This window comes from Brevibacillus nigriterrae, assembly GCF_049846925.1.
Classification (GTDB): Bacteria; Bacillota; Bacilli; order Brevibacillales; family Brevibacillaceae; genus Brevibacillus_H.
The window spans coordinates 1-57,671 of the sequence record NZ_JBNCMT010000012.1 but is presented as its reverse complement, the minus strand read 5'-3'; the positions used below and the strand labels follow the sequence as shown (position 1 = coordinate 57,671).

The 57,671-nt window shown below is 44.9% G+C and carries 56 protein-coding genes, 1 rRNA gene, 1 pseudogene and 2 riboswitches (1 of these 60 running past the window's edge); of the genes and pseudogenes, 46 read left to right on the top strand and 12 right to left on the bottom strand.

The window, feature by feature from the left end:
• Positions 1–1,115: the 5' portion of a benzoate/H(+) symporter BenE family transporter gene (locus tag ACPW7N_RS11020; RefSeq protein WP_425651133.1), read on the bottom strand. The gene continues 112 nt to the left of window position 1, outside the view; 1,115 of the gene's 1,227 nt are visible here — the first part of the coding sequence; it begins with the start codon at positions 1,113–1,115; its stop codon lies beyond the left edge, outside the window.
• 94 nt (positions 1,116–1,209) lie between these two features.
• Positions 1,210–2,085 (bottom strand): SDR family oxidoreductase, encoded by an 876-nt coding sequence (locus tag ACPW7N_RS11015; RefSeq protein WP_425651132.1) that lies wholly within the window; start codon positions 2,083–2,085, stop codon positions 1,210–1,212.
• Positions 2,086–2,356: 271 nt separating this feature from the next.
• Between ACPW7N_RS11015 and ACPW7N_RS11010 the strand changes: the two genes are divergently transcribed.
• From ACPW7N_RS11010 to ACPW7N_RS10990, 5 genes are all read left to right on the top strand, one after another.
• Entirely contained in the window at positions 2,357–3,316 is a 960-nt protein-coding gene (locus ACPW7N_RS11010) for a helix-turn-helix transcriptional regulator (protein WP_425651131.1), read from the top strand.
• A 49-nt stretch (positions 3,317–3,365) separates the two neighbouring features.
• Positions 3,366–3,629, top strand: coding sequence for a hypothetical protein (locus ACPW7N_RS11005; protein ID WP_425651130.1), 264 nt, complete (start codon positions 3,366–3,368; stop codon positions 3,627–3,629).
• Positions 3,630–3,723: 94 nt separating this feature from the next.
• On the top strand, positions 3,724–5,775 hold the full coding sequence (locus ACPW7N_RS11000; RefSeq protein WP_425651129.1) for a molybdopterin-containing oxidoreductase family protein: 2,052 nt from the start codon (positions 3,724–3,726) through the stop codon (positions 5,773–5,775).
• A complete protein-coding gene (locus tag ACPW7N_RS10995; protein ID WP_425651128.1) occupies positions 5,772–6,626 on the top strand; it encodes an arginase family protein in 855 nt (284 codons plus the stop codon). Before ACPW7N_RS11000 ends, ACPW7N_RS10995 begins: the two co-directional genes overlap by 4 nt.
• A 184-nt stretch (positions 6,627–6,810) precedes the next feature.
• Positions 6,811–8,505, top strand: a complete 1,695-nt coding sequence (locus ACPW7N_RS10990) for a methyl-accepting chemotaxis protein (protein ID WP_425651127.1) — start codon at positions 6,811–6,813, stop codon at positions 8,503–8,505.
• A gap of 64 nt (positions 8,506–8,569) precedes the next feature.
• Here the strand turns inward: ACPW7N_RS10990 and ACPW7N_RS10985 are convergent, their stop codons facing one another.
• On the bottom strand, positions 8,570–8,884 hold the full coding sequence (locus tag ACPW7N_RS10985; protein WP_425651126.1) for a DUF2085 domain-containing protein: 315 nt from the start codon (positions 8,882–8,884) through the stop codon (positions 8,570–8,572).
• Between the two features lie 427 nt (positions 8,885–9,311).
• Between ACPW7N_RS10985 and ACPW7N_RS10980 the strand changes: the two genes are divergently transcribed.
• The 3 genes from ACPW7N_RS10980 to ACPW7N_RS10970 are packed head-to-tail and all read left to right on the top strand — an operon-like array spanning position 9,312 to position 12,996.
• Complete coding sequence (locus tag ACPW7N_RS10980) at positions 9,312–11,186, top strand: WG repeat-containing protein (RefSeq protein ID WP_425651125.1); 1,875 nt, start codon at positions 9,312–9,314, stop codon at positions 11,184–11,186.
• 31 nt (positions 11,187–11,217) lie between these two features.
• Positions 11,218–12,195, top strand: coding sequence for a S66 family peptidase (locus tag ACPW7N_RS10975; protein WP_425651124.1), 978 nt, complete (start codon positions 11,218–11,220; stop codon positions 12,193–12,195).
• 42 nt (positions 12,196–12,237) lie between these two features.
• A complete protein-coding gene (locus ACPW7N_RS10970) occupies positions 12,238–12,996 on the top strand; it encodes an alpha/beta fold hydrolase (protein ID WP_425651123.1) in 759 nt (252 codons plus the stop codon).
• A 90-nt stretch (positions 12,997–13,086) separates the two neighbouring features.
• On the opposite strand, the gene ACPW7N_RS10965 is transcribed toward ACPW7N_RS10970, so the two are convergent.
• A complete protein-coding gene (locus ACPW7N_RS10965) occupies positions 13,087–13,785 on the bottom strand; it encodes a Crp/Fnr family transcriptional regulator (protein WP_425651122.1) in 699 nt (232 codons plus the stop codon).
• A 195-nt stretch (positions 13,786–13,980) separates the two neighbouring features.
• Between ACPW7N_RS10965 and ACPW7N_RS10960 the strand changes: the two genes are divergently transcribed.
• The 3 genes from ACPW7N_RS10960 to ACPW7N_RS10950 are packed head-to-tail and all read left to right on the top strand — an operon-like array spanning position 13,981 to position 15,048.
• Complete coding sequence (locus ACPW7N_RS10960) at positions 13,981–14,436, top strand: V4R domain-containing protein (protein WP_425651121.1); 456 nt, start codon at positions 13,981–13,983, stop codon at positions 14,434–14,436.
• Between the two features lie 24 nt (positions 14,437–14,460).
• On the top strand, positions 14,461–14,709 hold the full coding sequence (locus ACPW7N_RS10955) for an amino acid decarboxylase (protein ID WP_425651120.1): 249 nt from the start codon (positions 14,461–14,463) through the stop codon (positions 14,707–14,709).
• Positions 14,710–14,727: 18 nt separating this feature from the next.
• Positions 14,728–15,048, top strand: a complete 321-nt coding sequence (locus ACPW7N_RS10950) for a cupin domain-containing protein (protein ID WP_425651119.1) — start codon at positions 14,728–14,730, stop codon at positions 15,046–15,048.
• Between the two features lie 455 nt (positions 15,049–15,503).
• Here ACPW7N_RS10950 and ACPW7N_RS10945 read toward each other — a convergent pair whose 3' ends face one another.
• Entirely contained in the window at positions 15,504–16,892 is a 1,389-nt protein-coding gene (locus ACPW7N_RS10945) for a metallophosphoesterase family protein (RefSeq protein ID WP_425651118.1), read from the bottom strand.
• A gap of 216 nt (positions 16,893–17,108) precedes the next feature.
• Here ACPW7N_RS10945 and ACPW7N_RS10940 point away from each other — a divergent pair, with 216 nt between their 5' ends.
• From ACPW7N_RS10940 to ACPW7N_RS10920, 5 genes are all read left to right on the top strand, one after another.
• Positions 17,109–17,729, top strand: a complete 621-nt coding sequence (locus ACPW7N_RS10940) for a DUF3298 and DUF4163 domain-containing protein (protein ID WP_425651117.1) — start codon at positions 17,109–17,111, stop codon at positions 17,727–17,729.
• A gap of 204 nt (positions 17,730–17,933) precedes the next feature.
• On the top strand, positions 17,934–18,920 hold the full coding sequence (locus tag ACPW7N_RS10935) for an aromatic acid exporter family protein (RefSeq protein ID WP_425651199.1): 987 nt from the start codon (positions 17,934–17,936) through the stop codon (positions 18,918–18,920).
• 236 nt (positions 18,921–19,156) lie between these two features.
• The gene (gene cshA, locus ACPW7N_RS10930) at positions 19,157–20,659 is read left to right on the top strand and encodes a degradosome RNA helicase CshA (RefSeq protein ID WP_425651116.1); all 1,503 of its coding nucleotides are present in this window, start codon (positions 19,157–19,159) and stop codon (positions 20,657–20,659) included.
• A gap of 159 nt (positions 20,660–20,818) precedes the next feature.
• On the top strand, positions 20,819–21,448 hold the full coding sequence (locus ACPW7N_RS10925; protein ID WP_425651115.1) for a response regulator transcription factor: 630 nt from the start codon (positions 20,819–20,821) through the stop codon (positions 21,446–21,448).
• Positions 21,449–21,520: 72 nt separating this feature from the next.
• Entirely contained in the window at positions 21,521–21,895 is a 375-nt protein-coding gene (locus ACPW7N_RS10920) for a VOC family protein (protein WP_425651114.1), read from the top strand.
• A 49-nt stretch (positions 21,896–21,944) separates the two neighbouring features.
• Here the strand turns inward: ACPW7N_RS10920 and ACPW7N_RS10915 are convergent, their stop codons facing one another.
• The 3 genes from ACPW7N_RS10915 to ACPW7N_RS10905 all read right to left on the bottom strand — a co-directional run bounded on the left by ACPW7N_RS10915 (position 21,945) and on the right by ACPW7N_RS10905 (position 24,663).
• Positions 21,945–22,964 (bottom strand): vWA domain-containing protein, encoded by a 1,020-nt coding sequence (locus tag ACPW7N_RS10915; protein ID WP_425651113.1) that lies wholly within the window; start codon positions 22,962–22,964, stop codon positions 21,945–21,947.
• Between the two features lie 74 nt (positions 22,965–23,038).
• Positions 23,039–24,157 (bottom strand): AAA family ATPase, encoded by a 1,119-nt coding sequence (locus ACPW7N_RS10910; protein ID WP_425651112.1) that lies wholly within the window; start codon positions 24,155–24,157, stop codon positions 23,039–23,041.
• A gap of 26 nt (positions 24,158–24,183) precedes the next feature.
• Positions 24,184–24,663, bottom strand: a complete 480-nt coding sequence (locus ACPW7N_RS10905; RefSeq protein WP_425651111.1) for a DUF6530 family protein — start codon at positions 24,661–24,663, stop codon at positions 24,184–24,186.
• Between the two features lie 151 nt (positions 24,664–24,814).
• Between ACPW7N_RS10905 and ACPW7N_RS10900 the strand changes: the two genes are divergently transcribed.
• From ACPW7N_RS10900 to ACPW7N_RS10885, 4 genes are all read left to right on the top strand, one after another.
• On the top strand, positions 24,815–24,958 hold the full coding sequence (locus ACPW7N_RS10900) for a hypothetical protein (protein ID WP_425651110.1): 144 nt from the start codon (positions 24,815–24,817) through the stop codon (positions 24,956–24,958).
• A 24-nt stretch (positions 24,959–24,982) separates the two neighbouring features.
• A complete protein-coding gene (locus tag ACPW7N_RS10895; protein WP_425651109.1) occupies positions 24,983–25,336 on the top strand; it encodes a GIY-YIG nuclease family protein in 354 nt (117 codons plus the stop codon).
• A gap of 191 nt (positions 25,337–25,527) precedes the next feature.
• The gene (locus ACPW7N_RS10890) at positions 25,528–26,586 is read left to right on the top strand and encodes a DUF4198 domain-containing protein (protein WP_425651108.1); all 1,059 of its coding nucleotides are present in this window, start codon (positions 25,528–25,530) and stop codon (positions 26,584–26,586) included.
• Between the two features lie 107 nt (positions 26,587–26,693).
• A complete protein-coding gene (locus tag ACPW7N_RS10885) occupies positions 26,694–28,439 on the top strand; it encodes a copper resistance CopC/CopD family protein (RefSeq protein WP_425651107.1) in 1,746 nt (581 codons plus the stop codon).
• Between the two features lie 69 nt (positions 28,440–28,508).
• Here ACPW7N_RS10885 and ACPW7N_RS10880 read toward each other — a convergent pair whose 3' ends face one another.
• Complete coding sequence (locus ACPW7N_RS10880) at positions 28,509–28,937, bottom strand: hypothetical protein (protein ID WP_425651106.1); 429 nt, start codon at positions 28,935–28,937, stop codon at positions 28,509–28,511.
• A 132-nt stretch (positions 28,938–29,069) separates the two neighbouring features.
• Here ACPW7N_RS10880 and ACPW7N_RS10875 point away from each other — a divergent pair, with 132 nt between their 5' ends.
• The 7 genes and pseudogenes from ACPW7N_RS10875 to ACPW7N_RS10845 all read left to right on the top strand — a co-directional run bounded on the left by ACPW7N_RS10875 (position 29,070) and on the right by ACPW7N_RS10845 (position 35,641).
• Positions 29,070–29,615, top strand: a complete 546-nt coding sequence (locus tag ACPW7N_RS10875; RefSeq protein WP_425651105.1) for an HXXEE domain-containing protein — start codon at positions 29,070–29,072, stop codon at positions 29,613–29,615.
• A 105-nt stretch (positions 29,616–29,720) separates the two neighbouring features.
• Positions 29,721–31,835, top strand: a complete 2,115-nt coding sequence (locus ACPW7N_RS10870) for a sensor histidine kinase (protein ID WP_425651104.1) — start codon at positions 29,721–29,723, stop codon at positions 31,833–31,835.
• Positions 31,835–32,512, top strand: a complete 678-nt coding sequence (locus ACPW7N_RS10865) for a response regulator (RefSeq protein WP_425651103.1) — start codon at positions 31,835–31,837, stop codon at positions 32,510–32,512. Before ACPW7N_RS10870 ends, ACPW7N_RS10865 begins: the two co-directional genes overlap by 1 nt.
• A gap of 685 nt (positions 32,513–33,197) precedes the next feature.
• Positions 33,198–33,707, top strand: a complete 510-nt coding sequence (locus ACPW7N_RS10860) for a C40 family peptidase (protein ID WP_425651102.1) — start codon at positions 33,198–33,200, stop codon at positions 33,705–33,707.
• 262 nt (positions 33,708–33,969) lie between these two features.
• Positions 33,970–34,362, top strand: a complete 393-nt coding sequence (locus tag ACPW7N_RS10855; RefSeq protein WP_425651101.1) for a MerR family transcriptional regulator — start codon at positions 33,970–33,972, stop codon at positions 34,360–34,362.
• A pseudogene (locus ACPW7N_RS10850) lies at positions 34,359–35,275 on the top strand (DMT family transporter). The gene ACPW7N_RS10855 and the pseudogene ACPW7N_RS10850 overlap by 4 nt, the downstream one beginning before the upstream one ends.
• A 24-nt stretch (positions 35,276–35,299) precedes the next feature.
• On the top strand, positions 35,300–35,641 hold the full coding sequence (locus tag ACPW7N_RS10845) for an antibiotic biosynthesis monooxygenase family protein (protein ID WP_425651100.1): 342 nt from the start codon (positions 35,300–35,302) through the stop codon (positions 35,639–35,641).
• On the opposite strand, the gene ACPW7N_RS10840 is transcribed toward ACPW7N_RS10845, so the two are convergent.
• On the bottom strand, positions 35,638–37,095 hold the full coding sequence (locus ACPW7N_RS10840) for an aminotransferase-like domain-containing protein (RefSeq protein ID WP_425651099.1): 1,458 nt from the start codon (positions 37,093–37,095) through the stop codon (positions 35,638–35,640). The two genes, ACPW7N_RS10845 and ACPW7N_RS10840, sit on opposite strands and share 4 nt — an antisense overlap.
• 138 nt (positions 37,096–37,233) lie before the next feature.
• Between ACPW7N_RS10840 and ACPW7N_RS10835 the strand changes: the two genes are divergently transcribed.
• The 4 genes from ACPW7N_RS10835 (at position 37,234) to ACPW7N_RS10820 (ending at position 41,632) form a co-directional block, all read left to right on the top strand.
• The gene (locus tag ACPW7N_RS10835; protein ID WP_425651098.1) at positions 37,234–38,133 is read left to right on the top strand and encodes a DMT family transporter; all 900 of its coding nucleotides are present in this window, start codon (positions 37,234–37,236) and stop codon (positions 38,131–38,133) included.
• A gap of 175 nt (positions 38,134–38,308) precedes the next feature.
• Positions 38,309–38,397: riboswitch (cyclic di-GMP riboswitch) on the top strand.
• Positions 38,398–38,508: 111 nt separating this feature from the next.
• On the top strand, positions 38,509–39,531 hold the full coding sequence (locus ACPW7N_RS10830) for a S1C family serine protease (RefSeq protein ID WP_425651097.1): 1,023 nt from the start codon (positions 38,509–38,511) through the stop codon (positions 39,529–39,531).
• A 17-nt stretch (positions 39,532–39,548) separates the two neighbouring features.
• Positions 39,549–41,435, top strand: coding sequence for a stalk domain-containing protein (locus ACPW7N_RS10825; RefSeq protein ID WP_425651096.1), 1,887 nt, complete (start codon positions 39,549–39,551; stop codon positions 41,433–41,435).
• 53 nt (positions 41,436–41,488) lie between these two features.
• Positions 41,489–41,632: a hypothetical protein gene (locus ACPW7N_RS10820; RefSeq protein ID WP_425651095.1), complete on the top strand. Its 144-nt coding sequence runs from the start codon at positions 41,489–41,491 to the stop codon at positions 41,630–41,632.
• Between the two features lie 50 nt (positions 41,633–41,682).
• On the opposite strand, the gene ACPW7N_RS10815 is transcribed toward ACPW7N_RS10820, so the two are convergent.
• A complete protein-coding gene (locus ACPW7N_RS10815) occupies positions 41,683–42,348 on the bottom strand; it encodes an FMN-dependent NADH-azoreductase (RefSeq protein WP_425651094.1) in 666 nt (221 codons plus the stop codon).
• A 167-nt stretch (positions 42,349–42,515) separates the two neighbouring features.
• Between ACPW7N_RS10815 and sigY the strand changes: the two genes are divergently transcribed.
• The 9 genes from sigY (at position 42,516) to ACPW7N_RS10770 (ending at position 51,012) form a co-directional block, all read left to right on the top strand.
• Positions 42,516–43,055, top strand: a complete 540-nt coding sequence (gene sigY, locus ACPW7N_RS10810; protein WP_425651093.1) for an RNA polymerase sigma factor SigY — start codon at positions 42,516–42,518, stop codon at positions 43,053–43,055.
• Positions 43,052–43,360 carry a hypothetical protein gene (locus ACPW7N_RS10805; protein WP_425651092.1) on the top strand — a complete coding sequence of 103 codons (309 nt, stop codon included), beginning with the start codon at positions 43,052–43,054 and terminating at the stop codon, positions 43,358–43,360. The genes sigY and ACPW7N_RS10805 overlap by 4 nt, the downstream gene beginning before the upstream one ends.
• A gap of 2 nt (positions 43,361–43,362) precedes the next feature.
• A complete protein-coding gene (locus tag ACPW7N_RS10800; protein WP_425651091.1) occupies positions 43,363–43,563 on the top strand; it encodes a sigmaY antisigma factor component in 201 nt (66 codons plus the stop codon).
• Between the two features lie 204 nt (positions 43,564–43,767).
• Positions 43,768–44,583, top strand: a complete 816-nt coding sequence (locus tag ACPW7N_RS10795) for an SCP2 sterol-binding domain-containing protein (protein ID WP_425651090.1) — start codon at positions 43,768–43,770, stop codon at positions 44,581–44,583.
• A gap of 58 nt (positions 44,584–44,641) precedes the next feature.
• Positions 44,642–45,841, top strand: coding sequence for a stalk domain-containing protein (locus ACPW7N_RS10790; RefSeq protein ID WP_425651089.1), 1,200 nt, complete (start codon positions 44,642–44,644; stop codon positions 45,839–45,841).
• A 144-nt stretch (positions 45,842–45,985) separates the two neighbouring features.
• A complete protein-coding gene (locus ACPW7N_RS10785) occupies positions 45,986–46,654 on the top strand; it encodes a TetR/AcrR family transcriptional regulator (RefSeq protein ID WP_425651088.1) in 669 nt (222 codons plus the stop codon).
• Positions 46,655–46,658: 4 nt separating this feature from the next.
• The gene (locus ACPW7N_RS10780; RefSeq protein WP_425651087.1) at positions 46,659–47,363 is read left to right on the top strand and encodes an ABC transporter ATP-binding protein; all 705 of its coding nucleotides are present in this window, start codon (positions 46,659–46,661) and stop codon (positions 47,361–47,363) included.
• Entirely contained in the window at positions 47,363–49,720 is a 2,358-nt protein-coding gene (locus ACPW7N_RS10775) for an ABC transporter permease (RefSeq protein WP_425651086.1), read from the top strand. Before ACPW7N_RS10780 ends, ACPW7N_RS10775 begins: the two co-directional genes overlap by 1 nt.
• Positions 49,721–49,755: 35 nt before the next feature.
• Positions 49,756–51,012, top strand: coding sequence for an efflux RND transporter periplasmic adaptor subunit (locus tag ACPW7N_RS10770; protein WP_425651085.1), 1,257 nt, complete (start codon positions 49,756–49,758; stop codon positions 51,010–51,012).
• 99 nt (positions 51,013–51,111) lie between these two features.
• On the opposite strand, the gene ACPW7N_RS10765 is transcribed toward ACPW7N_RS10770, so the two are convergent.
• Positions 51,112–51,258 carry a BH0509 family protein gene (locus ACPW7N_RS10765; RefSeq protein WP_425651084.1) on the bottom strand — a complete coding sequence of 49 codons (147 nt, stop codon included), beginning with the start codon at positions 51,256–51,258 and terminating at the stop codon, positions 51,112–51,114.
• 208 nt (positions 51,259–51,466) lie between these two features.
• Between ACPW7N_RS10765 and ACPW7N_RS10760 the strand changes: the two genes are divergently transcribed.
• From ACPW7N_RS10760 to ACPW7N_RS10735, 6 genes are all read left to right on the top strand, one after another.
• Positions 51,467–51,838, top strand: a complete 372-nt coding sequence (locus tag ACPW7N_RS10760; protein ID WP_425651083.1) for a YhjD family protein — start codon at positions 51,467–51,469, stop codon at positions 51,836–51,838.
• Positions 51,839–51,964: 126 nt separating this feature from the next.
• A riboswitch (purine riboswitch) is annotated at positions 51,965–52,067 on the top strand.
• A 213-nt stretch (positions 52,068–52,280) separates the two neighbouring features.
• Complete coding sequence (locus ACPW7N_RS10755) at positions 52,281–52,898, top strand: xanthine phosphoribosyltransferase (RefSeq protein WP_425651082.1); 618 nt, start codon at positions 52,281–52,283, stop codon at positions 52,896–52,898.
• Positions 52,888–54,183 (top strand): nucleobase:cation symporter-2 family protein, encoded by a 1,296-nt coding sequence (locus ACPW7N_RS10750; protein WP_425651081.1) that lies wholly within the window; start codon positions 52,888–52,890, stop codon positions 54,181–54,183. Before ACPW7N_RS10755 ends, ACPW7N_RS10750 begins: the two co-directional genes overlap by 11 nt.
• A 216-nt stretch (positions 54,184–54,399) precedes the next feature.
• The gene (locus tag ACPW7N_RS10745; protein ID WP_425651080.1) at positions 54,400–56,247 is read left to right on the top strand and encodes a DUF342 domain-containing protein; all 1,848 of its coding nucleotides are present in this window, start codon (positions 54,400–54,402) and stop codon (positions 56,245–56,247) included.
• A 151-nt stretch (positions 56,248–56,398) separates the two neighbouring features.
• Positions 56,399–57,301, top strand: a complete 903-nt coding sequence (locus tag ACPW7N_RS10740; RefSeq protein WP_425651079.1) for a GNAT family N-acetyltransferase — start codon at positions 56,399–56,401, stop codon at positions 57,299–57,301.
• 268 nt (positions 57,302–57,569) lie between these two features.
• A 16S ribosomal RNA gene (locus ACPW7N_RS10735) occupies positions 57,570–57,671 on the top strand; the annotation flags it as partial.

Here is a 57,671-nt window from a genome sequence, read left to right as displayed (position 1 = left end):
CCAGAGGCAGTGACCAGGAAGGTGAGCAATGCACTTTCCCGTTGAGATGTATCCTCCATGGCCGATGACAGGCTGGATGAGAGGGAGGCAAACAGGGCGATACCAGTCAGAGCAGTAATCAACTCTTTGGGAAAAGAAGAAAATACGGAGGTAATCGTCGCTCCAAACATGCCGAACAGCAGATAAAAAGCACCGCAGGAAATACCGGCAATATAACGTTTGGCAGGGTCGATATGCGCTTCCTTTCCCGTGCAAATGGCAGCGGTAATCGCAGCCAGATTAATCCCGTGTGAACCAAAAGGAGCAAGCAATACAGAGGCAATCCCCGTGACAGAAATGAGCGGGCTGGTCGGGGTTTGATACCCTTCTGCACGGATGACACTGATGCCGGGAGCATTTTGCGAAGCCATTGTGACCATACACAAAGGAATCCCGATACCAATTAACGCATCAAGAGAGAAGGTCGGCATTGTAAAGACAGGCTGAACCAGTTCAATGGGAACTTGACCAATATGTAAACGCCCCAATGAGTAGGCGATCAAGACGCCCACTGCCAGCGTCCCAACCACGGCGTAGCGGGGAAAGAGGCGTTTGCAAATCAGGTAACAAACGATCATGGGTAGTGCAAGTATCGGTAATTGTTGCAAAGAGACGAATACATCAATACCGAATTTGAGCAGGATACCAGCGAGCATGGCTGTCGTGATGGATTGGGGGATCTTTTGCATGATGGAAGAAAACAGTCCCGTCACTCCTAAAAAGGTAATGATCAGTGCAGAGAAAATAAAAGCACCGACGGCATCTGTATAGGAGTAGGAAACCAATCCGGTAACCAGGAGAACAGCTCCCGGTGTCGACCAGGCCGTTATCACAGGCGCCTTAAACCAGGCACTGAGCAGGATACCTGTTAATCCGCTTCCAATCGAAATTGCCCAGATCCATGAAGACAATTGGGCATTGCTCAGATTTGCCGATTCGGCAGCCTGAAAGATGATCAGGAGCGGACCAGCATAAGAGACCATGGTAGCGATAAACCCGACAACGATCGCTGAGAGAGAGTAGTCCTTTTTTATATTTCCTACAATGGAATAGGCGTGGGAGTGGTAACCTTTCATATACTGTCCAGCTCCTTCATGACTGTAAATAATAGAAATTTACCACAATTTCCACAGTTCGCGCAATTAGAAAAATCCTCTCACGAAAATTTGGCTATTGATAGAATCCCTGTTCAGCAGCATAACGACCCCAATGCGGACGACTTCCATCCCGATCGACAAACCCGTATTCATCTGACAAATCCCACGAGGTTAATATCTTTCCTGACTTGGCAAAAATGTTGGGATCAGCGGCCAATGCTGCAACGGCTTTCCCAATATAGTGTGGAGTTTCTGACTGTAGAAAATGCGGTTCAACCTTGGCCGCCTCTTGCCAATTCTCTTCAGTCACTCCGAAGTGATCCAGCATGGCTTCCGAACGAAGGAATCCCGGCGATAAGGCAACTGCTGTAATGTTGTGTGGACGAAGATCTTCTGCCATGGACTGGGCAAGATGAATAGTTGATATTTTTGCCAGGCTGTAATACAAATTGCCTCTGTAGCGATAGTCGAAGCCATCCGTAATCTCGATGATCAGTCCACTTTTGCGGGCGACCATCAACGGTGCAGCGTAGTAACTGGTAATCATATGAGAGAAAACGGCTCGCTCTTGCATCAACAATCCGTTTGAGAGTGAGTGCTCAAAAAAAAGTTTGCCCCACTCCGTAAGCAGATCACCGCCCCATACATCGTTTACGAGAATATCGAGTTGTCCGTTTTGCTCTTGTTTCACCTGTTCAAATAATACCCGAACCTGATCTTCCACGGTATGATCGACTCGAACAGGAATGCCGTGTCCCCCCAATGAATTGACCAGTTCCGCCGTTTCATCGATGGTTTCTGTCCGTCCCATACTGGAGGGGTTTCCCCGCACACTGCGCCCTGTCACATAGACGGTTGCTCCTGCTTCGCCCAGCATCATGGCGATCCCACGTCCTGCACCTCGTGTCGCACCTGCGACGACTGCGACTTTTCCATGCAAAGGTTTCAAGGCCCTCACTCCTATTTGAAAAAATATCGTTCTCAGGTTCAGTATAGCCAACCATATATGTCATCGAATGTCATATATCTGTGATACACTTTTTTTAATCGATAGGAATTTATAAAATTTTACCCTATCGACATAAGTGGTCGACTAAGCGCAACATCCTTGTTGCATCGTCGACACTAGCACTTCGTGTGCGTCGCACGGCTCTGCTGTCGCCAAAGGCTCGGCAATCGCCGAGTTTTCTAATCTGGAAAAAAGGCTGGAGGAATGAGTCATGAGAGCGGATCGCTTGCTGCTTATCTTATTGTTGCTGCAAAATCACCAAAAAATGACGACACGTGAGCTTGCCCGAAAGCTTGAAGTCTCCGAGAGGACGGTCATTCGTGATATGGAAGCACTGAGTGCAGCAGGAATCCCGGTATTTGCTGAGAGAGGCGCTACAGGTGGATGGGCACTGACGGAAGGCTACCGAACCAGTTTGACAGGGATGAAAAGAGAAGAAATTGTCTCCCTGCTTCTTGTGAAACCAACGGATACTCTTCGTGATCTGGGGCTGTCAGATAATTTCGAGACAGCTTATCAAAAGCTGCTTGCAGCATCGCCCAGTGCCCTTCGTCAGGATGCAGAGCTGGTTCGGAGGCGAATTCATGTGGATGGGGCAGGCTGGCACAAGTCCAATGAATCCTTTCCTCATTTATCTGTCGTTCAGGAAGCGGTTTGGGAAGGGCGAAAGCTATGCATCACCTACCAGCGGGGAGACGAGCAAGTCGAGCGAGTCATCCATCCATTGGGTCTGGTAGCCAAGCGAAGCACGTGGTATGTGGTCGCAGAAACAGAAGGGGAGTTGCGCACGTATCGAATCTCCCGGATTGTGGAGGCACACATGCTGGATGAAGGTTTTGAGCCGCCCGTTGGTTTTGAGCTGGCAGCGTATTGGGAAGAGTCTACACAGCAGTTCAAAGCGAATTTGCCTCGTTACCCAGCACGAGTGAACATAAAAGACTCGATCATTGAGCGCATTTCATCCGAACGATTTGTGAAGGTACTCCAAATGGGGACGATGAAGAACGGGTGGGTAGATGCAGAGCTTGAGTTCAATACATTGGAATCCGCATGCCAGATCATTCTTGGATATGGCTCGCATATTGAAGTGCTTGAGCCAATTGAGCTGCGTGATGAGGTGATCTCCAATGTAAATGCTATTGTGGAATTATACCAATTGCAGGAAACCTAAGCATCCCCATTCCGTATCACAAGTTAAAAGAGAGAAAGCAGGAAATCGCATGACTAAATTTGGGACGTTTTTTGGCTTGTTGAAAAAAAACATTCATAATATCAATTCGCCACACAGCTATGAAGCTGGAGATTTAGAAATTTTCTGCCCACACTGCAAACATAACAAGTTTTATCATGACTACCGATTATTAAATTCAGCCGGAATGACCTTTTTCAAACTTGATTTTGCCAATAAGGAAGCTCATGTGCTGACATGTGCCAGATGCGGTCATATCCAGTGGTTTGGCTTAAAAATATACAAGATTGATTAGGCTGCAAACACTTCAAAGGGAATTGACGGAAAGAAACCAAAGATGCTATAAGAGGGTAATATAATTGCCAGCAGCAGAGAAAGGAGTTTCGACCATGACATCCTTTACCAATCAAGCAAATGGGGTTTTTCCTTCTGTTTGTCCCCTGGATTGTCCGGACCAATGCGGTCTTTTGATCCATAAAGAAGACGGAAAAATTACGAAAGTTCAGGGTGATCCGAATCATCCGGTTACACAGGGAGCAATTTGTAATAAGGTTCGGAACATGCCTTCTCGCATTTATGATCCGAACCGGCTTCAGTATCCGCTGAAGCGGGTTGGAGCCAAAGGTGAGGGAAAATTTGAGCGAATCAGTTGGAAACAGGCGATTACCGAAATTACCTCTCACTGGAAACAACTCATCGAAAGCGTTGGCCCTGAAGCAATTATGCCGTACAGTTTCTATGGAAACATGGGGCGGATTGGGACAGAAGGAATGGATCGCCGCTTTTTCAATCGATTGGGCGCAACCAAACTGGAGCGAACGATCTGCCAATCGGCAGGAACAGAAGGCTACAATTATACAATGGGAGCTGCTCTGGGGATTGACCCGGAGGACACCATTCATTCTAAGCTTATTATCATGTGGGGAATCAATACAGTAAGTACCAATATGCATCAAGTGGTTCTGGCGGAGAAAGCACGCAAAAACGGAGCCAAAATTATCGTGATTGACGTACACAAGAACCAGACGGGGCGTATGGCAGACTGGTTCATTCCGATCATGCCAGGTACAGATGGGGCACTTGCGCTTGGACTCATGCATATCTTATTTGCTGAAAAGCTGGTAGATGAAGCGTTCCTGCGAGAATATACCGTTGGATACGAAGAGCTTCGGGAACACGTGAAGCAGTACACCCCTGAGATGGTTTCGGCCATTACCAAAGTTCCCGTAGAAGATATTTATCGTCTTGCTCGTTTGTATGGCGAGACAACGCCTTCCTACATCCGCATCGGGAACGGCCTTCAGCACCATGATAACGGCGGGATGAACGTCAGAACCATTGCCTGTCTTCCGGCCTTAACTGGACAGTGGCTTCACAAGGGAGGCGGAGCAATCAAGGGGAACGGTGGGTATCTCGATACGAATACAGCAGCACTCCAGCGCCCGGATTTACTCGAAAATCCACATACACGCTCTGTGAACATGATTCAGTTAGGCGCTGCATTGCTTGAACTCGATCCTCCGATTCGCTCTCTTTATGTATATAATTGCAATCCTTCAGTCGTGGCGCCCGAAGCGAATAAAGTAAGGCAAGGTCTGGCACGAGAGGATTTGTTTACAGTCGTCCATGATATGTTCCTGACAGAGACGGCTATGTTTGCGGATATTGTTTTGCCTGCGACATCCTCGTGGGAGAATACCGATTTTTATCGATCATACTGGCATCACTATGTACAAATTCAACAGCCAGTGATCGAGCCATGTGGAGAAAGCAAGTCGAACGTGGACGTTTTCCGTCTGCTGGCACTGGGGATGGACTATGATGACTCTGCCTTTTTTGATACAGAGGAAGCCATCATCCGACAAGCATTGGATCATCCAGCGAATCCTTATATAGCCAATATCACCTATGAAGAGTTGCTGGCCAAACAGTTTGTGAAAGCAGATGTGAAGCCGCTCTTCCCGGGCAAATTACAGACGCCAAGTGGCAAGATTGAGTTGTATTCAGAGGCGTTGGCAAACATTGGCTTCCAGCCGCTCCCTACGTACACACCGCTCGCAGATGATGGAGAAGCGCCATTTATGTTCTTGCCAGTGCCAAATCACAACTTCCTTAACTCCACCTTTTCCAACAATGCCAAGCACATCCAGATGGAAAAAGCAGCACAGCTTCACATGAATGTAGCGGATGCAGAACAATTAGGCATCCAACATGGAGACACGGTGAAGGTATGGAATGAACGGGGAGAATGTGAGATGGCTGCCTTTGTGGGAGAGAATGTGCTTCCAGGTGTTGTGGTTAGCCAAGGGCTCTGGGCCGATTTGCCGGATACCAAATGGACCGTAAATGCTCTGACACCTGATCGGATTGCTGATATGGGTGGAGGTGCCGTGTTCTTTTCCGGGCGTGTGCATGTGGGTAAAATCGAGGTGAACAAATGACTGTTCACATTGTTGGAATTCCTTCGTTTTCGGGGGCACTGTACTCCGGTACAGAGATGACACCCGCTGCGCTAAGAACAGCAGGGCTAGTAGATAAATGCAAAGAGCAGGGAATTGCTTGCGAGGATAAAGGGGACATCACTCTTCCGCCCTATTTGCCAAGACACAACATAGCTCCTGTACGCAATTGGCCAGCACCAGGAATGGTATGGGATGCGATACGAAAAGAGGCACAAGGTTGGTTCCAAACGGATACATTCACTTTAATCATTGGGGGAGACTGTAGCGTCATCGTAGGGACAGCGGACAGTTTGCAACAGATATACGGAGAAGATGCTTACCTGATTGTTCTCGATGGCCATGTCGATGTTATCAAACCAGATGCATCCCGAACAGTCGGTGCAGCGGGCATGGGGTTGTGGTTTCTGACGAGTGATCAGGATATATGGTGGAAAAAGACTGCCTGCTTCCCAGCAGAACGTATTCACATTCTAGGCTGCCATAGCATACCCGAAGACACATGTAGTATTTCCGTTACTGGTTTGGATGAGCTTAGACAAAAAGGGATTGCTTGTGAAATGCGAAATCTGTTAAATACAATTCCGCCAACTGCCAAAATACTACTTCATTTTGATGTAGATGTCTGCAATAAAGAAGTGATGTCATCAGCATACTCTCCAAGTGACAGAGGCTTATCACTGGAGGAAGTCAAAGAACTTCTTTTGTTACTGCTAAAAGATAAACGGGCAATTGCCCTTGAAGTCACAGAGTTTTCTGGGATTCGCGATATGGATGGTTCGCAAGCCAATCAATTGGCACAACTGCTAGCCGATGTGCTTACAGCAAGATAAGATCGCTTTCGTACTAGCATAGAGAAAAGACTCTTGGCAATGAATGTTGCCAGGAGTTTTTTGTTTTGTTTTGTTTTACAATCGTTGAAATTCAAAATTTATTCACATTCTCTTTGTTTCAAAGCAAATGTTAACGGGAATTGTTACCTACGTAACACGAGAAAAAACAGCAAGGGGAATCATTATGAGAATTTCAACGATGTTAAAAATCATGACGATTGCATTTGTTACACTCATTATTATGACTGTTTCGTGCGTGATCCAGTTGAATTCAAGCTATGAAAAGGAACGCATGACAACATCCACACAGGCAGAATTGAAGCAACTCGGAATTGACCTTGCCAATGCTTCTGATTATTTAACAAATGAAGCCCGCAGGTATAGTGTATTCGGGGATAAAAAGCATTTCGACAATTATTGGCGTGAGGTAAATGAGACAAAAACTCGTGACCGTGTCGTTGCCAGACTGATCGAATTGCATGCCCCTCAGGAGGAACTCGATTTAATTCAACAGGCCAAACAAAATTCTGACGCTCTGATCGCGATTGAAGATGAATCAATGAAGGCAGTGGAAGTAAAAGACCTGGACAAGGCTCGTAATTTGATGTTTGGTGAAGATTATGACCAGAAAAAAAGCATTATCATGAAGCCTATTGAAGAGTTTCAACAAAAAATGAATAGCCGTGCAGAGGCCGAGGCAGATCGAGCGAAACAGCAAACGAGTAATTATCTGATTGTACTTAGTGTCTTGGTAGGACTATTCGCAGTCATTTTGTTAAGTACAGTGATTGTTCTTTTCAGAAAATTAAGACCGCTTGTGGTTGTAGCCAATCGAATGCAGGAGCTTTCAAATAATGAAGGGGATTTGACCAGTCGCATACATGTGAAGAGTAAAGATGAGATCGGTCAGTTGGCAACTGGTTTCAATGCATTTCTGGACAATCTCCAAAACATGATCCGGAAAATTAATTCCTCCGTTTTGCAGGTTGCGTCTTCTGCAGAACAGTTGACTGCCAGTGCAGAGCAAACAAGTAGTGCAACAGAAGAAATTGCAACAACGATTCAGGACATGGCTACAGGTTCGGAACAACAGGTAGAAAGTGTCCACAGAGGATCCAGGACGATCAAGGAGATGACGAGTGGAGTCAAAGATATTTCCCTGTTGGCAGATGATGTTGCTTCTTTAACGACGACGGCAAATGCTGTTTCCGTGGAAGGTGACCAATCGATTCAACATGCGGTCACGCAAATGAAAGCCATCCATACAACCATCCTGGATTTGTCAAAGATCGTAAAGGGCTTGGGAGAACAGTCCAAAGAAATTGGTCAAATCATCGAAGCAATCACCAGTATCGCATCTCAGACAAATCTTCTCGCCTTGAATGCTGCGATTGAAGCAGCACGTGCGGGGGAACACGGAAGGGGATTTGCTGTTGTAGCGGATGAGGTACGCAAATTAGCAGAACAATCCTCCGGTTCTGCACAACAAATTGCCAATCTGATTACAACGATTCAGATCGAGACACAAAAAGCAGTAGATGCGATGGAAAAAGGAACAAATGAAGTGTCAGAAGGAATCCATGTAGTAAATGCGGCAGGTCAGTCCTTTGCTCATATCCATAGTGCCGTAAATAATGTAGCTGCAAAAATTGATCAGGTCTCCACATTATCCCGGGGGGTATCCACTGGTACGGAGCAGGTGGTTCAATCCATTAGTCAAATTCAGATTGTGTCAGAAGCGGCTGCGTCCGGTACGCAAAATATTTCTGCAGCATCAGAAGAACAATTGGCATCTATGGAAGAAATCACGTCGTCAGCTACTGCATTAGCGAAAATGGCAGTAGAGCTGCAAGATATGGTTGGAAAATTTAAAGTGTAAACGGTAAAAACAGAAGTCATCCTTCAAACAGGGTGACTTTTTTCATTCGGTCATTCACTTGCCATTACCTCAGCACGCTAACAATCTGCATCACAAAAGACACAACGACAATCGATTGACCTACGCCGCTCAATAGACCTGTAACGACACGCAGGGGATTCGTACTCTCCCGCCACTTGAGAGTTTGCGTGATGCCATCAATCAGCATGGGAATTTGCATCATCAATCCGAGGTACAACGGAACAGAAGAGTAGAATAATAGAAGTAGTGGGAGCGTGGCATACCCTGCTAGAATGGAAGTACATCTCGCACAGAGAGGCATTTGCCTCCCGTTAATAAACAAGGAGCGCTGGGGGAGACGATGACAGGGAAATCTCATGTTAGTTCCCACAGTCCGGACCGTTACAATCACAATCGAAGACGTCTCCACAATCTACGCCGATGCAGTCGTATGTATTTCTACTTTTACGAGAATACAGAGCGATGGTAAAAACAACCAGTAAAGCACCCAAGACTAACAATATGACTCCCCAAATGTCAGACCCGACACCAATCAGGTAAAATCCACTTAAGAAACAAATCAGGATTGCCATGAGCAAAAGAAAAAACAAGCGAATCACCCTTTCCAAAAACATACTTGAGAAGGATTTACTTCTACGAGCATCAATTGTAAACTAATTTGGAAAAAAATCCAAATTAATTAAATGTTTTGTATGTAACACTTGTCAGGCGGGCCCCTACTGATGAAATGGGCCCATTTTTCTTCTCTCTTGCAAGGTAAGATTATTTAGAAAAGGTGAGAACGCATGCGGAAAATGATCAGTTTGTTTACTCTCATGCTGTTGATTTTGACAGGTTGTATGAATGAAGTTTCAACAGCCAGCACGCCAACAGCGCCAGCTTCACAAAAAGCGCCAGACTCACAATCGGCAGCAACAGCGCCAGCCCCTGCCCCTGCTCCGACTTCCCTGTATCCGTTCATGGATAAACAAAGGGGAGGCTCTATTTTGTGGGGATACATCGACCAGGAGGGACGAGAAATCATCAAACCCACTTACATCGGTGCAGAGCCTTTTAATGAGCTGGGATATGCAATTGTCAGTAGTGGCACTAGTGTAAATGATTACAAGTACGGATTAATCGATAAAACAGGCAAATACGTGCTTCAGCCGATTTACGAGTACTTGAATCATTTTGATCGGGATCTGTATACAGCGACCACCCCTGATGGAGTTAAATTGTTGAAGGCAACAGGGGAAGAAATCGTAAATCTTAAAGGAGGTACCATTGGAGAGCTGTCCAACGGGCTGGCTGTGTTTACTCAGAACGAGCGCAGCGGGTATCTCGATCATACGGGGAAAACGGTCATATCCGCCAAGTACAAGTATGCGAATCCATTTAAAGAAGACAAGACAGTGGTGGTACTTCCCGATGGCATCCACGCACTCATCAACAAAAAAGGGGAAGTCATCCAAAACCTTACCTTCACAGAAGAACAAGCAGGAATTCAGGAGTTCCGCGAAGGATTGGGGATTTATGCTGATAAAAATTCGTCTAAATACGGCTTTATTCAAGAGAATGGCAATATCTCGATTCCGGCCCAATTTAGCGGTGTCTCTCCTTTTGAGCACGGACTATCTGTAGTTGAACTGGAATTTGCCGGCAATAAAGTGGGATTGATTAATACCAAAGGACAGTTTGTCGTTCCTGCCGAGTACACATCCATCACGAGCTTGAAGAACGGCTTGTGGGCCGTTGGCATGGGAAGTGAAGAATTGGGCTATCTTAGCAGTGCTCCACAATCCTATGCCATCATAGACAGCAGTGGTCAATACCTGACTGACTTTATTTATGACATGGTGGAGCCGTTTCAAGGGGAGTATGCGGTAGCACAGGCTGATGTATCGACCTTCTTCATCGATCAAAAGGGCAAGAAAGTAGATGAGCTTCCTGCATTCGAAGGAGTCGGTACAGCGACAGTAATGGGAGATGTCATTTCAGCAACCATTGATAACCGACTGCAATACGTGAAGCGGGATGGCAAAGTCATTTGGCAGGAGAGGTACCTTTTAGACCTGGGGTCAGGCATTACGGTTGCAGAAGCAAAGGTCCGCTCCGGTCGAAACTATTTGGCCTACTACCCTGTTATCGAAGGAATGAAAGACAAAGCGGTTCAACAGAAGATCAATGAAATTCTGAAACACAAGGTAATTACCGATGAAGATTCAAGTGATACCGAAACAACATTTGATTTCGCCATTGAAATGCAGAAAAAAGACCTGCTGGTTGTTCAAATCAACAGTTATTCCTATCCCTATGGGGCAGCACACGGGATGCCAGGGCTTGAATACAAACATATAAACTTGCGTACAGGTACATTGTTTAAACTAAAAGACCTGTTCAAGGCAAACAGTGATTTCGTCCAAAAGCTGAACCAGCAAATTATTCAGCAGATGAAAACAAAGGGTGAGGATTTGGGGGTATTCCCTGAGACGCTCGACAATTTCGCTGGCATAACGGAGGATCAAGGCTTCTACATCAAGGACAACATTCTGCACATTTACTTCTATCCTTACGAAATTGGTTCGTATGCGGCAGGGTTCATCACATTCCCTATACCACTGGATCAACTGAAACAAATTGTTGACACGGACGGCGAATTCTGGAAATCTTTTCAGTAACTAAAATTTTCTACCAAACGGAGGCGACAGGATGTATCCATCAAAACTGAGAGAAGGCGATGAAGTTCGCGTGATCTCTCCAAGCACCAGTTTATCTGCCCTTGCCCCGGACCAAAGAGCAATTGCGGTAGAGCGATTGGCGAGTGCAGGGTTACGGGTTTCTTTTTCCGAACATGCCGAAGAGTGTGATCGATTCCAGTCCTCCTCGATTGAATCGAGAGTTGCTGATCTTCACGAAGCGTTCCGTGACAATAATGTCAAAGCCATTCTTACGACGCTTGGCGGTCATAACTGTAACCAGCTCCTGCGTTACCTTGACTACGATTTGATAAAACAAAATCCCAAAATTCTCTGTGGGTATTCTGATATTACGGCTCTCCAAAATGCCATTTATGCCAAAACAGGCCTCGTCACGTATTCAGGGCCCCATTTCTCGACGTTTGGGATACTGAAAGGAAATGAATACACCCGTGACCATTTCGAGAAGTGTCTGATGCAGGATGACCCTATTGAAGTGCTTGCATCCCCGGAGTGGAGCGATGACAGATGGTATCTCGATCAACAGAATCGCATCTTTATTCCTAATGACGGCCCTTTTGTGATTAACGAAGGGGAAGCGACAGGCACATTGATAGGGGGAAATCTCTGCACGATCAATCTGTTGCAAGGCACAGAGTACATGCCTGATCTTCGTGACTCTATCCTGTTTGTAGAAGATGATAACGTGGTGGATGCGAAAACCTTTGACAGGGATCTCCAATCGCTGATTCATCAACCAGGCTTTGACGGGGTAAAAGGAATCGTGATAGGGCGTTTCCAAAAAGAATCGAGAATTTCCAAAGAAGACCAGATTGCCATCGTTTCGTCCAAAAAGGAACTAAGCAAGCTTCCCGTCGTAGCTGACGTCAATTTCGGCCACACGTCACCGATTATCACATTCCCAGTGGGCGGGGTTGTACGAATCAGGGCTAGAGACGGGGAAAGCCAAATCATCATCGAGAAGCATTAAAACATCACAATATCATTCGTTGATACTGAAAGGGGGATTGAAATGGACAACAAAATGACGGGCACAGGGCAGGAAGGAAGCATGGCAGATATTGGAGGATATCATCTTTTCTATCGACTCAGCGGTACGAAGGGCGACAAACCAATAGTCATTCTTGAACCGGGAATAGGGTTGACGTCGAAAACGTGGAGACACGTGGAAGCGGGATTGGCAGCATTCACAAGTGTACTGGTGTATGATCGTGCGGGGCTGGGAAATAGTGAGCGAGGCGATCAACCACAGCATAGCAAGCAAATCGTGGCGAATCTGCGAGCATTACTTACTGAGGCAGGCATTCAGCCGCCCTATATTCTGGTCGGTCACTCCTTTGGCGGGATTAACGTCCGCCTGTTCGCCAATTCATTCCCCGAAGAAGTGGCAGGTGTAATCCTTGTCGATACTAGCCATGAAGATCAGGAACAGCGAATGGTACCACTTTTACCGGAAAGCGCTCAGCAGGTGTACTACAGCCAGCTCTCCAAAGAGGCGACACATGAGGAATTTCTCGAAAGCTTCGAGCAGGTGCGAGCAGTCAAATCATCGCTCGGCGATCTGCCTCTGTACGTGATCTCCGCGGGAAAACAGGAATATCACTCGGAAGAATCGTACCGAAATTGGGTACAGATGCATCAGGAGCTTTTACAACTGTCATCCAGAAGCAAGTATTTCATTGCTGAGAACAGTGGACATAATATCCAGAAGGAACAGCCGGAAATCATTATCAAAGCGGTTGAAGAAATGATAGGCGAGCTATATCTATAATAGGCGAGCTATAACCCAAGCAAAACCCGACGTTGTAATCCACGAGGTCGGGTTTTTTCCTTTTGCTTGAGCCCTTCAAGTCTTTTCATGTCAGGCACCAGCCAACTGGCTTAATGTCTCCTGATCAAGTATGCGCACGATCCGTTTGTTAACGGAGAGGATTCCTTGTGACTCAAATTGAGCCAGTTTGCGGCTTAACGTCTCTGGGGTCGTACCAATGATCAGCGCCAGTTCCTTCTTGGCCGCAGGCAGTCGAAACTGGTTGTCAACAGTGCTGTCCTTGCTCTGAAGATAAAACAACAGCTTGGCCAGACGTCGTTCCACTTCATACAGATGAAGGGCTCCTGCCCACTCATCGGCTTGCTGTAGCAGCTCGCTCATTGCAAGCAGGAACCGATACGTCATGGCAGGATTCTGTTCCATTAATGGTTTGAAATCATCTCGATGAATCCGGCAGACGACAGCAGGTTCAATGATCTCGGCATTGGCATAATGCTTTTTATCCTGCAACAAGGCGAATTGACCAAAGAAATCACCAGGAAATAAAAAACGAATGATATGTTCTTTCCCATTGTCAGCTACCTTTGACAGCTTGATGAGTCCCTGATTCAAGACGAACAAGGATTCAGACTGCTCAGCCTCCCGAAACACGAAGTCCCCTCTCTCATATCCACGGGAGTGAGTCACGGACTGGAGCAGTTCGATCTCCTGATCTGTCAGGTTCTGAAAGATCGGCACACGACGAATACAGGAGTGGTGGTGGGAACACTCGCTTTTCTCTTTGCACATGGTTTCTATTTCTCCTTACACGCATTTTTCACTATGACCATAGTAACAAGATGGGGAGAAAATCTTCGTGATAAATTTCACAAAAAAATCGTAAAACTTGATCCAGATCAAGTAAGAGCATGTCGTCATCTGGCATAGTAGGAAATGTAGATGAGAGATGCGAGAGAAGCTCAGCAACTAGAGGGGGAGACGAGAATGAGTAACTTTACGTTCGACGATATGAAGAAAATCAACCGAAAAAAATTGGGTGATACCGTACCTTTGGAGCTGTTTCGGACGATTCGCCTGATCGGGATGTACCAGGGGCTGCCCATGGGTGGGAAGGGAACAACTGTGACAGTGGGCCGCAAGATCGGAGAAAGCCTCCCCGTCAAAACGCTGCAAGACATCCTGGATTTCTTCGAGAAATCACGAATCGGGATACCGAAAATCGTCCACCAGGATGACAAAAGTATCCGCATCGTTGTCGATGATTGCTTCTGCAAAGGGTTGCCTGTGGCAGATGAGAAGATGGTTTGTGATCTCGAGGGAGCGATTCTGGAGGGAGCGGCTGCGAAAGTACTGAACCGCAAAATAGCCGTCCGAGAAACAAAATGCAACGTAAGTGGACATGAACATTGTGAATATGAAATCCGCTATTTATCCATATAATCTTACTAATAGAAGGAGCTATTGATGATGCTGGATGTAACGTACAAAGGAAATATTGCTGTTTTGGATGTTCGTGAACGGATTCAACGTGGGGAGCACCCAAGACAGGAGATTCTTCAATTCGTAAAAGAGGCAAAACATGGGACAGTCATTGAAATTCATCTGCCGATTTATCCCAAACCGCTGATTGACGCATTAGAATTAATTGGTATTCAGTCGATTATCAATTCACTGGGACCGAACCACTTTCGAATGATGTGTGTCAAGATCTAGGAGAAAGGACGATCCGAAATGCAAACCTATTCTTTACACTTTTCTGATACCTTTATTGAACCAATTCTTGATAATGTGTTTACCAAAGTAATCAAGTTCTCCTTTGAGAAAGGCAAAGAGCTGCAAAAACATAAGACCTCCAGCGATATTTTCGTTACAGTACTGGAGGGGCATATCCGGTTTCAGGCGGAAGAGGAAATTACGTTAAAGGCTGGGGATATGGTCACACTGGACAAATATATAGAGCATTCCATTGTCGCTTTAGAAAAGAGTGTTGTTCTGGTGGTTCTGACACCAAGCCCGTCGTTTCACTCGATTTTTAAGCCGATTGCTGAATAGTGAAGCATAAGTAAAAGGAGAACCCTGGATCATTAGGGTTCTCCTTTTCATATTTGTAGATGAACGGTTAATAGCGTCTGTCCCTGCGGCGCCGACAACATTCTGGAGGACAAAGCCGACAGATGTCAGGACATCTTCTTCTAGGTGGTCTTCTTCTGGGCGGAAATTGACCAGGAAATTGTTGAACAGGCCATGCTTCATTGTATTGGTACGGTTGCTGCTCTGGCCATTGATCAGGATAATTGTACATCAACAACCCTCCTTTTTACTTACATAGTGATGGTATATTCAATGTCACATTAGACTGTATAGACAAGTACCGTCCGTTTAGAAAAAAAGATTGTAACTCTTCTCAAGCAAAAGGAGCTCTCCGCAGTACTCTGGGAGTGCTCCTTTTTTTATAAGTTCGTGGCCCCGCCCGATGCCAGCTATCTTCTTGTGTCGGGTGGGTTTTCTTAACGAGTAACTTTCCCTGTTTTCAAATCAATGGTGAGATTGTTGTCACGTGGGCTTGGGTCGTTCAGAAGGGAGGTTAAGGCATTGCCAAGCAATTGAGTCATAGGATCCGAGGAAGCTTGCATACCCTCCACGATTGCTTTGGTCTGTTTATCCATTCGTTCATCACCTTGATAATGGGCAACCATAGCATTAACCAATAGTGCTTTTACCGTTATGGAAGGAGCTACTTCCGTATTGGCAAGTTTCTCTGCTGCTGCAATTGCATCTTGCGGAGGCATTCCTTGTTCAATCAGCACGCCTGCCAACATCTGAGGAACCAGTCCGTTTAATCCGGCAATCAGGAATTCCTTGGCATAGGCAGGGAACTTTTTACCGCCCATATCGTAATCGATATCTGTAATTTTTTTTGTGCGGATCGTCATTTTTTCATTTGGTGTTACTTCAACAATTCGATAAGGAGACGGATAGGTTAACAGGGAACCTGTTTCAATATCGAATAAGAAATGATCATTATCCACTTCCTTCTTCACAACGTCGTTGGCATGGAAATGTCCGGAGAATACTACTTTTAAACCGGCTTCCGCCAATTCTTTCGAAACGTCCTCCCAGTCATCCACTACATAATCTTTGAATAATTCCTCCTGCATCGAGAAGTGTTCAACTATACCGTGATGCATCATGCCAATGACGAATTTATCCTCATTCTGGGCTTGCTCCAACTGTTCTTTTATCCAGTTTAAGCGTTTGCTGGAGAAGGCACCGCCTGTTTTGGGATAATTATCTTCTTTATTTGTGTCATAGAGCGCAGAATCCATCACGAGAATTCGCAAACCTTCCACTGGTTCTACTACATAGCTCAGGGAATTACGGTCTTTAGCAATTGCTTCACTGTATCCGAAGTCCTTGTACAAGCTTTTGAACCGAGAAGGAGTGACCTGTTGAACGGGAGTTGTTTGGTCACCCTCAAACTTAACGGCATGTGGATTGTTAATATCATGGTTACCGTCAATAACGAATACTTGCTTACCCGCCTCTTCAAGCTGCTTGAGGTATTCAGTAAATTGCTTGTGGCTGATGTATTCTCCGTCTTTCGTCAGATCACCAGAGACGAGAACAAGATCAACATCGCTTTTTTTGATCGCTTCCACTGCTGATTCAAGAATTGCTTTGCTTTCAGCTAACAGCTTGCGATCGCCGGCCAAATATTTCTCGAAGGCCTCTCCTGATGTACCCAGCTCTGGAGCATAGTAGTGAGGGTCTGAGAAGATGGCAATTTTGACAGCTTCTTTTGATGATTTGGTAGATTTTGCTTGAATTACTGGGGGGAATACAGCACTGGCAAGAAGTGTTGTGCTAAGTAAAGTAGCCCAAAAATACTTTTTCACACAAAATATCTCCCTTCAATAAAAAATAGAGCTCTATGTATTCTTAGGACATTATATCGTGGCCCCCCAAAAATAATGTTGAGATAGAATAAAGAGTATGTAAAAATTGCCAATTGGTCTTCTTGGACAGGCGGCTGAATGATTTCCTGCTAACCAAAACATCGATGGCTGAATAGGCTGCTATATCGAGATCATGAAAGGATTGAGCAAATCGAGATGCCTTTTCAACTGCCCGTCGGGATTGAAACAAGAGTAATATCTTCAAAGAAGACGACAATTTATGTACCGCAAGTGAGTGGTTTGGCGAACAGGCAGGTACAGAATCGAATCAACACTGCGATCATCAATGAGATCAACTCGATGATTAGGGAACAGGGAAAGTACCAAACATCGACCAACCCAGAGATGACGGGTCACTATGAGATCAAGACCAATGAGAGAGGAATTCTCAGCCTGACACTCAGTAATTACGCCATTTCCGAACATATGGCTCATGGGTTCACTATTCTCCGCTCGCTTACGTTCAACGTGAACACTGGCAAACAGTATCAGCTAAGTGAGCTGTTCAAACCAGGGTCTGACTATATTGCGGTCATTTCTGCAATCATCGCAGCACAAATCAAAGCAAGGAATCTTCCATTACTTAATGGGTTTACGACCATTCGGCCGAACCAACCGTATTACCTAGCGGATAAAGCACTGGTCATTTACTTTCAGCTATACGAAATTACGCCGTATTATGTCGGATTTCCGATGTTCCCGATTTCGGTGTACGATGTACTCTCCATGACGACCGATGAAAGCCCAATCAGTATTTTGGCAGCAGATATTGCATAATCACGACAAAAGCTACGCCTGATCCATTTTTGTTTCGATGGGTCAGGCGTTTTTAGAAGTTTGGGGCCACGCCAGACCCTAGCAATTGCTTGTGTCTGGTGGGTAGTATAAGAGCGTTTGCAATTGTAAAATATCTGCGAACGTGGTTGAACTAAAAATGAATCTGTGGTAGCAATTAAACAAGATAAATTGCTAAAGGAATGGTTGGAAGTGAAAATTGGGTATCGCACGATTAAAACAGCAATAGGAACAGCCCTTTCGATATACATCGCTCATCAGTTCGGACTTGAATTTTATGCGTCAGCAGGGATATTGACGATTCTGTGCATCCAGGTAACCCGAAAACAATCTCTTCGTGTATCGTTTGAACGTTTCGGAGCCTGTCTGTTGGGAATCTTGTTCAGCGCCGTCTTTTTCGAGGGACTCGGCTATTCGCCCCTTACGCTGATGCTTATGATGTTTGTTTACATACCTGTCGTTGTACGCCTTCACTTGAAAGAAGGATTCGTCACCAGTTCAGTCATCATCCTGCACCTTTTCACGCTAAAACAAGTGAATGTAGACATCGTGTTAAATGAGTTGGCGATTATCGGAATCGGGATTGGAGTTGCACTGCTGGCAAACCTGTATATGCCGAAAGCAGATAAGGAGCTGACGGAATTACAGGAAAAAATTGAGCAGAATTTTGCCACGATCCTGCGGGAGTACTCCATCTATTTGCGGGCGGGGGAAAGCATGTGGGACGGGAAGGAAATGATTGAGACGTCTGATTTGCTTCATCGGGCCAAAAGCTTGGCATTGCAGGATGTGGAGAATCAATTTTTACGGCAGGAGAATTACTTTTATCATTATTTTGATATGAGAGACAAGCAGTTCACCTTGCTTGAACGTATCTTGCCTTTTGTATCTGCACTAAATCAACAAATTCCACAGGGTGAACAGATGGCCGACTTTTTGGAGAGACTAAGCAAGAATGTACATCCTGGCAATACAGCACACTTCTACTTGGACAAATTGCATGTCATGCGAGATCAAATTAGGAAGTCACCACTTCCTTTGACGAGAGAGGAATTTGAGACTCGTGCATCTCTGTATTATTTATTGAATGAAATTGAGCGTTACTTACTCATTAAATACCAGTATAAAAAACAGGGGACGAGTAACGAAACAAATAAAAGTTTGGCAAATTAAAGATGGAATTAATTGCTTTATGATATTTCTTGTGATATGATAGATCAGTTCTATACTGTGTCGATTAAGATCGCACAGGAAATTGCGGTCCACAAACGCCAGATGGTTTTCGTCTATAATCCATTATACACGAACGAGCAAAGAGGGCAGATTCCGTGAAGAAGGAATACTGCCTACTTTTTAAGCCATTTTAAGTATAGAGTGTACATTTAAGAATTAAAGGAGACTGACTAGCATTGACAACTTTTTCGGATTTTGGCCTAAGCCAAGCAGTAAATCGTGCCATTAATGAAATGGGCTTTGAAGAGGCGACCCCTGTTCAAGCTCAGACGATCCCAACTTGTTTAGAAGGGAAAGATGTAATTGGGCAAGCCCAAACTGGTACAGGGAAGACGGCAGCCTTTGGGATTCCCCTTGTAGAGAAATTATCTGTGAACGCCGAGTTTGTACAAGGGCTTGTACTTGCACCGACACGTGAGTTGGCTGTCCAAGTAGCAGAAGAATTAAACAAGATCGGGCAATACAAGGGTATTCGTGCACTACCTATTTACGGTGGTCAAGATATTACTCGACAAATCAAAGCGCTAAAAAATAGACCGCAAATCATCGTAGCAACTCCAGGTCGATTCATGGACCACATGCGTCGGAAAACAATTCGCATGCATGCAATTTCTATGGTTGTACTTGATGAAGCAGATGAAATGTTAAACATGGGTTTTATTGACGACATCAAGACAATCCTTGAGCAAGTTCCGGATGAGCGCCAAACATTGTTGTTTTCTGCAACGATGCCGAAGCAAATCCAAGAGCTTGCTGTAAAATTCATGGATGAACCAAAAGTGATCGCCGTGAAAGCAAAAGAATTAACCATTCCAAACATTTCACAGCAATACATGGAACTTCCAGAAAAGCAAAAGTTCGACGTTCTTAGCCGCTTGCTGGACATTCATTCTCCTGAGTTGGCGATTGTATTCGGCCGCACCAAACGAAGAGTGGATGAGTTGTCAGAAGCACTGAGCAAACGTGGATTCTCGGCTGAGGGGATTCATGGAGACTTGAATCAAGCGAAGCGTGACAGCGTGATCCGCCGATTCAAGGATGGTTTGATTGAAGTTCTTGTTGCTACGGATGTAGCGGCAAGGGGTCTGGATATCAGCGGAGTTACACACGTATATAACTTCGATATTCCACAAGACCCGGAAAGCTACGTTCACCGGATCGGACGTACAGGCCGTGCGGGTAAAACAGGCTTGGCCATCACATTTGTTACTCCACGAGAGATGGAGCACCTCAAAACCATCGAGCGGATTACCAATCGCAGAATGGAGCGCAAACCGATTCCTACTATGGCGGAAGCGATTGAAGGCCAACAACGCATCGTGATTGAGAAGCTTCTTGACATTATTAATGAAGGAAAGCTGAATGATTACCATACGATTGCGGAAGAACTATTGGAAGAAACGGATTCCGTAACACTGGTTTCTGCAGCTTTGAAGATGCTGACCAAAGAACCAGATACGACACCGGTTAACTTGACTGAAGAGCGTCCATTACGTGTGAAACAAAGCAAGCCATTCTCCAAATTCCGGAACGACCGAAAACCGTTTAACCCAAAAGGAAAACGAAGTGGCGATCATAATCGTGGCGATCGTTTTGAACGAGGCGACCGCAGAGAGCGTGGAGAGCGCGGGGATAAACAACAACAACGCCCGGCTCGCAAACCATTTGCCCGTGTATAAATAAACAGAATAAAGACCTGCTTTCCCAATGGGGAGGCAGGTCTTTTTTGTAGTTCAACCAATTATTCAGGAAAATTAAGCAAAATATATATCAATTCTTAAAACAGCGTTAACGAATATCTCGTAAACTCGAACTAATAAAGGAAGCGGAGGTAGTCCATGAAAAAAGGAATATACGTATTGGGAAGCGTGGATTACTTTACCAATCTCCGCAACCAGTTTGCAGCGTTTTGCATCGATTTGTACAGGGAAAAAGAAGTGCCAGAGGATGCTGACATTCAGTTCATTATTATCGACAATGTAGCAATGAGCTCTTTTCCACTGGTAGCGACATATCGCAAGCAGTATCCATACACCGCGATACTCGTGTTGACCTCGATTCGAAATGAGCAGGATATGCTGCAGTCCTATGCCAATGGAGTGGATGACTATCAGGTGAAACCCTGTTCGGTCAGGGAAGTAGCAGCAAGAATACGTGCCATTTTAAAACGTAGAGAAGGAATACTTGAATGGCTGGAAAACTCCATTCAACACCAGTTAACCAGGATGGAGCACAGCATTTTGCAGCTTCTCATCAAACATAAGAACAGCTTGTTAACCCGTGAGCAAATGCTGCAAGCATTATGGGACTGTGAAATAAGCGTAGACAGCAAAGTGATCGATGTACATATCTACAACTTGCGGAAAAAATTAGGCAGATCAACGAATGGAACCATCTCTATCAAAACTGTCACGAACAAGGGATTCACTATTGTAACCAATTCAAAACGTATATACAATGAAGAGTAAGGTGTTCTGTTATACAATACGCAGTTTCGTCTGATGAAACTATAAAAAGCTATGAGACAGGGAGGAATTGCTATGTCATTTGACTTTCTGGGAATTGATCACATACAACTGGCAGCGCCAAAAGGAAGTGAGGATCAGGCTCGCGCTTTTTTTCATGGAGTGCTAGGCTGGCCTGAAATACCGAAACCGAGCGAGCTTCTAAAAAACGGCGGGGTTTGGTTTCTGTGTGGTTCCCATCATGTCCATATTGGTGTGGAAGACAATTTTCTGCCTGCCAAAAAAGCACATCCGGCTTTTGAGGTAAAAAATCTCGATGGACTCCGAGAGCATTTGAACCAACAGGGTATCACTTATCTGGATGATGAGCGGCTGGAAGGGGCTACTCGCTTCTATTTGGATGATCCGTTTGGGAATCGCATGGAATTTTTGGAGTGGCTGGATCGATAGGCTGCGATTTGCTTTTTTGCAATGGGTGTCATGACCGTTTTATGTTAAATTACAAATACCGAGCGATAATCCGAACTAACTTTGCAGGGAACTCATGTAAATTTGTAATATCCAAAAATCTTTCACTCCCATAGATTTTACTAATCACATCCTTGTCTTGACCTATTGCGGCTGCAAGAAAAGTAATTCCTTTCCGTTCATATTCCTGTATTGTCTGTTGCATATCTTTAATAGCATAACTTCCGGTATAGTCATCCATTGCTTTAGGTTGTCCGTCACTTATGCTAATCAACAGTTTTGTCTTTTGGGGGGAAACAGCTAACCGTTCCGCCATAATTCTAAGAGCCATTCCATCGCGATTATTACTTCTGGCACGAATCTTCATTAACCTGAAGCGGTCATTGGCATCCATTTTATCAGAGTCGGCATAGGCAAAGATGGACATTTGCTCCATCTTGGAAACATCCGCAGTATCGCCGTAGATCAAAATGGGAATATTACAAAGTTGACAATATTCATATACCGCAATTACTGCTCGTTTTGCTGCTTCTAATCTCCCGAAGGCTGACATAGATGCGGATTCATCAACCCTTAGACCAACCACAAGAGAAGGGGATTCAGATGGTGGACGTTTCTGGGCAAAATACCTGTAATCCTTGTAAGCAACACTGTCTGCTTGAAATTTGCTGCCATAGTAACGATTCCGCGAAAAGTCGGAAGACACCTCATGTTCCAAGTACGGAAGTGTCTTTCTGGCAATCTCTTGCACGATAGGCATGAGTCCCATACTTAAGTGTATATATTCCTGTTGGTTTTCCGGATCGTAGTCTGGACGGTGAACAATGAGCTTTACTTTTTTATGAATAGAATGGGAAATTACCTCTCTTGCGTCTTGATTCATTTTTTTACGGAAATTTCGTTCCTTTTGTTTCGCTTCCTCTGACATTGATTCAGGATTTGCCTGATGATATTTGGGAGAGCCATTTTCCCCCAAACCTGAACTTTCCATTTGGGTAGAATCATCAGAGACACGGGAAGAGCTTTCATCACTATCGGCAGATTTTTTCAATGCGATTCCCTTTTCCTCTATATTGTTATCTTGGTCAAAACTAGTGTCGCCAATATCTCCCCATGTCCTGATCTCTATGGCATCGTCAGATTTTCTTTTTTTTTTAGTTCAATCTGGGCTTCTTCTAAGCTGGCAATCAAACCATGATTGTTTAGTGCTTCTTCCAAAAGTTTAATTTCTTCCGAATCGGTTGTTATCTTGTAGATGACCTTATGATAAAGGGATTCTTTTGCGGAAGCTCCTTCGGCAATCGCATCTGCACAGTAGAGAAATGAACGCATTCCAGCCACGCCCTTGATCGCATTGGCCCGGGCTGTTTTGTCCAAAATCATAATGATATCGGCTAAAATATCCAACACCTTTTCATCTTGAAAACCGGTTTTGGCTATTACACGTTCTATCATGACTTCTTTGGTCGGCAGGTCCATCTTTTCCGTATGCTGAACCCTGTCGCGCAGCGCTTCGTTTAACGGTCTGGTTCCCGCATAACTGCGGTTTGTCGTGATAACCGCTATGAAGTCCGGGTGCCTGCGCATGATCTCGGTGGGAAGATTGATGCTTCCATCCAGCTCCAAGGCAGAATTTAATGCCATTAACACAGCAGCGTCACGAATAACGTTTGGTTCTTGGATTTCCAGAAGATAGCCTTTTTGATAGGCTCTGACGATCTCCGACGGGTAAAATCGGTACTCAACCGCTTCGCCATCGGTGTTTTTCGCTGCGAGCTTCAGTAATTGCTTCATCTTTATTGCAGCCTGTTCCTGTGTAATCCCCAGTGCGTCCATCAAAATTTCAGTTATGCTTTGAAACCCATCGCTTTCATATAATGCTTTCAATGCTGTTTGCTCAGCAGGCTCCATTTTTGCTAAACGTTCTGAAGAAATCACCGGCAAAATAGCGCCAATAATATCCGATTTATCCATATCGGCAAAACAAGTCACTTTCGTATAGGGAAGACCGAAATTAGCCGATAATGCTTTTGCTAGTTGCGTTTTACCAGAACCGGCGTCACCTTCCAACAAAATATTGGCAATTTTCATTTCCCCGCGTTTCCAGTTGCGCTTTATTTCTTTACTAATGCGCCCTTCTTCTTCACTGACCTTATGAGTTAATGGCTTTTTCCAAACAAGTTTTTTTTCTGCATCAGTCAGCTGTCTTTCAGGTGACAAATAATACTCTCCATATTCATTCATCACATTTCTCCTCCGATCTGTCATAATCAAAATCCCATATCCTTTAAAATTTTTGATAATGTGCGCAGACGTTCGCTGATCATCTCATCATCGTCGCTCAGAGCTTGGCTGAAAAGCTTAATATCCTCATTAATTTTCTCATTATCCGTACAAATCGCTACGGTCATTGCATCCCCTTGCAGGCCAACCCGGTCGATGACGGGCTTCTGTGGGTCATAAAAATGCTCATATCTGTATGCTTCGCGAAAATGTGCCAAAGACCGGCAAATCAGAATGGACAAATCAAGAACACGATGGAGAGGAAGTTCCTCCGATTGCCTTGACCATTTTTCTCCCGTGTATCTCCATACCTTGGCAGAAATATCGACCTTTCCTCTATCGTTCCACTGGGCCAATCCTAGAGAAAGACCTTTTGCATCTGTGTTCCTGGCTAATCGGCCGTCAACGCGCTCATAGTTTTCCGACACGACAACAGGCTTATGTTTCAGGGTAGTAGGTATTTTCATTTTCTTCCCCTCTTTCAATTTACTAAATTACTGATTTACTAATTTACTGCCTCAGTTTATCTTCGATTTCATCGTTAGTCAAGAAATATTGACAAACAATTAACTGATATGTTTATAATTTAACTAAACTTAATGTTGAGTTGTTTATACAATGAATATCATGGAGCTGTTTTGGAATGCGTCGATGGAAGAACTGAAGTCTGGGAACACGCAGGATGAGGACGATTACGGTTTTTTGGATCGAATGGCTTTTGATCGAAAGCCTGACGGAAGCGAATATAGGCTACAGGCGTAGCCAGTGAAAAGTGAGGGAGAAACCATGAATAGAGAAGAATTGAAACAGGTGTATAAAGAATCGAAAACCCATGCAGGGGTGTATCAGATCAAAAACACCCAAAACCAAAAAGTCTGGATCAGCAGCACTCGCAACCTCAAGACGATTAACGGAAAGCTGTTCAGTCTCAGAATGGGCTCGCATATAAACAAGCAGCTACAAAGGGAATGGAATGAGTACGGAGAAGAGGCATTCGTCTCCGAAGTGTTGGAGGTTTTGAAAAAGAAGGAAGACGGATATTTTGATGAAAGGGATGCGCTGAAGAAAATGGAACAAAAATGGCTCGACAAGCTCCAACCGTACGGAGAGTGCGGATATAATCAGGAAAAAAAGAAATAACCATAGTCAGACAAAAAGCGTATTCAATGTAACAGCGGCGATCACCTTGTGTCATATTATCTACTCCAAACAGCAGTTTTACAGGTAAAGATAGCCCAGTCGAGTCATATGAAAATTGGCCCCCGGTGATACAATTACCTTTGCAAACACGTCCAAAACATTCCGGTCAACTCCAAAGGGGGAGCATCTTTGTGAAGAAAATTGCATCATTGTTAACAGGCCTTGCTTTGACATTTTCATTAGCCGTTCCGGTTTTCGCCCATGATGGTTGGGCCCAAACCAATTCACCAATCGTCTCATCTGGTGAAGTATCCTACGTTGAGCTTCTCTTAGGAAACCATTCCAATGAACATAAAAGTTACCGGATCGAAGGGAAATGGAGTACTCCAACTTCCAAAGTTTTTGTATCTTCGCCATCTGGTGTGAAAACAGAAATAACCAGTACCTTGTTCTACACAGGTGAGACAGGTGCGGAAAATCCAGGAGTCAACAATTCCTATATTGCTTCTTTCTCATCTTCCTCTCCTGGTGCATACATCGTCACTGTGGAAGGGGACAGCATTTTCAAACATGGTGAAGCAGCTAGCCGAACACTGAGAAGTGCCAAATCGTTTGTAGCTGTGAGTGATGTTGCTACAACAGAGCGTGTGAAATATCTCAAAGGCTTTAGCAAACAGGTAAGTCCTGATCGAGCGGAGCTGGTACCGCTTTTCAATCCGGTTGCAGTCACTCCGGGACAAAAAGTAGAGGTGCAATTATTCCTCAAAGGCAAGCCGTTGGCAGATTCGGAGATTTCCATCATTCGCCGCAGCAACTCTAATGCACAGGTTCTAAAAACAGATGCGAACGGCAAAATCAGCTTTGCAACAGGTCCGGCTGATTACTATCTGATGAGAACAAAACCAGCTACTGATGAGAAAGTGGCAGGGCAATATGACAGCACAAACTATGAAGCAACGATGACCTTTACCGTGCAAAATGGAAAAGGCCAAATCCTTCCGGCAACTGCTGCGTCTGTGCCTTACGTATATGTAAATGGCAAGCTGACTCCAGTGCAAGGTCTTACTCTTTCTAACGGAAAAGCACTTGTTCCGGCTTCATTTATCACGACAGCCATTGATCCGTCCTTTAAAGGCAATGGGCAGGTAGAATTAAAAGCTACGGCGGAATCGCTTGGTGCAACAGTAGAATACCTCGCTCCAGTAGGTTCCCTTCAACCAGCCATTCTGATTAACAAAACAACCAAATAAATGGTTTCATCTGGACAGGTCGCCAATCAAATGGCGACCTTGTTAAGAATTTACAAGGTTGTCATCTCCTGATCGCTCATTGATTACAACAAGAAGGGAGTAAAGATATGTTGAAAAGAATGTTTGTCATTTTCTGTTTCGTTGCATTAATCGGCCTGGCGTGGATGCCATCAGATGTATCGGCTCATGCTTACCTGACAAGCTCAACTCCACAGCAAGAATCAGGAATGAACCAAACGCCACAAGAAATTCGACTGCAATTTTCTGAAAAAATCAATACCGATATCAGTAAAGTGATATTGAAAGACTCGCTAGGAAATGTAGTGAGCGGCAAGCAGTCTGGCAAGGATGGCGAATGGCTGATCCTTAGTGTCGCTCCCTTGCCGAAAGATGTGTATACGGTAGATTGGCAAGTGCTTTCCGATGATTCACATGTGACAGAAGGGTCGTTCCGTTTTGCCGTAGGCATGGAACTTGCACAATTACGCCCGACTGAAACGGTTTCGCTCGATGACACTGCACCCGCTGCACAGGCACCTGTTCAACAGCAACAGCAAGAGCAGCCCACGCAATCCAAACAACCTGCGCAACCAACGAAAACCGTAAGCAACCCAAGCACAGCAGCAACTGTTGTCAAGCAAGTGAATCCAGTGAATGGCAAGAATCCAACCAAGGGTCTAACAATGAATTCAACTTTGAGTTCAACCGTGAATGCACCAAATCAACCCGATCAAGAAAAGCCATCAACTAATCAAGATCAGGTAACTAGCTCGAAGCCACTATCTGCCGCACTGCCACAACAGCAAACAACAAGTTCAGAAACTATGGAGAAGACAGTCACTGCACCATCAATGACGCCGCCTCCAGCACATGATCACTCTGGAAGTCATGAACTTGCACACGATCATCAGCAGATGAATCATCAGGATCACCAGAATCATCAGGATCACCAGCACAGCCACTCACATGGCTGGTTACGAGTGGTGCAAATCCTTGTAGCTGTGAGTGTAGGAAGTCTGTTGTTTCTTCGACTGTGGTCAGGCTTTATGAAGGCTATTCAGGAGACGATGAGACCGTTCGTGCAACTGGAGCGTATCGTATTCTCTCTCGCTATCATTCTATTTCTAGTATTAGATGGAACTCAAATTGTACTTCTGGCTGAACAGCTAGGTTCTCTCACAAATCGGGTCGGAACCATGATCTTCTCGCTCATCACTTCATCCATGATTGGTGCAGCTATTCTCATCCGTCTGCTCGCTATGCTCGGATTCATTTGGCTAACGTACCGACAGGTTGCAAAATCCTCCAATCTATGGTTGAGGGGAATTCTGTTTATCGGGATCATCATTCCGTTTCCTTTGACAGGCCACCAGATGACCGTAGACATGTTCTGGGGTATCCCCCTGTTAGTTCATCTGGTTCATTTTGGAGCTGCTATTGTTTGGTCAGGCGGATTAATCGGACTTGTCTACCTTTCCCTGTCCAAAAATACTCGGACACAGCATCTGCCAGTCATAGCAAAGCAATTTTCTAAAGCGGCCCTGACATCCGTTGTTCTGATGATCACAACGGGGCTTATCCTTAGTTCTTTCAAGCTGCATTCCATAGATGAGTTGCTCCATACCTCCTATGGGAATATCCTTCTATGGAAAATCGCCGTATTTGTCGCAGCTCTCTTGATTGCGAGTGTTGTTCGTTTTGGTATATTGCCATCCGCAACCGCCAAAATGGATACAGTGGGAGAAGAGAGATCAATTGGCTCTCTGATCTGGTGTCTGCGAACAGAACTGGCAGCGGTAATCGGAATTTTCCTGTTGGCAGGGTTGCTCGCAACCACTGCTCCGCCTATGTAGAGAAAAAGGTCGTTCATGATTGAACGGCCTTTTCTGCATTTTGATAAGCAGGTTCCTATCGGACGAACATTAAAAGCATTCAAAAGAAGAAACTCGGTTCAAATCAAGCCCATAATATGTCCAAGAGAAGCCGTTCCAACGATACCCTGCAGCAGAGGTACGGCCAATATAAACCGGATAGAACCAGAATGATCTGCCGTTACGCAACCATACATAAACATAACGAAACAGGCAAGGGCGCATCGCTCCTGGATCTACTGCATACAAACCTGGTTGCTGTCGTGGTGCTTGTGGCGTACGGCTAAGTGGGGGAGGTCCTTGTGGAGGAGGTGCAATCGAGCCTGGCCCGCCTGGCCCACCGCCACCGGGGTAACCGCCGCCACCAGGGTAACCGCCGCCACCGGGGTAACCACCACCACCAGGGTAACCACCACCACCAGGGTATCCTCCGCCACCGGGGAATCCACCGCCCCCACCGGGAGGAAATGGAAATGTCATGAAATATCACCTCACTTTATGTCATACTACAAGATAGGTAAATATTGAAAAATCGCTTGTGCCAATGCCTAGGGGCAAACATCCAAATAGCAAATGCCTTTGAATCAGGTAACTAAGAGGGGGAGAGTAAAGATGGATTTTTTGCAACATACCATTCCTATCGAGACACTTATCTGGTTATTTCTCGTGGTGTTTATGCTTCATGATTTTGAAGAGATCATATTGGTGGAATATTGGATTAAACGCAACAAAGGTAAGCTGAATAAGGTGGTCCCAGCTCGTTTGCTATCAATCAAGGACAAGATGGAAAACACCTCAACTGCCCAGTTTTCTGTAGGGGTTGCCTGGATTTTTTTCTTGCTGTCCTGTATCGTCCTCTACACGACACATTCGTTAGCACAAGGAGGCAATTTCCTTATTTTTGTTGCTGCTCTTAATGTCCTCTTTGCCAATGTGTTTACCCACGTAGGCCAAGCAATCATCGTCCGTGGATATGTACCCGGAGTGGTTACAGCAGTCCTCCTGCTTCTGCCCTACGCACTTTACACCTATCATCGGCTTTTGCAGGAGCAGATAGATTGGAATCTGATTGGCAACAGTTTGCTCGTTAGCGCCATCCTTGTACCTGTTATCTTCATCGGCCTTGTGATCGGCAAAAAGCTTCTTCCCGCAAAATAAATGTGCGATTCCAAACGGGTACAAAGGAAAGTGATGGATAGTTACAGAATAATGTCTCCAATTGGAATTTTCCTGTAATTATTTGAAAAAATAGGGGTAAATGGGATGAAGCTGTTACGCCTGGCATTTTTGGTTTTGACCCTGCTGATATTTACGATTTCCAGTGTAGCTTCAGCTTCCGAGAAGAAGGCATCCAATCTTGCAAGCAATGGCGTATTTGAGATTGGGCCTGAGAGTTTGGCCGATCATCAACTGATTGCTTTGGATGGGGAGTGGGAGTTTTATTGGAATCAGTTACTTGCACCCAGTGATTTTGAACGGGAACCCTTGGATGGTTGGAAGAATTACGTCAAGGTTCCATCCGAGTGGAGTGCATTGAAGTCAAACAAGCAGACGTTCAGCAATGAAGGGTATGGTACATATAGGCTGCAAATCAAGCGCAACGGCTTTGCTGATAGAACGGTGTTTGCTTTGTATATGCCTAGTGTTGCAACCTCTTACCAGGTGTGGATCGATGGAGAGTGGAGGGGTGGGAACGGTACAACCGGAGTGAGCGCTTCTGAGATGGTTGCGATGAACTACCCCAAGGCTTTTGTTTTTTCGTCTGAATCCAACACCATTGAAATTGTCATTCAAGTATCCAACTTTGTTCAGAGGAAAGGTGGGCTGTGGCAGCCCATCCAATTTGGTTTGGCAGAAGATATTTTGTTTCAACGTGAGAAAAGCATTACCGTCGAGATGTTTCTTGCAGGAAGCCTCTTCATCATGGGAATCTACCATTTGGGTCTGTTCGTTTTAAGAAGAAAGGAAAAATCCCCACTCTATTTTGGACTACTCTGCATGAGTATCGGATTGCGCACACTGTTACTCGGGCAAACGATGTTATTGCGGATCTTTCCCGGAATCCCTTGGGATCTCGCTGTGAAATTGGAGTATCTCACCTCGATTCTGGGGATCACGTCTCTCCTTCTCTTTGTATTCAATCAGTATCCGAAAGAGTCAAACGAGTTGTTTAAGCGGTTTTATCTGGGCATTGCTGCACTCTTTTGCCTCATGGTTATCTTCACAAAACCAATCGTCTTTACCAAGGCATTAACACTGTTGCAACTGATTATTCTTTTAAGTATGGTATCGATCATCTGGATTTATATCCTCGCAGCCATTCGCAGAAGAAAAGGCTCCATTTTGAACGGGATCGGGATTATCGTCTTTTTTCTCACTGTTTTGAATGATACGCTTTACTATCAGAATGTGGGATGGTTTGAGAATCTGGTCCCTTTTGGCCTCTTGATATTCCTGCTTACGCAAATGATCAATCTATCCTACTTTTTTTCACGGTCATTCGCTCATGTTGAACTCTTGTCCAATGATTTGGCACGGCTGAATACTTCACTGGAAGAAAAGGTGAAAATTCGAACGGAGCAACTGGAGAAGATGAATTACTATCTGGAAAAGGTGAACCGGGACCTGTCTACGATGGAAGAGTCGCGTCGGAGACTTTTAAGTAATATTTCACATGAGCTGGGTACACCATTAACCTCGATCCAGGGGTATCTCAAGGCGATGCTTGACGAAGTGGTTCCCAGGGATGATCCAAAGTATCTGCAACTGATCCATGCCAAGACGGTCATCCTGCAGCGAATCATTCGGGATCTGTACGAGCTGACAAAACTGGAGTCAGGCCAAATCAGCTTTCATTTTCGAGAGGTATTGCTGGAGGAATTCGTGGAGCAGCTCTACGAGAAAAATGCAGTTGAAATTGAAAAGAAAGGCTTTCGATTTGAACTGCAACGTACGATTTCTTCTATAAATAATATGGTTCCAGTCGTCAAGATAGATCCGATACGAATTGAGCAGGTAGTCACGAATTTAGTCATGAATGCTTCCAAATTTACGCCTGGTGGAGGCACGATTCGGTTGTTGTTTGATGTTCAGACGAATACTGCCACGAATGGAGAAGTGATCATAGGTGTTCAGGACAATGGGATAGGGATCGCTGAAGAGGAAATGAAGTTTATTTTTGACCGATTTTACAAAGGAACAGGCTCCCGTAAGCTTGGCAGTGACGGTGTAGGACTCGGGCTTGCTATTTCAAAGGAAATCGTACAATGTCATGGGGGAACTATTGAGGCAATCAGTAAAGAGGGAGAAGGAAGTACTTTTCGTTTTACCCTGCCCGTCCAATTCGTGTCGATAACCGATGGTAAGGAGGTATCGTAGTGACAGAGGCCAAGGTTTTGATTGTTGAGGATGATCCAGATATTCGTGAACTCGTACGCTTATACTTGTTGAAAGAAAAGTTTCAGGTTTTCGAAGCGGGAAGTGGGAGTGAAGCGCTTCACTGCCAAGAGACTATTCAGCCTGATTTGCTTCTTCTTGATATTCTCTTGCCCGATATGGATGGATTTGAAGTTTGTATGAAAATTAGGGCAAAGTCAAATATCCCCATTATCTTTATGAGCTGCAAAATGGACACGCAGGATATTATTGCCGGGTTACAGCTTGGAGCTGATGATTATGTGACCAAGCCGTTTGATCCCGAGGTGCTGATTCACCGGGTCAAGGCTAAACTTCGCCGTTACCAAAGTCTAAATCAACCAGATCAGGTGGTTGGTATACAAGATGAGGAGAGTTCGCATGCAGCTCCAGCACAGCCGTTCATAGAGCCGTTGACGAAGCGAGAAATGGAGATTCTTTCTCTGATTGAGATTGGATTTACTAATCAGGAAATTGCCGCTCATTTCCATATCTCCGTAGGTACAGTGAAAGGATACAATAATCAGTTATTTGGTAAATTGCGGGTGCGCAACCGGACACAAGCCATCCTGCAAGCGAGGCAGTTAGGGTTGTTGGCAACTGCTGAAAAGAAAATGGGCAAACATTTTTCAAAAACCTAACTTTGGTTAGGTTCTTTTTTTGGATTAATTTGCTACATTGATTTCTGAGGATACTTGTAACCTTGTGAGGTGTTTCATTTTCGATGAAAGTTCCGACAATGCTTGTGTACTGTATTAAGTGTCAGCAACTGATTAAGCCTGAGTCAGCCAAAAGTATTTACAAGACAGCATTTTACAAAAGTGAATTTCCGTTAGCAGAATGTAGCGAATGTGTGACGAAGCAGACGAATTGATTTTTCGGGAGGTAGCATGTTGTTTATCAAGAAATGTTCTAACTGCAACCATAAGTCCTACAGCAGCTCAAATAAGGGAGATTGGGTTTGCCCTTATTGCCTAACGATGATTACACTTGAACAAGGAACAGAAAAAAATGATAAAATTGCTTTACCTAAATAAGAGCTACTCACCTCTAACCGAATGGAGTTAGAGGTTTTTTACTACCATTTGGCAATTCTGCTGAAATCTTTACCAACTGTCACCCGATATATGCCAGATAAGTCAGGACTTTTGGCCCTACTATCATTTGGGGCAGTGGGGTAAGACGATTCGCAAAAAAATAGGACGTTTCCCCTAAAAACCCAATTGGAAAATCTTTTACCCTTATCACCCCGCTTTTCCTGCTTTAGGATGGAATTAAGCCCAAGTGCTTTCAAACAAATTCATCCAACGAACAGGAGGGAAAGAAATGACGAAGAGAAATTGGCTTCTGAAAACAACACTTGCCGTCTTATTGAGTACATCCATGGTGGCGATTGGTGAACCGGGACAAGCTTCTGCTCTAACCATAACGCAAGGCAAACAGGTAATTAAAGCGGGTGAGAAGTACCTCGGTACTCCTTATAAATACGCATCCAGTCGTTATACCAAATCGACAATGGACTGTTCCGAATTCACAATGTGGGCTTATAAAGAGGGTGTGAACATTGACCTTGGCAAAGGTGGCGCTCGTTCACAATACAAAAAGGGAACTCGTATCAAGCGCAGTGAATTGCGTGTAGGCGATCTCGTATTCTTCTCCACAGGTGCTACCATGAAGTACGCCAAGGGCACGATTGAGCGAATCGGTCACGTAGGAATCTATGCAGGTAACAATAAAGTCCTCCATACATATGGGAAGGGCGGAGTAAGATACAGCAGCATGGCAGATGGTTGGTGGGACGACCATTATGAAGCAGCGGCTCGTTTTACGAAATAACAGAATATTCAGAAATATAAACAGGTAATAAGAAGCTAGTACCCTGATGATAGGGGTGCTAGCTTTTTTTACGTGAAAATTGAACTTTTTGTTTTTGCAAATTGTTACATAGAAACAGGATAGCAAGGGGGGAGTAGCAGATCCTTGCTTATCGGGACAGCACGTATGGACTGATCGACGTTAAAGGGGAGCATATTAAACCTTGACTTAAAGTTAACTTTAAGTAGTACGATACGTGTACTGACAAAAAGAGGTGAAATTCATGTACACCATAACAGAAATGGTCCAACAAGCGAGGATCGAGGCACATACGATCCGCTATTATGAAAAAATCGGGTTATTGCCACCTGCAAAACGAAGACATGGAAAAAACCGAATCTATACAGAAACGGATTTGCGTTTTCTCCAATTCATTTTGAGTTTGAAACAAACGGGAATGTCACTCGATGATATGAAGGAGTTCGTCAAGGAAGGGTGCATTCTGGAGAGAGAAATTCCTGAAGTTGCAGAGATTATCAAGGCACGTCGTAATATTTTAAATAAACACCTGGCGACTCTGGAAGATCAGTTTCGCCAGTTGGAGCAGATTATCGGGATGACCCGGGAAAAACTGGCTGCCTATGATACGTTACTTGAAGGGAGCCAAGAGAAATGAGTCCATCATTATTGTTTAAATTATTGGCATTTCCTGTATTTACGGGCGTAACCTTTCATATAGCGGCATATACGGTCAGCTATTTTACACCAACCGCGGCAGCAGGATGGAGATTTGCCTTGGCTGCGGCGATTCTGTTGCTGGTTCTGCGAAAAAGCGGATTTGACAGGCAAACGTGGAGAACAAACGGGTGGATGTATGTACTGCTGGGAGTTTTAGGGGTTTTCGGGTTCAACACGTTGTTTTTTATGGGGATGAAATATACGTCTCCCGTGAACGGCGCCCTGATCATGGCGACCAATCCGATTGTTACCATGCTGTTAGCCGCCAGCATTCTTCGCTCCCCTGTTAGAGGGAACCAAATCATAGGGTCGTGTCTGTCGTTTGCAGGTGTTTTTCTAGTAATCACGCAAGGTTCCTGGGAAGTTATTTCTCACTTCGAGTTTTCTCTCGGCGATGCGATCATTTTTCTCGGCAATCTGTGTTGGGCCTTGTATGGTGTTCTCGGAAAGCGCTACATACATAACAGTTCGTCACTGGAAACAACTACGTACACCATGGTCGTAGGGGCGTTGTTGTTGATTGGGGTTGCCACTTTTCGACTCATCAGGTGCCGATGGTAGAGATCCCTCTGCAGGTCTGGGGAGGCATTTTGTTTATGGCAGTATGCACCAGTGTGCTAGGGTATCTGTGGTGGAATCAGGCAATCGCTGTGATTGGTGCCAACCAAACAGCCATCTTTTTTAACCTCGTTCCCATCGTTGCTATGCTTGGCTCCATGGTTTTGGGCCAGGAGATCACGTTGATTCAGCTTGCAGGAGCCGTCACAGTAATTGGCGGGGTTTTAATCAGCTTGAGTGTGAAGCAATTTTCTCATTTTTACAAGGAGTTTGCAGCCAAGGAGCAGAACTAAATAGAACAAAGGAGGGGGATATGCATGAGTCCATTTGCCAATACGCCAAATCCGCCGTATTATGCGGTCATCTTTTCGTCGGTCCGTTCGGAAGGCGACAACGGGTATAGCGAAATGGGAGACCGCATGGTAGAGTTGGCGAAACAACAACCAGGGTTTCTCGGTGTTGAGAGTGTTCGAGATGCTTCCGGCTTCGGGATCACCGTCTCTTACTGGGAGTCAGAAGAAGCGATCAAGGCGTGGAAAGACAACGCTGAACATCGAGTCGCACAAGCAAAAGGCAAAGCTGAGTGGTATCAAAACTTTATTACACGAGTCTGTAAAGTGGAACGAGAGAATGATAGACTTCAAAAACCGATTCTTTAGGAATCGGTTTTATTATTGTGCAATTCAATCGCCCGGCGTAAGCGACAAATCCCTTCTTCGATCAACTGCTCATCCGCCCAGGAGTAAGTGAGTCGAACAAACCCTGATTCAGCACCAAACACGCTGCCCGGCGTAAACAGGACGCCTCCCTGAATCCCTCGGGCAAGCAGGAGCTCATCAGGAATCGGCTGATGGAGTTGACACCAGATATGATAACTTCCTTCGGGCTGGTTCCAGATCGCTTTGTCTGACAGATGCTTGGACAGCGCATGGAGTGTGGTATCACGCCTTCTGGTCAAATGGCCTCTGATTTGCAACGTTTGCTTTTCCCAGTGTCCTTTTGCCAGATAAGCAAAGAGCAATCGCTGGGCAATGGAGCTGGTTCCATAGTCCATCTGCTGCTTGGCATCAGACAGCCTCTCAATGACGGTTTTTGGGCCTGCAATCCAGCCAATGCGCAGACCGGGAGATACGGTTTTGGACAGCGAGCCGATATAGATGACGGAGCCATTCTTCTGGTCGATTGCTTTGAGTGGAACAGGAGGAATTTCGCTGTGATTCAGTGTAATGGTACCGAATGCATCATCCTCAACAATGGGGATACGCAGTTCCTCACAGATTCGCAGCAATTCCTTGCGACGGGATAAAGAGAGTGTTGTCCCGGTTGGATTGTGGTAGGTCGGGTTGGTGAAGATCATGCGAATCCTGTGTTTTTTGTACAACGCAACAATTTCATCGGGTTTGAGGCCCTCCTGATCAACAGGCAGACGGTGAAGCCGAAGTCCTGCTGAAACAAACAAGGGCAAGGAATAGGTGTACGAGGGGCATTCCATCGCAATGGCATCGCCAGGGTTCAGCAAGCATTGGGTAATGATATGAAGGGCTTGCTGTGCGCCTGATGTAACCATAATTTCTTCAGGTGTGATTGAGATAGAAAAGTGTTTTTTCAGATGAAGAGAAATCGCTTCCCTGAGATCAGGGTCTCCTTTTGGATGCAAATAGTTGAGCGATACTAAAGAAGTTTCTTCTCGAAGCAGACCCTCCAAAATGGATGCAGGCATCAGTGATGGGGCCAGCTCCGCTTTTGCTAAATTAATAATGGAGCGGTCCATGGCAGCTTCTCGCACCTGTTTGACTAAAGGCAATGCAGGCAGGAATGTCCCACCACTCGTGTAATGCTGCCAATTTGGAATATTGCGAGGCGCAACACCCCAGTGGTGATGAGTAACCCACGTTCCACTGCCCTGAGCGGAAGTGATCAGGCCGGTTGCACGCAATTCTTCATAGGCAGCCGTGACTGTGCTGCGGTTCACCTGAAGGGCTCCTGCAAGCTCTCGTTCCGTTGGCAAGAGAGCACCAGGAGCAAGCTCACCGCACATAATTTGCTCTTCATAAAAACGGGCAATTTGTTTATAAATCGGTTCATTCGCTGATTTATCCGGTTTCCACTGCATTGGTTTGGCCTCACTTCCACTTTAAATCAAAATTGGCTGGTTACGAGATGAGCCAATTGGTTGGAGACATAGATACTCTTTCACTTTACCATATAAGATAACCAATGGATGATAGGGAAGTGGAGAAGAATGGCTCACATGAGCAATGAAACAAAAGGAATGATCTACGGGTTACTCGGTGTAATTGGATTTAGCCTGACATTGCCCACGACCAAAATAGCAGTCTCCTTTTTTGACCCGATTGTTGTTGGCTTAGGCAGAGCGATTATCGCTGCCATTCTTGCTGCGATTCTTCTCTTGATCCGACGAGAGAGGATTCCTTCCGCAAAAGAGCTAAAAAGCTTAGGCATCGTATCGCTAGGCGTCATTGTCGGATTTCCCTTGTTGTCTGCCTGGGCAATGCAACGAGTTCCGGCTACGCATGGAGCGATTGTACTGGCACTCCTGCCATTGGCGACAGCAGGTGCAGCCACTTTTTTTGCAGGTGAGAGGCCATCTCGCAGCTTCTGGCTGGCAAGTGTCGTAGGAAGCTTGGCTGTACTGGCTTATGCCGTCTATTCGGGTGTGGGTCATCTCCAATTGGCTGATCTAGCCTTGGCAGGTGCGGTAGTGGCAGCCGCAATCGGTTATGCAGAAGGCGGTAAATTAGCCCGAACGATGGGGGGCTGGCAGGTCATCAGTTGGGCACTAGTCATTGCATGCCCGTTCCTGCTTATTCCGGTAGCCGTCCAGTTACCTGCTAACCTATGGCAGGCTCCCATGGACGTTTGGATCAGTTTTGGATATGTCAGTATCATTAGTCAGTTTGTCGGATTCTTTGCCTGGTATCGTGGCTTAGCTCTCGGAGGGGTGGCAAGGGTAAGTCAGACACAGTATCTGCAACCGTTTTTCACAATCGTTGGTTCGGCGATCATTCTGGGTGAAACAATCACATGGGTCTCGGTCGTTGCTGCAATGATTGTAATTTCGGCAGTTGCGAGGGGAAAGAATGCGCCTGTGAAAATAGCAACTCCAAGTCAAAAAGCCTCTGTAGGTTAACCTGCCTGCATAGGCTTTTTGACTTAATTGTTAATGTTGCCTCGAGAAAGGCGAATCATTGTTCACGAATATTTTACATATTCAGCCTTTTTTCGAATGTAATCGACATAAAAGTGATAAGTGTCACTGTGAAATGTTGTTAATTTTGTTACTATTCATTGAAATATTTCGAAGTTATCGAACAGGGCAAACATATCCGAAAGGTATGGACGCAAAGCTACGGATCTAAGGTTCTCATCGGACTAAGATAGCCGGGTTGCCGTTTACTTTACTGATGTAACAAAGAGGTAGATGGTGAAGGCTATAGGTGTATAGTCTTCTTTTTTTATGCTCGATTCCCTTCGAAACCAATAAATAGTAGAAAGAAGGAACCGTATGGCGGGAGAGAAAAACAGTCGTCTTATTCCATTCATCCTCTTGATTCTGATCTTGGCAATCGTTCAACCTGTTGCAGCAGCAGGCTCTACCAATGCGAGCAAACCTGTTGTGTACAGTGTCACAGATGTAATCAAAAAAATCTCTCCAAGCGTGGTAGCCATCATCGGAAAGCCCGAAGAAGATGGTATTCCGCAAACGAAAGACCGATTTAACCTGATGCACGGCACAGGCGTCATTATTAAGGCGGATGGCTGGATTGTTACCAATGCTCACGTGGTAAAAGAGATGAAGCAAATTATCGTAGTAACGGCCAATGGTACGCAATATCCTGGACAAGCCACTCATATTGATGAAGAAAGCGATTTGGCTCTTGTCAAAATAAACGCCAAAGCTCTACCGACAGCGACCTTGGCGCCCAAATTGAATGTACAAGTTGGCGAGACAGTTGTAGCCATCGGAACGCCGATTTCATTTACTCTGCGCAACTCCGCTACTGTTGGGGTGGTCAGTGGAGTGGATCGCTCTGCTTTTTCTACCTATCGTTTGCTTCAAACAGATGCTGCGATTAACCCGGGTAATAGTGGAGGCCCACTTGTTAATTTAAAAGGGGAAGTCGTTGGCATCAATTCGCTCAAATATGTGTCAGTCGGTATTGATAACCTTAGCTTCGCCATTCCATCCGATACCGTAAACTACGTCCTTTCCCATTTCTTTACCTATGGAAAAGTGAAAAGAGCGTACCTGGGAGCGGAACTGGAAGAGAGCTGGGCAGCAGTAGTTGGTTTGCCAACCAATGAACCGCTTACGGTCAGCTCGGTAGAACCGGGTTCTCCAGCAGATCAAGCTGGATTAAAACCGGGTGATCTGGTTTATTCCATCGACAAAATCAACATCACCACATTGGTTGATTTTAATGAACAACTGAAAAAGTACCTTCCGGGAAAAAAAGCCGTTTTGATGGTTCAATCAAATGGTGATCTTGTCCAGCGAACGGTTACTTTTGCAGAGTTTAATAAATAAAAATGGGGGAGCGAGAAATGAAGAAATTTTTATTATCGATGGTGAGTCTACTGCTCGTATTTTCGCTTACTGGTGGACTTGCATCGGCTGATTCCGTAACCATTAAAATAAAAACGGGCAGTAATTCAGTAACAATCAATGGGGTTCAATCAACTGTAGAAACACCCTATGTACAAAACGGGCTAGCAATGGTTCCGCTCAGTGTCATCACCAAAGCATTTGGAGCAACACTCTCCTTTGACTCCAAGACACAAACAGTCGGACTGGCTTATGGAAGCAAATCGATCCAGTTCAAGGCTGGCAGCAACAAGGCAAAAGTGAACGGGAAAGAAGTAACACTTCCTGTTGCACCGCAAATGAAAAACAACACATTGATGGTTCCATTGAAATTCGTAGCTGAAACATTGGGCGCAACGGTTTCCTATGACCAAAATACGAAAGAAATCGTGTTAACGGGGAACAGCGCAACTGCCACTACTCCTGGGAACGGCTTTAATGAAGATGTAGGAAAAACGAAAATTGGCGATAGCTACATTGGTTGGACCATGAGATATCCGTCAGGTCTTGTGAAGAATGACCAAAGCTTTAAAGGAGATTGGGTCAGCTTCAAGGATGCGAAGGACGAGTATGAGCTTCGTATTTTCATTGATGAAGAACAGCCAGAGAACTACTCAAATGACGGATTGGTGAAGGTGCTACTTGAGGGTATGGAAGGTACCATTCTCTCTAAAGGGTTCGTGAAAGAAGGCAACCTGCAGTATGCAAGGGCCGTAACCAAAGAACATGGGGATTCAATCACAGAACACCGTGCCTATCAGAATAAAGATCGAATTTTCTATATCATGCTTACCGTAAACAAAGAGGATAACTTTAAAAATCCATTGAAATACCGTGCTTATAAAGATTTGTTGGACAGTTTCACAGCTTCTTTTGACAAAAATGATAAAACTGTTAAAGATATTTCTGGTGTAAAGGATAATTACCGAACTTATATTGATGAGAACTATGGATTGACTGTCAAAATCCCAGCAAAATGGGAAAAAAATGATCTAGTAGATTATCATTTCTTCCAAAATGAAGACGGTACACAAGTAGTAAAAATTAAAACAACCTCCATAACCGAAAATGATACTTTGGACGAGTGGATCAAACGCCATGAGGAAAAATATCGAGATGCTTTTGTTGAAGAGTATTTGGAAGTTGGCAAGGAAATAAAAGATACAACTATCGCTGGCGTACCTGCCAAAGAACGTGATTATGAAATGGCAGATGGGGATCGATGGTACAATGAACATGACTTCTTCTTCTTCAAAGGTAAGTACAAATATTATATTGAAATCGGATATTATCGAGATGCTAATAAAGCAGAGATTGATGCTTTGATTCGTACGGTTCAACAATCCTTGAAGATCGATCCAGCAAAAATGAATCCGGCTCTTGGTTTCATCCAGGATGAGGACATGTACGACAAGACCAAAACAATAACCATCAAGAGTGACGAATTTAATTATTCGATTGAGATTCCTGAATACTGGAAGGAAAAGTCTGGTGAGGAAGGCAATCTAAGTTACCGATTTGCAGGTGGAGATTTTGAATTTGCCGTTCTGCCTATTTCCTATGATATGTTCTCCAAAACAGTTGAAAAGGTATTTGAACAAAAAAAATTACAAATACCATCATTTACAATGATCGACTCAAAATCAGAGACAAAATTTGGGGTTAATGTAAAAAGGTATGAATACAAAGCAAGATACAATGGATATATGGTGTATACGATCACTTATATTTTTAGCAAAGGTGGCAATTCCTACGCTTTTGATATCAGCATAAACGAAGAAAACCGTTCCAAAGCCAATCTGGAGCGAGTACAAAAAGCGCTTGATTCGTTCAAGTTTATAAAATAATCGGTTTCGTCACAGACTACCTCTTAGCCAAAGGCGAAGGAGGCGAATCAAAAATGCACAAGCAGATCAAAGGCAAAGCAGACAAATACGGGGCCAAGCATGGTGGTGACGCCCATCATTCAGGTCAGAACGCCAGACAGCAAAATGAATCCAAACCTGTCCAAGGCTTTAGCCAGGCGCCAAAAGGATTGCAATAATTTCAGTGAACCCCCTTACCCAAACCGGATAAGGGGGTTTTTTTACAGATTTATTTTCCCGCTGTCTGCAACCCAGCAGCAGTAAAATTCTTCGCCATTGCCTTTGCTTTTGCAATCGCTTCTTCTTTAATTTGTCCGGCACGGTCCGGGAACTGGTTATGACCTTCCACGAACAGGCCTTCAAACTTCGTGATACCGAAGAAACTCATAATGGCACCAATGTGGCGATGCCCCATCTCCATTTGAGCGGCAGGACCTTCCGAGTAAACACCACCACGTGCTTGAATGTGGAGGGCAATTTTATCTCCCAAAAGCCCTACAGGTCCTGATTCTGTATATTTGAAAGTCTTGCCTGCAACGCACACCGCATCAATATATGCTTTCATAATCGGCGGGTAAGAGAAGTTCCACATTGGCGTGACAAAGACATATTTGTCCGCAGCCACAAATTGATCAACCAGCTCATTTAATCTGCTGATTTTGGTTTTCTCATCTGCGGAAAGCTTTTCAAACGATTCACCGGAGCGGAGCTTACCCCATCCGCTAAAGACATCAGCGTCAATTTGTGGGATATTGATCTTATACAAATCCAGATGGACGACCTGATTATTTGGATTCGATGCCCGATACTCTTCGATAAATGCTTTACCGACTGCCATACTGTAAGAAGCAGTTTCGTCATTCGGATGTGCTGTAATATAGAGAACAGTTGCCATTTGATCATCCCTTTCAAGATTATCGACTATAGGTTTCGTTATCGCTTTGGCAACTATGCTGTAGGATCGTTTCCAGAATGAAAACCAGGATGAACTTTTTTGCAATGGATTCGTTTCATTGGATATAGAGCATCGAGAGCATGATTTTTGCGGAAAGGAGTGGGGATATGGAGGAACGGCAACTGATCGAAGCAGCCAAAGCAGGAAATCGCAGTGCCACTCAAACGCTCTTTGCACAGAACTATCGATTCGTATCCAATTACTGTATCAAAATGATCGGTAGCATAGAAAAAGCACAGGATATTGTCCAGGAAACCTTTTTACGTGCCGTGGTTCATATGGAAAAGGTCCAGCCAGAAAAGAAGTTCTCTACGTGGTTGATTGCGATAGCCACCAATCTGTTTCGAGATGAACTGCGCAAACAGAAGCGAAAGGGACAGGAACCGCTGGAAGACACGCTGGAAAGCTCTGACCCGACTCCTGAGCAAACAGCATTGCTTCATATAGAGTATCAGGAGCTGCTTGATGTACTTCAAGTGCTTTCCTATGAAAAGCGCAGTGCTTTTATCCTGAAGCATTACTACGGCTTCTCTTACGAGGAAATCGCAGAAATGGCGGACTGCCCGATCGGAACGGTACGCTCAAGACTGCATGCGGCAATGAAAGGGATTACGGCAGAACTGGAAAGGAGACGGCTGCTCCCATGACTGATTTTACCGAACGTGAAAAACAGGCTCTTGCCAAAATGGATGAGCTGCATGATATAGACCCTCCGTTTGAACTGAATTTTATCAGCATCATCGAACAGGGTACGGAAATACGAGAAGCAACCAAGAAACGAGATGAGAACATCACCTTTGGTCTTTCGGCGTTGATCATACTTGTCTCACTCGCGTTATGGAGTTTCATCCTGGGAACAAGATTCATGATCGCTTCTCAGCTTGTCCTGTTTGGTATCTTTACATTAGTCCTAATACCATACGTCAAATATCGTGAATATAAGGAGGGATGAACATGAATCAGGAAATCCAACCTTGGCTCATACCGCTAGTGATTGTTGTGTTATTCATTCAGGCATGGTTTATGTTTCAGGATGCCCGCAAAAGAGGCGAAAAGTATTATTGGTTCTGGGGCATTTTTGGATTAATAAATGCTCCAGGCTCATTGCTAATTTACCTGTTGGTCACGAGGGTTTTTCGCAAAAAAAGGAAGTAAAATGAACATAACCTTTGTCATGAGGAAGAACCAAACTTCTTGCTGACAAGGGTTTTTTGTTTGCAGCAGAGATGAATGCCAAACTGTATTATAACAAAAATTCAAAAAATTATTGCAATAATACAATTCACCCACTATATTTATGATTAGTTGGAAAATCGAGACAATTTTCTGATTGGTAACGTCATTGAAGGGGGAGAAAAAGTGAGAAAAACAAATCGTTTGGTTGTACCTATTGTGCTGTTGGCATTGACTGCTTTTGGATGCAGCTCTGGTCAGGATGTACCGGCTTCATCGCAATCATCGGCCAAAGCTCCTGCTAATGCATCTGCGCCAAGCAGCACAACAACGCCTGCACCTTCGCCAGACCCGCAATCGGCACCGCAACAAACAGCACAACCAGCTCCAGCACCTGCACCCGCACCCGCTCAACCAACTGCAAATTCGGGACAAGCAACCACTCCAACTTCTACCGAGCCAGCTACACCTGCACCTACACCTACACCTGCACCTACACCTGCACAACCAGCTTCGACTGCAAGTCAGCCTGCAACTCAGAAAACACCTGCTCCGGCACCAGCACCACAACCTGCGGCTCAACCGCAAACGACTGCCAAACCAACAGATCAGCCTTCCACTCCAGGGCCAGCACCAGCACCAGCACCCAAACCTGCTCCGAAGCCTGTAGTAGTAGAGAAGTCGCCATTTGAAACGTACATCGACGGATTGCCAGGCCGTTTTGCTGCTGAGAATGCACAAGGGATAAACGTGGTGTACCAATTTGTTGTGACGGATGGTCACCCGGGTGAATATTACGTCATCATTCAGGATGGCAAATGCACCTCTGGCAAAGGCAAACAGGAGAATCCAAGTGTAACCATTACGGTGGGTGAACAGCTCTGGCTGGACATTGCAGCAGATCAAGTAAATGGAACCATGGCCTACCTGAGCGGAAAATTCTCCATCGACGGGGATACCGATCATGTAAGCAACCTCAAGAAGTATTTCAAAAAACAGTAGTATCGTTTTTCACAAACAAACAGGTAAAAAATAAAATGGAAGTTTGGGGGTAAATTCGTTGAAACAAAAAATCGCATCGGTATTATTTTCTCTCATACTCTTATTCGGCTTACTAGTACCTGCACAGGCTGCTTCCGAGGGATCGGGTATTTTTTTGGACGGTAACAAACTCGAAGTATCTTCTACGGTAGAAAATGGTCGGACATTGGTTCCGATGAGAGCGATTTTTGAAGCGCTGGGTGCACAAGTCAACTGGGATCAGGCGAGCAAAACGGTAACCGCTACCAAAGGCGAAACGGTGGTCAAGATCGTCATCGGCGGTAAAGCGTACAAAAACGATCAGGAAGTCACACTTGATGTTCCTGCCAAAGTGGTAGATAACATAACACTGGTGCCTCTTCGTTTCGTGAGTGAAGCATTGGGTGCCAAGGTTGAATTTAATCAAGAGACGAAAGATATTTCGATTACTTCTCAAGGAGATGCGAAGCCAGGCGAAACGGCAACGAATGAGACTCCATTTGAGAAATATCTGAATGGATTGCCATATAACACAGATAAGCTTGCGGGGGTAAACCGCACGGCACAATTTATTATTACAGGCGAGCATGCAGGTGAATATGCACTCGTCATCAAGGATAACAAAGTTACGTGGACCAAAGAAAAACTTCAAAAAGAGCCTGCCATTACCGTAACCACGACAGAAAAAATCTGGCTTTCCATTGCCGAAAGAAAACTGGATGCCAAAGATGCCTATCTCCGAAAGCTGATCAAGGCAGAGGGAAGCTTGTCTTTCTTCCTCGAGAGCATTGAAGCATTCCAGTATCCAAAAGCAGGAGAACAACCACCAGCTACACCTGCGCAAACAGGAACAACTACTCCGCAAAGTGGTACGACAACAGCACAAAGCGGAGAAAAGCCAAAAGCAGAGACTCCATTCGAAGAGTATCTGAACAAGCTTCCGATTAACGCAGGTTCATTAGAGGGTGTAGACAAAGAAGCCCAATTCATCATCACAGGTGAGCATGCAGGCGAATACGCACTTTTAATAAAAGATAACAAAATCGTTTGGAGCAAAGGCAAATCCAAAAACCCGGCAGTAACCGTTACAACCACTGAACAGGTATGGCTGGATGTTTCCTCTCGCAAGCTTGATCCTGCGACAACCCTGCAAGAAGGCAAGTTTAAGGTGGAAGGTACAGACGAGAACATTGCCTTCTTTATCGGAATCATCTCCGCATTTGTAGTGAAAAAACAATAGGTTATGAAGAATAGGTGAAAGAACGGTCACTAATCGACCGTTCTTTCTTTTTGTGTAAGAGAGTGAGTTGACAGCTCAGCGAAAGAGGAATACGATGTGACTATAGAGTCATATGACTTATCGGTCACTTGATAGGAGGACATCATGCCAAAGCAGACATTTTTTAATTTACCTGAGGAAAAGCGAAATCTTATCATACATCTGGCAACCGAGGAATTTGCATCTCGTCCATTCAGCAAAGCATCTCTTTCTTCCATTGTAAGTAAAGCGGGAATAGCGAAAGGAAGTATGTATCAATACTTTGAGGATAAAAAGGATTTATTTCTCTACATCGTGGGTCTGGCCGTACAAGAAAAGATGGAGTATTTGAAGCCTTATATTACATTTGATCAGAAGGAAAGTGATTTTTTCACATTACTGGAAGAAATGTTGCACGCAGGAACTCGTTTTGGCCTGGAACATCCAAAGTATGGGCAAATTGTTGGGAATGTGATGGAGCCCAATGGTGAAGAGGTACTTTTGGAAATTCATATGCAAGCAAAGCAAGCTTCCCTTGACTTCTTTTCATCTATGATTGAGTCAGCCAAAGATAAAGGAAAACTGCGGGCTGATGTAGATGCCGATATAGCCGCCTATCTTTTGTACAGTATTCTCAACAGCGGTCTTGCTGAGCTTATGTTTTTGCGTGCGGGTCTGTCCATGCGAGATTATCTTTCCAACTTGGAGAATGCCAATCAACTTTCGGAAGAAGTGATAACACAGTTTATAAAAGAAGTGGTGAAGTTTTTACGTTACGGCTTGCAAGGGGGATGACGAGATGAAACCGATCCTGACTGGGAGAAAAGTGACTAAATGGTACCAGATGGGGCAAGTTCGGGTAGAGGTTTTGAAGGGAGTAGACTTTGAGATCTTGGAAGGTGAATTTATTGTTGTACTGGGCCCGAGTGGATCAGGAAAAAGTACCTTGCTCAATATGATTGGCGGAATGGATACCGTTAGTGAGGGGGAGCTGTATTATCGTGATCGACCGCTGCATAAAGCGAATGAGCGGGAATTAACCAAGTATCGTCGGGAAGCGGTTGGATTTGTATTTCAGTTTTATAACCTGATGCCCAACCTGACTGTGTACGAAAATGTACAGCTTTCTGTAGATATTGCCAAGCACCCTTTATCCGTCATGGAGGTGCTTGCTGAGTTGGGACTGGAAGAGCGAGCCCGTTATTTCCCTTCCCAATTATCGGGTGGACAGCAGCAACGGGTGGCGATTGCAAGGGCGATGGCTAAGAATCCGGATGTCCTTCTCTGTGATGAACCGACGGGAGCGCTCGATTCTGCAACAGGGATTCAAGTACTTGCCTTCTTGCGGAAGTTTAACAAAACACAGGGAAAAACCGTCATCGTCATCACTCACAATGCCGAGGTAGCTGAGATTGCTGATCGCGTGATTTATGTAAGAGATGGCATCATTTCCGAGATCAGAGTTGTTGAATCTCCTCGTTCACCGGAGGAGGTGACGTGGTAATGCTGTGGCGCAAGATGCTGCGAGAGTTGTGGGACAATAAAACAGCCAATCTCGCCTGTATCGCAGTGATTGTGATTGGGCTGATGATTTTCACCTCCATCTCCATGGTCATGACGAACCTGGAGCAGGCAAAAGAGCGGTTTTATCAGGAAAGTCGAGTGGCTGACGGCTTTGCTGATGTTGTCGGCATCCCGTTAAGTCAGATCAGTCATCTGCAAAAGATCGAAGGAATTGAAAAAATTCAAGGACAACTTGTTAAGGATGTACGTGTCTTTCAACCAGATAAGCAAGAAAGCGTCTATCTGCGACTGGTTTCATTTGACCCCAATCAGCCCAAGGGGATCAATCAGTTAACCGTGATGAGCGGCCATCCCATTGCGGGTGAAGGAGAGATGATCTGGGTTGACGTGAATTTCTTTCGAGCGAATGCGCTAGCGATTGATGGTGAAATCCCAGTCATTATTGGCGGGAAAAAGGTGGAACTGAAGATAGCTGGCACCGCCCAACATCCTGCCTATGTCTATGCCGTCCAGTCCGTGCAAAACCCTTACTCTACCGCCGAGACATTTGGGGTGGCTTACGTGCCGAACTCCCTGATGAAGTCGCTTTTTCAAACAGACTCCATCGCTAATCAGCTCGTTTTTACACTGGCAAAAGGAACGTCCTATCAGGCTGTGGAAGAGAAAATCAAACCTCGGCTGGAACCGTATGGACTGAAAAGCATCTATCCTCGCAAGGATCAATTCAGTGATGCAATTCTTACTAATGAGTTGAAAAGCTTGCGGGCAACGGGCAATTCAATGCCTCCTCTATTCCTTGTTGTAGCGGCAGCCATTTTATATATCATGTTGAAGCGGATGATCGATCAACAGCGTGGACAAATCGGAGTGATGAAGGCATTCGGCTACACAGAATTGGAAGTGATGACACATTATCTTTCCTATTCGGCCATCATCGGGGCGGTCGGTGGGGTACTGGGTGGGCTGGCAGGGATCGCTTTATCCAAGCCGCTCACCAATCTGTATAATGATGTGTTCAACCTGCCGTATATGAATCAGAATTTCTCCCTTCACTGGGTGCTGATTAGTATCGTGATCTCCGTAGGCTTTAGTCTTTTGGCGGGGTGGTTCGGCTGCAGAGGAATTCTGCGATTGCGGCCTGCGGAATCGATGAGAGCCGCTCCGCCTCCGTCTGCGGATAAGACATGGCTGGAGCATGTGGAATTTGTTTGGAGCATGTATACCGTTCAGGGGAAGATGGCTGTGCGAAATATCGCTCGTAACAAACAGCGAAGCTTCTTCACCTTTATTGGTGTCCTGTTTTCCTTCAGTATGATGGTTACTTTTTGGTCGCTGGTAGAGTCTACAGACAGAATGATTACAGGCCAGTTTATGAAAGTGGAAACATACGATGTCAAGGTCTCTTTTCTGTCACCGCTCCCTGCCGCCAGTGTGGTAAATGAGCTTTCTCATATGGACGGGATGAAGCGGGTTGAACCCTTACTGGAAGCACCTGCAACGGTGAAACACAACTGGCACAAGAAGGACCTCATGATTACCGGAATTTCCACTGATTCGCAAATTTTTCACCTGTTCGATGAGCAGAATAAACCCTTGCGCTTGTCCGACTCAGGCATTCTTTTATCCAGATTGCTTGCAGAGCAGCTTGATGTTTCTATGGGATCGAAATTGACAGTCGAAAGCGTCTGGGCCAAAGAATCTCCTGTTACTTTTGAGGTGGTTGGGATCATCGAGTCATTTGGACTGCAAGCCTATACTTCCCTCGATACGCTTCAGGCAAAATACCATCAGGGAAAAATGGCATCCGGGGCAGTTTTTCTTATCGAATCTAGCCACTTAGACAATTTTTTGGCAAAGGCAAACGAAATGAAAATGGTGTCTTCTGTTGAGGATCGAAGCAGTATGATCGCCAACCTTTACAAACAGATTGAGACACTGCAAGCGACGATATGGATCATGGTAGGATTTGCGACCATTTCTGGTTTTGCCATTTTATACAACACCAGTCTCATTTCATTTTCTGAGCGGAAAAGAGAACTTGCATCGCTGCTTGTTCTCGGGTTCACTCCTCGTGAAGTGCAGCAAATCATCACGACGGAATTATGGCTCATTGGCGGAGTTGCCATGCTCTTTGGAATTCCTTTTGCCTGGCAGATGAAATACGGTGTACAGGAATCAATGGAAAGCGATATGTATTCAGTCGGGATCCATATCTCAGGTGAGTCATATCTGCTGGCAGCGGTTGCTACTGTCATTGCCGTACTTGTTGCCCAATTCATCATGCTTAAAAAAATCGAAAAGTTGTCGCTCGTTGAAGTATTGAAAGATCGGGAGTAGTGAAAGGAAACCCTACGCAAGGGAGGAGAAGATTCATGAAAAAACAATGGAAGTGGCTCATCTGGAGTTGCATATTCGTGCTGATTGCTGCTTACTTCGTGTGGATGAAGCAAAAGCCGATTCAGGTCGAAGTGCTTGAGATACAGCCGCAAACGCTGGCAGATGTGGTTACGGAAGATGGGACAGTAGTTTCGAAGCGGGAGTCCAGGGTTTCGGGTGAAATTGGCGGCAAAATCAACCGAATTCACGTAACAGAGGGGCAGTTCGTGAAAAAAGGAACACTGCTCTATGAAATCGATACAGAAGATACGAAATATCAGTTGGCTCGTTTGCAAGGGGAACTGACCAGCGTAGAGGGACAGGAAAAACAAACGAGCAAATCGCCATACTCTTCGGAGATCGCAAGACAGCAAGCTGTGATTGAAGAAGCAAATCTGCAGTTGGATGTGGCAAATGAAGAGTGGGAACGAATGAAATCCATGTACGAAGCAAACGCAGTCAGCAAGCAGCAGTTGGACCAGGCCGACCGGGCAGTGAAACAGGCACAGAACGCCTTGTCACGAGAGCAGCAAGGCTTGCAACTGATTTTGGATCAACATAAACCTGTTCAAGGAACCAGACAACAATTTACCGGAACCAAAGATTCACTAACAGCCCAGATCGAACAACTGAAGTTTTCTCAGGCAAAAGGATTGGTGAGTGCGCCAATGGATGGTGTGATCAAAGAAATCCTGTTCCACGAAGGGGAGATGATCGGTCCGGCAACACCTGTCGTCACCTTGTTCCAATCAGCACCTTTTGAAGTCGAGACCTTTGTGTTAAGTGAGGATGTTCCCGATATTCAGCCAGGGATGGAAGTGACATTGGTACAGGAGCGAAAGGGGAAAGCTGAACACTGGAGCGGCAAAGTCTCCAAGATTGCTTCAGTTGCCGTCTCTCGCACGTCTCCCTTAGGGTTATCAGAACAGCGAGTCAAGATCACGATTCAACCAGCGAAGGATCATGTCGCTTTGCGATTGGGCGATCAAATCGACGTTCAGTTTGTCACCCATGAGGAACAGAACAGACTGATTTTGCCTAAAACAGTCCTTTTCCCTATGGAAGATGAGGATGCGGTATGGGTAGTAAGAGAAGGAAAGGCATACGTACAGAAAGTGCTAAAAGGGTATGAAACAGCCGATGAGGTTGCTGTTGACGGAGGGCTTGTGCCTGGTGAACTGGTGATCAATGATCCACAGGTCAAAGGATTGGCGGATGGAAAAGCAGTGGAAGCCAAGGCGGTTCAACGGTGAGCGAAATATTTTTGAAACAAAAAGAAAGCCATGCGTCCGAAGCATGGCAGTTTGGGGCCCCGCCCGATGCCAGCGATAGCTTGTGTCGGGTGGGTTTTCTTAGCATTTGTATTCGAATTCGCAGTAAGACTTGCTGTAGTAGTACTCAATATCGTCATCTGTCATGTAGACGAATTTGTCATGCTCCCAGCCGAGCCGCTTTGAAATGTGATCAATCATATTCTTGCGTTCTTGACGTGTAATCATAGATTCTCCACTCCTTTGGAATTGTCTCAATCTGTTTCTGTACAACGATTGATTTGTTAGTTGTATTATATAACAGTTGCGATGCGTTTGACAATCACTGTAACAAAGTTTTCGCAAAATTAGGTAAATAGAAGGAGTGCAGGATGTTGATAAACGAACCTGTGTTCGCATATAATACAAACAAATGTTCCTACACGTGGTGATGAAAATGGAAGTTGATCGTCTGATCCGAAGTTGGCTAGTCTGGCGGGAAACCAGTCTACATCTACAAAACGACAAGCAGTTAATCGCTTCATCCTCTGTTCGTTTTCCTATGGGGTATGAGTACCTGCTTCAATATTTACTAAGTGCAAGTCAATTCATGACGCAAACCAGCTATCGCAGATTGAGCAAACAGGGGGTGAGAATCCTCGGGGAACACAAGGAGGACAGAGAGTACTTTGTGCTGTGCAAGCATCAGCAAAAAACACGAATGATTCGTATGACCCATGACCAGCTCAAGGGTGAGATGCAAAAGAAAATGGAAGAGTTGATTCGCAATGTAGGGGGAGTATCTGAAGTATCCCAACTAAAGAAGTAGTAAAAACGAACGTTCGGCTGTTGTTGTTGTCGTAATGAACGGTTTTTGGCTTGCTGGATAAATGTTTATATCAGAACGTTCGGATTTAGCCTTGTCGATCGAAGGAGATTGTGATACATTGTAACTCATACGAAATAAATAGTTGCTCGTATAATTTTTGGGGATATGGCCCATAAGTTTCTACCAGGCGACCGTAAATTGCCTGACTACGAGTGAAAGAGCCCCTAGGGTTCCACTTCTTGTTGTTTCCTTTATTGGAAGGAGATGCGTAGAGAAGGTTGGTCCGAGCGGGGCTGGCACGATCATGCTTTTTGTGCTACACCTAAGGGAGAAAAGCCCAGAGGGACAGGTTTCACTTGAACTGCGTTTTTTGACGTATTCAGTGATCTGTCCGTCTGGGTTTCTTTGTTTTTTTCATTCTATTTTAAAGGAGTAGAGGATTTTGAAGGAGTTGCAAGACCGCATCATCCAAGACGGGAATGTCCTTTCCAGCCACGTGTTGAAAGTTGATTCATTTCTCAATCATCAGGTTGACCCCATGCTCGTATCAAAGATTGGCAAAGAATTCGCAAGCGTGTTTGCAAATGAGAAAATTACCAAAGTGATCACGATTGAGTCAAGTGGAATACATTTTGCTTTTGCAACAGCACTCGCTCTGGAAGTTCCTTTTATCTACGCCAAGAAGAAAAAAGCAGTAACACTCACGGAAGACGTGTACTCATCTTCTGTCCATTCGTTTACGAGACAGGAAACATACCAGATCAGTGTATCCAAGCGTTATTTGAACGCAGAAGATCGGGTGCTGATCATTGATGATTTTCTGGCAACGGGCGCTGCACTTATCGGTTTGAAAGAAATCGTGGAGGCATCTGGCGCAACGCTTGTAGGCGTAGGAACCGTCATCGAAAAAAGCTTCCAGGAAGGCAGAGCCCTACTGGAGGAGGCGGGGGTTCGCATCTACTCCCTTGCACGGATTGAATCCATGTCACCAACACACATTCAATTCATTGAAGAGGAACAAAATGTGATGAAGAAGGAGCGTTTGGAGAATGTTAAGTAAGCAAAAGGTTATTACGCTAGGATTGCAGCATGTCCTCGCCATGTACGCAGGGGCAGTCGTCGTTCCACTGATCATCGGGGGTGCGTTGAAACTGTCACCAGCTCAGATGGCTTACCTGATAGCTGCTGATTTGTTTACTTGCGGGATTGCGACGTTGTTGCAAGTAATCGGAACCCGTTATGTGGGGATTCGTTTACCCGTTGTTCTTGGCTGTACTTTCACAGCAGTAGGTCCAATCATTGCGATTTCCCTTACGTCCAACCTGGCTACTGCGTACGGTGCGATCATTCTTGCGGGTATATTCGTTTTCCTGGCAGCGCCTTTGTTTGGTAAACTCCTTCGCTTTTTCCCAACGGTTGTTACCGGTTCTGTTGTTACAATCATTGGTTTGTCACTCATCCCTGTTGCGATGAACAATGCGGCAGGCGGACAAGGAAGCCCTGATTTTGGTCAACCTAGCAACCTGTTATTAGCTCTTGGCACACTTGTTGTGATCCTTTTAATTAATCGTTTTTCTACTGGATTTCTCCGTGCCATCTCTGTTCTTGTTGGTCTGATCGCAGGAACTGTGGTTGGTTATTTCATGGGATTGGTTAACTTCTCTAATGTGGCACAAAGCTCCTGGTTCAATATCGTTCAGCCTTTCTACTTCGGTGCACCACAGTTTAATATCGTAGCCATTTTAACGATGATTCTTGTCTGTATCATCAGTATGGTAGAGTCAACGGGTGTCTATTTCGCTCTTGGCAAAGTAACCGACAAAAAAATCGAATCTGACGACATCGTGAAAGGGTTGCGTGCAGAGGGACTTGCTATTGTCCTTGGTGGAATTTTCAATGCATTCCCATACACCACCTACTCCCAAAACGTTGGTCTTGTCTCGCTTACCCGTGTCAAAACTCGTGACGTTATCGTTGCCTCCGGTTTTATCCTGATTATACTTGGTCTCTTGCCTAAGTTGGCAGCATTGACGACAGTGATTCCGAATCCTGTCTTGGGCGGGGCGATGGTTGCCATGTTCGGAATGGTTGTAGCGTCAGGGATCAACATTCTTTCTAGTGTAGACTTGCGCCAAAACGAAAACCTGCTCATTGCTGCATGCAGTATTGCAGTCGGTCTTGGCTCTGCGGCTGTTCCACAAATGTTTGACCAGCTTCCAGAGATGGCCAAGATGCTTTTGCAAAGCGGGATCGTAACCGGATCAGTGACGGCGGTTGTCCTTAATATTTTGCTGAACCACAATCGGCAAACAGCACCACTTCCTGTTCAAACATCGGTTAACTAAACGGTTATGATCGTTTAGTTGCCCGCTAGCAAAACTGTCGACAATAGTGAAACAAAGAAGAGTAAGTTGCGGGAAACCCAGCTTGCTCTTTTTTCTTTTTTTCATAAGTTCATCCACAATTAACCATTTCAGGTGTTACAATTGACAATATCGGGTATAGATATTTAGTGAACATGATCAGGTTTTAGTGTGGGTTTTTGTGGGAGGGAGTTTGGCATGACCGATAGATCACTCGATTCAGAAGGGATTTTGGACCTGATACGTCAACTGGAAACAGAGACATATGCACAGACTGTTTTAAATCCCAATGACGGCTATGTATTCGTAGAGAACCAGGTCATCTACGTAATTGATGCGCAGGCGGGAGGGCGACAACCTTCCGTGGTACCGAGTAAAACGGTAGAGTTGTCAGTCAACGGTACAAAAATACCTCAAAAAATGGTTGTCTACGCCAAGGACCGCATCACTTGGCGAATTATTGAAGAACAAGTGCGGCCGTATCAAATTACGATTTCCGATAATCAAATGGAGGTCTACTTAACGATTGAACCTGAGCGGTTAATTAGTCAAATCTTAAAAACTTCAGAACCATGTCTTTTGTATCGACCCGAAACGGAAGGATTACCTCTGACGGATACTGCTTTTGTAAATGAGCAGATCGTTGGTGAGTTGTCCAATTTACAGATTGTTGCTGAAATTAATCACTCCGAAATAGAGCGTGCCATTCAGGAGAAGAATGGTGAGCCGGTAGTAATCGCCAAAGGGATTCCAGAGGTACATGGGCGAGATGGATATGTGGAAACGTTTTTTGGCAACACCACGGAACATGTGCTAAGTGAATACAACGGTCGGGTAGACTACCGGGAGCGCATCCAGATACCCAGCGTAAAACAGGGCGATCCACTTGGTGTCATTCATCCGGCAGTACCGGGCTCTTCAGGCGAAAATGTATTTGGAAAGGAAGTCAGTCCTCCTGCTGTATCCGATACAGTTGTGATTACACGCAGAAATGTATCGATCAACAGCAATGGTCAAGCAGTTGCCCTAAAGGACGGAAGACCATCCCTTACCGGGGACAAGGTAAAATATTTTGATATTCAAACGGTCTATACGGTAGAAGGCGATGTCGATCTTTCGGTAGGGAATGTTTATTTTAACGGCGATGTTGTGATTAAAGGCGATGTAAAAGAGACCATGCGTGTAGAAGCATCCGGGAATGTCTACATTTACGGCAGTGCCCATAGTGCGACAATCATTTCAGCACAAAATGTCTATATAAAAGGACACGCCACCAAATGTGAAGTGTACGGCGGTAAACTTGGCCTGATCTACAGTCGGATCTACAGCTATTTCCAGTGTTTTATTGAGCTTCATGAGGGCTTGGAGCGTGACTCCAAAAAAGTGCATAAGCTGATGGAGGAACGGGGAAAAAATGTAGCGATTGGTCAAATCGTCTCTCTCCTGATTCAGGAACAGTATAAACAAATCATCAGTTTAATCAATCAATATGATGAAGCCTTACAGGGAGCAGGCAAAATGCTTCCGATGGAATTTACCATCACGGGTCGTTTGCTTCAGCTTTTCAAAAATACAGAATTAATGGGTACCATTAAACAATTTCAAGATTTCAGGAAGGTATACGAATACATTTTGAACCTTAAATTGCAGATAGAGAACAGTGTATTCGAAGAAAGTGACATCGTTATTGGTTCTGCCAACTTTTCAAAACTGGCTACCAATGGGTCTTTGCTAGTAACGGGTCCAGGGCTCGTTCACTGCGAAGTAGAGGTGGAGCGTGATTGTCTCTTTAAAAATGCGGAAGGGTCTTGTAAAGGGGGCTCTGTCTATGCTCGCCGCAAAATCAGGATGGCTGAAGCAGGTACTCCATTCGGTCGAAATACATTCCTGCGCGCAGGAGAATCCGTACGTCTAGGACGAGCCTACGGTGTGACAATCCGTGTGGGTGATCGTATGATCGAACTGCTAGAGGATAAAAAAGATGTCTGCCTCTGGATTGACAATGACGGCAACCTGAATCAAAGTTGCTCACGAATAGTAGATTAATTTATGTAGAAAAGAGACGTTCCTATGGGAAGGTCTCTTTTCTTGATTAGGAATATCGATAGAAAAATTTTTATTATAAAAAATTATTTGATTATTCCGATTGTATAACTTATGATGAGGATAAATCGAATGGATTGAGGGGGAATACGAAGTGATTTCTTTTAAACGATTAAGTGAATGTACGCTTGTCGAGGCAGTTGAACTGTGGAATCGTGGATTTGAGGGATACTACTTCCCGATGACAACCAATGTTTTTTCCTTTGTTCAAAGAGTCGCTAATGAAGGACTTTCTCTCGATCATTCAATCGTAGCCGTAAAGGACGGACAGTTGATTGGTTTTGTCTTAACTGGGATTCGGAACCTGAACGGAAAGAAGGTTGCATGGAATGGCGGTACGGGGGTAGTGCCTGAATATCGTCACCAAGGTGTAGGCAAGGCTCTGATGAAGGAAGTATTTGAATTATATCGCAGGGAAGGTGTATCGGTTGCAACCCTAGAAGCAATCAGCGCCAATGAAAAGGCAATATCATTATATGAACAAATGGGCTATCAAGTAGTGGATAAACTCTACTTCTATCATCAGTCGGAGCCGTTGCAACCATTAGTCTCAGGTGCTGCTTCCTCAGTCGAATTCAACTACAGAACGAAAAAGGGAGTTCCGCATGATGTACAGATACTTCCGTTTTATCGTGCAGAGGCTGCCTGGCAGACACAATGGGCTAGTGTGAGAGATGGCGAATCATTAGTCGTCATAGATGAGGATGGCGAACCGATAGCTTATGCCCTCTTCAGGAGAACTCGCAATGAAGAAGGGAAACTATTAAGTATTAATCTTTATCAGGCTGAAGTAAAGCCAAATCACCCGAATGAAAAGGACATCTATATTTATCTTCTAACAAAAGTTTATTGTCCCCTGGAGCTTGCCGTAAACCGAGGTACCGTAAATATACCGGCCTCTAATCATCTCTTGACATCGCTGCTTCTTGAATGGGGATTTTCATCACGAGCAGAGCAAGTCTGGATGAAATGCCAAATGGATAATTTTTCCTGTTGAAATACTAGAACCAATCATGATAAGATGCTTTTTGTCGCTACACGAGAGAGAAGATAGTGTTGAAATAAAATTAAAAAACACTATTGACTTTCAAGTGAAGAACTGATAGAGTATATAAATGTCGCCGCTGATTGTCGAATCTTGCGGATGACGATACGGATCAGTTTTACATGACAAAATGCTCTTTGAAAACTGAACAATAAAGCGTTTTATAGTGAATCAAACACTAGCCAAGTGAATTGTTTTGCAGTTTAGAATCAACTCGATCTTTTTGGAGAGTTTGATCCTGGCTCAGGACGAACGCTGGCGGCGTGCCTAATACATGCAAGTCGAGCGAGGGTCTTCGGACCCTAGCGGCGGACGGGTGAGT

What these genes read in the sequence shown, in the direction of transcription:
- ACPW7N_RS11010 (WP_425651131.1), top strand. Translation starts at nt 2,357, where the DNA reads ATGAGAGCGGATCGCTTGCTGCTTATCTTATTGTTGCTGCAAAATCAC.
- ACPW7N_RS11005 (WP_425651130.1), top strand. Translation starts at nt 3,366, where the DNA reads ATGACTAAATTTGGGACGTTTTTTGGCTTGTTGAAAAAAAACATTCAT.
- ACPW7N_RS11000 (WP_425651129.1), top strand. Translation starts at nt 3,724, where the DNA reads ATGACATCCTTTACCAATCAAGCAAATGGGGTTTTTCCTTCTGTTTGT.
- ACPW7N_RS10995 (WP_425651128.1), top strand. Translation starts at nt 5,772, where the DNA reads ATGACTGTTCACATTGTTGGAATTCCTTCGTTTTCGGGGGCACTGTAC.
- ACPW7N_RS10990 (WP_425651127.1), top strand. Translation starts at nt 6,811, where the DNA reads ATGAGAATTTCAACGATGTTAAAAATCATGACGATTGCATTTGTTACA.
- ACPW7N_RS10985 (WP_425651126.1), bottom strand. Translation starts at nt 8,884, where the DNA reads ATGAGATTTCCCTGTCATCGTCTCCCCCAGCGCTCCTTGTTTATTAAC.
- ACPW7N_RS10980 (WP_425651125.1), top strand. Translation starts at nt 9,312, where the DNA reads ATGCGGAAAATGATCAGTTTGTTTACTCTCATGCTGTTGATTTTGACA.
- ACPW7N_RS10975 (WP_425651124.1), top strand. Translation starts at nt 11,218, where the DNA reads ATGTATCCATCAAAACTGAGAGAAGGCGATGAAGTTCGCGTGATCTCT.
- ACPW7N_RS10970 (WP_425651123.1), top strand. Translation starts at nt 12,238, where the DNA reads ATGGACAACAAAATGACGGGCACAGGGCAGGAAGGAAGCATGGCAGAT.
- ACPW7N_RS10965 (WP_425651122.1), bottom strand. Translation starts at nt 13,785, where the DNA reads ATGTGCAAAGAGAAAAGCGAGTGTTCCCACCACCACTCCTGTATTCGT.
- ACPW7N_RS10960 (WP_425651121.1), top strand. Translation starts at nt 13,981, where the DNA reads ATGAGTAACTTTACGTTCGACGATATGAAGAAAATCAACCGAAAAAAA.
- ACPW7N_RS10955 (WP_425651120.1), top strand. Translation starts at nt 14,461, where the DNA reads ATGATGCTGGATGTAACGTACAAAGGAAATATTGCTGTTTTGGATGTT.
- ACPW7N_RS10950 (WP_425651119.1), top strand. Translation starts at nt 14,728, where the DNA reads ATGCAAACCTATTCTTTACACTTTTCTGATACCTTTATTGAACCAATT.
- ACPW7N_RS10940 (WP_425651117.1), top strand. Translation starts at nt 17,109, where the DNA reads ATGCCTTTTCAACTGCCCGTCGGGATTGAAACAAGAGTAATATCTTCA.
- ACPW7N_RS10925 (WP_425651115.1), top strand. Translation starts at nt 20,819, where the DNA reads ATGAAAAAAGGAATATACGTATTGGGAAGCGTGGATTACTTTACCAAT.
- ACPW7N_RS10920 (WP_425651114.1), top strand. Translation starts at nt 21,521, where the DNA reads ATGTCATTTGACTTTCTGGGAATTGATCACATACAACTGGCAGCGCCA.
- ACPW7N_RS10910 (WP_425651112.1), bottom strand. Translation starts at nt 24,157, where the DNA reads ATGAATGAATATGGAGAGTATTATTTGTCACCTGAAAGACAGCTGACT.
- ACPW7N_RS10905 (WP_425651111.1), bottom strand. Translation starts at nt 24,663, where the DNA reads ATGAAAATACCTACTACCCTGAAACATAAGCCTGTTGTCGTGTCGGAA.
- ACPW7N_RS10900 (WP_425651110.1), top strand. Translation starts at nt 24,815, where the DNA reads ATGAATATCATGGAGCTGTTTTGGAATGCGTCGATGGAAGAACTGAAG.
- ACPW7N_RS10895 (WP_425651109.1), top strand. Translation starts at nt 24,983, where the DNA reads ATGAATAGAGAAGAATTGAAACAGGTGTATAAAGAATCGAAAACCCAT.
- ACPW7N_RS10885 (WP_425651107.1), top strand. Translation starts at nt 26,694, where the DNA reads ATGTTGAAAAGAATGTTTGTCATTTTCTGTTTCGTTGCATTAATCGGC.
- ACPW7N_RS10880 (WP_425651106.1), bottom strand. Translation starts at nt 28,937, where the DNA reads ATGACATTTCCATTTCCTCCCGGTGGGGGCGGTGGATTCCCCGGTGGC.
- ACPW7N_RS10875 (WP_425651105.1), top strand. Translation starts at nt 29,070, where the DNA reads ATGGATTTTTTGCAACATACCATTCCTATCGAGACACTTATCTGGTTA.
- ACPW7N_RS10870 (WP_425651104.1), top strand. Translation starts at nt 29,721, where the DNA reads ATGAAGCTGTTACGCCTGGCATTTTTGGTTTTGACCCTGCTGATATTT.
- ACPW7N_RS10860 (WP_425651102.1), top strand. Translation starts at nt 33,198, where the DNA reads ATGACGAAGAGAAATTGGCTTCTGAAAACAACACTTGCCGTCTTATTG.
- ACPW7N_RS10855 (WP_425651101.1), top strand. Translation starts at nt 33,970, where the DNA reads ATGTACACCATAACAGAAATGGTCCAACAAGCGAGGATCGAGGCACAT.
- ACPW7N_RS10845 (WP_425651100.1), top strand. Translation starts at nt 35,300, where the DNA reads ATGAGTCCATTTGCCAATACGCCAAATCCGCCGTATTATGCGGTCATC.
- ACPW7N_RS10840 (WP_425651099.1), bottom strand. Translation starts at nt 37,095, where the DNA reads ATGCAGTGGAAACCGGATAAATCAGCGAATGAACCGATTTATAAACAA.
- ACPW7N_RS10835 (WP_425651098.1), top strand. Translation starts at nt 37,234, where the DNA reads ATGAGCAATGAAACAAAAGGAATGATCTACGGGTTACTCGGTGTAATT.
- ACPW7N_RS10830 (WP_425651097.1), top strand. Translation starts at nt 38,509, where the DNA reads ATGGCGGGAGAGAAAAACAGTCGTCTTATTCCATTCATCCTCTTGATT.
- ACPW7N_RS10825 (WP_425651096.1), top strand. Translation starts at nt 39,549, where the DNA reads ATGAAGAAATTTTTATTATCGATGGTGAGTCTACTGCTCGTATTTTCG.
- ACPW7N_RS10820 (WP_425651095.1), top strand. Translation starts at nt 41,489, where the DNA reads ATGCACAAGCAGATCAAAGGCAAAGCAGACAAATACGGGGCCAAGCAT.
- ACPW7N_RS10815 (WP_425651094.1), bottom strand. Translation starts at nt 42,348, where the DNA reads ATGGCAACTGTTCTCTATATTACAGCACATCCGAATGACGAAACTGCT.
- sigY (WP_425651093.1), top strand. Translation starts at nt 42,516, where the DNA reads ATGGAGGAACGGCAACTGATCGAAGCAGCCAAAGCAGGAAATCGCAGT.
- ACPW7N_RS10805 (WP_425651092.1), top strand. Translation starts at nt 43,052, where the DNA reads ATGACTGATTTTACCGAACGTGAAAAACAGGCTCTTGCCAAAATGGAT.
- ACPW7N_RS10800 (WP_425651091.1), top strand. Translation starts at nt 43,363, where the DNA reads ATGAATCAGGAAATCCAACCTTGGCTCATACCGCTAGTGATTGTTGTG.
- ACPW7N_RS10785 (WP_425651088.1), top strand. Translation starts at nt 45,986, where the DNA reads ATGCCAAAGCAGACATTTTTTAATTTACCTGAGGAAAAGCGAAATCTT.
- ACPW7N_RS10780 (WP_425651087.1), top strand. Translation starts at nt 46,659, where the DNA reads ATGAAACCGATCCTGACTGGGAGAAAAGTGACTAAATGGTACCAGATG.
- ACPW7N_RS10775 (WP_425651086.1), top strand. Translation starts at nt 47,363, where the DNA reads ATGCTGTGGCGCAAGATGCTGCGAGAGTTGTGGGACAATAAAACAGCC.
- ACPW7N_RS10770 (WP_425651085.1), top strand. Translation starts at nt 49,756, where the DNA reads ATGAAAAAACAATGGAAGTGGCTCATCTGGAGTTGCATATTCGTGCTG.
- ACPW7N_RS10765 (WP_425651084.1), bottom strand. Translation starts at nt 51,258, where the DNA reads ATGATTACACGTCAAGAACGCAAGAATATGATTGATCACATTTCAAAG.
- ACPW7N_RS10760 (WP_425651083.1), top strand. Translation starts at nt 51,467, where the DNA reads ATGGAAGTTGATCGTCTGATCCGAAGTTGGCTAGTCTGGCGGGAAACC.
- ACPW7N_RS10750 (WP_425651081.1), top strand. Translation starts at nt 52,888, where the DNA reads ATGTTAAGTAAGCAAAAGGTTATTACGCTAGGATTGCAGCATGTCCTC.
- ACPW7N_RS10745 (WP_425651080.1), top strand. Translation starts at nt 54,400, where the DNA reads ATGACCGATAGATCACTCGATTCAGAAGGGATTTTGGACCTGATACGT.